This window comes from Promicromonospora sp. NPDC023987 (genome assembly GCF_040639055.1).
In the GTDB taxonomy this organism is placed as follows: domain Bacteria; phylum Actinomycetota; class Actinomycetes; order Actinomycetales; family Cellulomonadaceae; genus Promicromonospora.
Window position 1 is genome coordinate 1 of sequence record NZ_JBEZZF010000006.1, and the last position, 56056, is coordinate 56056.

A 56056-nucleotide genomic window follows, 5' to 3' on the forward strand; every position below is an offset into this window, starting at 1 on the left:
GGTGATCGGCAGCTCGAGGTGCCGATCACCTGACGTTCTACCGACCACGCGTGAGAGCCGGTCGCTCAGCCCCGGGCGAGCAGCTCCAGCGTGTCGATCACGCGGTTGGAGAAGCCCCACTCGTTGTCGTACCAGGCGACCACCTTGACGTGCTTGCCCTCGACGCGGACCAGCGCGGCGTCGAAGATCGCCGACGCCGGCTCGCCGGTGATGTCGCTGGAGACCAGCGGCTCGTCGGAGTAGTCGAGGATGCCCTTGAGTGCGCCGTCAGCGGCCGCGCGGTAGGCGGCGAGCACGTCGTCGCGAGTGACCTCGCGGGACACCGTCGTGTTCAGCTCCACCAGCGAGCCCACCGGGACGGGGACGCGGATCGAGTCGCCGTAACCACCTTGACTCCGGTGGAGCGGAGACAGCATGGACAACGCAGCACAGCCGCAGCCGGGCGAGACCTGGGAGTGGACCGGGGACAACGCATGGTTGGGCCGGTACACCATCCTCGGCAACGACGGGGTAGACGTGACGTACCGGTATGAGACCCCCTACGCAGAGGACATGTCCTTGCCGGTGCGGGTGTTCGCGAACGCGCACAAGGTGGTGACGGCATGAGGCGTCCACGCAACACGCAGCGGCTGCGCCACATCCTCGCCTGTGTGGCGCTGTTCGGCCTGTTCCTGGTCATCGTCGGCGGCGGCATCCTCTACGTGGAATCGATGCGCTGAGCCCAGACGAAAAAAGCCCCGCACCCAATCAGGGTGCGGGGCTTTCGTCATGCGTCAGGGCCTGCCAGGCATGGGCTGCCCCGTAGGCGATAGCGGGCAGCCGTCCGCGTCATACATCCACGCGAGTTCCCGGGGCTTGTGGAGCGTAGGCAGCCCGTCACGGACGCCACCTAGGCAGTGCTTCCGACCGTCTATCGGGTCGCTTTCGTGCAGCCAGTGCCACCGTCGCGACGGCACGGGAACCAGCATCACGACCTCGCGACAGAACTCGCACTTGGCCTGTGTGCCCTCGGGCGGCATCTCCGGGGAAGTCCTCATGCGTGGAACGTACTGCACTTGTCATGTCCTGTCAGGTCCCGTCACCTGACGGGAAGCACCGTCGCATGACGCTTACCGTCGATATATGACGTTGGATCTAGATGGGCCTGAGCCGCTGTACGCGCAGATTGCTGCCGTGCTCGCCGCCCGAATTGCCGACGGCACCTATCCGCCACGACGCCGCATCCCCTCAGAGGCGGCTATCTGTGGCGAGTTCGGCGTCTCACGCCCCACCGTCCGGCAAGCCATCCAGGTTCTGCGTGACCGTGGTTTGGCTGAGACCGTGCGCGGCAAGGGCACCTACGTCGTCTAGTCGAACATCCCGGTATAGCCGCCACCGCCACGACGGACGATGTCGGTGTCGTAGTAGTGCAGGGCCAGGGAAGCCGCCACAGCGGGCGATACGTCACTCGCTGATGCCTTACGGCCCCACAGGCGGTAGCCGTCCCTCTGGAGCCACACAGCGCCCTCTACGGACGTCGTGAGCGTTGCCTGCCCGCTGTGCCGCAGCCGCCCCGCGTTGAGTTCACGGACGAACGCAGCCTGAGCGGGAACCACACCCTTGTTCATGTGCAGCCCGTTTGTCTTGACGCGCTTAGGCTTCAAAGCTTCCATCACGGCAGCCGGTTCCATGTTCGCGCCGATCGCGTCATAGGCCAGAGCGAAACGCTGCTTCCCCGTGTGGCTCAACGCGAACTTGGGCAGCCAGTCCGTTCCTGCCTGATAGTCCAGAACCTCAACCCAGGCATTCCCTTCCTCATCCCGCCACGCAGCACACAAGGCCGCTGCTGAGCCGTCAGGGGCCACGTCGTACGCCCAGGCCCACTTATCCGGCAGAGTCGGGCTAGGCCGCTCAGCAGCCGCCCAGGCGTCCATATCGACCGCAGACGTAGCAGCGTCGGCAGGCCAGTAACACAGGTACTCACGGACGAACTCATGGAACGGCATTTTCTTGCGTCGCTTTTCCAGCGTGCGAATGCTCGTGAGCGTGCTGCCGTCTGTCTTGAGGCTTGACGGTCCGGGATGCACTCGACGCCACACAGCGCGCTCATAGTCGCGCTGCTCCTCGGTCAAGTCGTCCCACGGTCGCGGGTCGAGTTCGCTGTATTCCTCATCCGACAGGCTGTAGTCCACGATGCCGTCGTCAGGGTCCACACCCTTACGCACATCCTCAAGCGCATTCCAGAACATGCCGTCACGGGCCAGGCCAGGCGTACCCGAGATGATCAACTGGGCGAGTTCGCCGCGCGTATCCATAAGCGGACGCACAGCGTTGAGGAACGCCTGCCCCTTGTCCGCCTCATGCTCTCCACCCTCATCAATCCAGATGTCATCGGCAGCCTTTGAGCGGATAGCGGCAGCCGTGGGAGGAACACACCAGATGCGCGAACCATTCGAGAACTCGATGCGCTCACGCCCACCATTGCGCAACAGCCGCATGGTGCCATCGCCCTCGACATCGTCAGTCGTCTTGCGCTTATAGCCCGCGAATCCGTTGTTCTCCAGAGTCTCCCCTGCCTCAAGGACAAGGGATGACGCGATAGTGCCGGACTGAGCCGTGATAACAGCCTTGTACCCTGGCCGGTTCATTGCCCTACCGACGATGGTTGCCATGATCGATGTGGACTTTGTGGCGCGTCGGCCAATCTCCACAACGACTTGCTTGTAGAGGCAGCCGCCCTCATCATCCCGTGCGGCCAGGACTCGACCGACATTGAGGCTCTGTGTAAACAGCCCCTCGTCACCCTCAGCCGTGAAGCCAAGCATTTCCATACCCAACTTGGTGTCGGATACGTCTGTGCCCTCGGGGACAGCGGACATGAACCTAGGAACAGCCGGGATGATTTCGGGCATGACGAGTTGCCCCCTTTCAGAGGGTCGAGTTAGGAAAAGTGATCTACACGCACAAAGGGAGGGGACGACAGGCGAGGGCTATCAACGACTGTCAAAAAACATCATCGATGTCATGTCCAATCGCGGTATTCGCGTCTGTCGTGCTGCTCTGTTGCTCGCTTGTTCTGCTGTGCGAGTTGTCCACCACTTGAGTCACTACATGTGCGATGACTTACCCATTGGTTGGATATGTCAGTGAGTGATCCGCCCATCGAGCGGGGCACGATGTGTTCCACCACCCACCGATGGGCGGGCAGCACAGGCTTACGGCACAGCCAGCACGGCAGGGGTAGGCGTGGACGCCAGTAGGCGCGGGCAGTGGTGACCTTGGACCCTGACCACCCATTGCCCCGCCCTGCCCCCTGTGTGCCCCCCTGCCGCCCTTGTGGACCCTGCCCCCTACTGCGGGGCATCGGGGCTGTCCGGGGCTGTCAGTGCCCCCTCTATGGCATCCAGGCGTTCCCTGTCTTCCTCGGACTCGGCTTGGTGCTGAATGGTCCATGCCTCAATGCGGTTCATCTGGTCACGCAAGGACTTACCCGAGTTGGGGTACATCTCGTGATGCACGTCCGCTGTCTTGTCTCGGATGTCCTTGAGGTAGGGCAGGGCTTTCCATGCCACAAAGCCGATGACACCGGCAATGACAACGAGCGCTGCGGGCCATGAGTCACCGATAGCTTCTAGGACTGTGGCGATGTCGTCGGCGCTCATCAGATCTTCGACCAAGACAAGCCGCTGAGACTCATTCCAAACGTCGCAGACGCGGGCCACGAGTTGATTATCATGTAGCGGAACCGGAGTTCGGTAATCGAGCCGGTACTACCGAACGATCCGACGAATACTCCGGCTGCACTGCCCAGACCGAAGAGGCCAAATGGCTCACGATGCATTGGAGCAATCGACGCGGGGAAGGTCAACAGAAGGTCATTCTCCACAGGATCAGACCCATACAACTCCCCCTTAAAGGACACGCGGCCTAGTGCGTCAACCATGTATTGCGCCGATGAAAGGGACTGCCCGGGGCCAGCAACAAGGCCCGCGCTAGTCCACTCGACAGGCCCGGGGGTAACCAGAGGCTCGATAGCGTCGCTCACCGAACCGGCAAGCCGGTTGAGCATTTCCGAGAACGGAGCGACGGTCTCGCTCTCTGTGTACTGCCAAATTCCATTTGAATCTAGAGGCATAGCCTTTCCAATCTCTTTATGGCGCGCCTATGGGCCGACTACCCAAGGGGCAGCCGGCCTGGCACTTACGGTCAAACTTTAGTAGCGCTGTTCCCCGCGAATCCTCATGGTCGCGGTCGTGAGGTCATAGGACACGGACTTGATGACCCACTGTTCGATATCGCCAACCTCAGGCGCATACGCGAACTCATCTCGCATGAACACGCCAAGCCGGATAGGCGCGACAATATCGATGAGGTGACCACGGTTGCTAGCGCGCGTGACAATGTTCTGAGCCATGGAAAACGTCGGCTTGGTACCCTCAGGCAGCGTCTCGCGATAGGTCCGGGAAGGACCGGTGGCGGGATAGCCAATGTGGTATTCGTCCGCCGCGTCAGACAGCATCGCGCCGTCGTACCAGTCACCCGAGCGCGTATAGACGTGCCCGACGCTAATCACTTCCTCAGCCGTGAACAGGTGCGAATGTTGCCCGGGTGTGTCCCAAAGGGTGTTCTCTGGCCGCTGCAACGAAAACCCGACCCCGTTAGGGTTTACCCGAAGCTTGAGGTTCGTGTCGTCAATGTACGGACGGAACATATCCCACGCGGTCGGGAAAGACTGCCAGTTGGTGATGTTGGAATAGACATCCGACAGTTCCGAATCGTCGTATACCGTGGGAGTCAGTTTGTACCCGAGAACTCCTATCAGAACCGAGTTAACCCACGAACCAACCTTCTGCGGGTCGAGCCCCTGCGACGCATCAATGATGGGCACCATGTCGAGACCATTGGAAGGTGCCCAGTCGGTTAGTAGTGCCTCGTCCGACGCCAGGTCAATAACCATCTCCCAGTCGTCATAGGAAACTTCCCGGACATGTAGGTCGAGACTCATGGTCTGCGGTTTGTCTTGCGCCAGGCTGTGGAGCGGTGAGCCGAACAAAGCCGAGACATCCCGACCCTGTAGCCCGCTCCACAGTTCCGACAGACCCGCAATGGTCCTCGCTCCTGCGTACTCGGAAATCGCAGAGATGGGCCGTGACGCCCATTCGGTCAATGAGCCGTTGAGCGTCACCCGGGGGACGTTAGTTGAACGCGGGTCGAGCGCGGCCAGAACGTCCGCATCGAACGGCACGGTAACTGCCGCCGTGATAGCCGGAATGTTCTGGTCATCAATGTTGATCGACCCTCCCAGGACGTTTAGCGTCGTCCTGGCCGCGCGGATGTCCCAATCGAGAATCCCGATCACAGCGGCTCCACCTCTCGGAACTCAACAGCAACAGTCCAGTAGTTGACACCCTCGACCTTGGTAACTGCCAGGTTCCCGGACTTGATGAAATGGAAGTCCTGCCCGGCTTCCGGCTCCTGAAAGTGGAACCGGGCAGTCGATGAGAACACCGCGTCTGCCTCATTGGCCGCAGCCGCAGATTCAAACAGCATCGTGAGCGTGCCTGAACGGCTCTGTGCGCCCCTCAGGAACACCGTGGGGAATCCACTACCCAACGGCTCCAGAACGACGTTCCTAGAGCCTCTGGTGAAGCCGTAGTTCAGGATGAGCAAGGGCTGCATCACGTAATCGAGCGCGGACGGTGACGCGTGTGGAGCACCTAGCCATGAGGCACCCTCGGAATCGCCGTCGAAGTAGGTAGCCACAGCGGCCAGAGCGTCCGCCTGTGTGTCAGCAGAGACACCCATCCACGCATCAGAGCGCCACACATCACTTGCTGTTGGAGTATCCGAACCAACACCGTGGATGTAGTGGAACGCAGCCGCACTAACAGCACCGGGCGGGGCCTGTGCAGCAACCGTGGGGTAGGTCCAAGAGGTAGCAGGTGCGTCGTAGTACGGCGAGTAGAACGAGCCGATCTGCGTGTCGGTGTCGTCGTAGAAGAGGATTCGAACTCGGGTGCGCCTATCTCCGGTCACACTGGATGGACGAAACGGCAGCCGTGCCGCATACCACCTTCCAGGGGTCACGACCTCGGAGAACTCCTGACCTACTGCCGTGAAGCCATTCGGTGCGGCATCGACAACCATTCCCAGCACCCACGAACCTGAAAGCACGATGTCTGACAGGGTGTCAGTTCGGGAGACTGTCACGCCTGAGGCAAGTATGCCCGTAGTGCTCGTCTCGAATGACGGATTGGTGAACAGGTTGCGTGCCGTTGCCAGGGTGCTCGTACCTGCCGTCTTGATAGTAGCCATCACTTACACCGCCCTTAGCTTCATAGATACCGCCCACGATTCCTGCCTGTGTCGCCAGTTAGCGACGTCCCGTGATGCCTGCGAGGTGTCCGCCCATACGCCCACGCCCACGTCGCCAGGGTTCATGTTCACGAAGTCGCGAATGCTGTCCCTGGCCGAACCGGTGTCTGCCCTGATGTCCGTTGTCTTGGACCTCGGCATCTTGTTAACACGGTCGATGAGTTGGCGAATCTCGCGCTCAGAGAATCCCGCAGCTTCTGCTTCCCGGATGAGTTCGTCGGTCGCCTTGTCGCGCGCGGCTGCGGCCCTTTCCTGCGATCCGGTCTCTTCCAGGACTGCGTCATACAGGTCATCAATGCCGTCTGTGGCGTCCAGGATGTAGCGCAGGTTGTCACGCCCCTTGGCTGTGTTCCTGGACAGCGAGGTGCCGTTGTCGTCAACCTGCTTTTTGAGACCGTCGAGCGTGTCGAGCCAATCGAGTTCGGTTCCGATCAGGTCCCGCGTGAGATCGTTCTGCTCCTCGATTTCCTCGTTAGCGTTCGCCGTCTCGATGGCGAGGCCCTTTTGCCCGGACGCCACATTGTCGATGGCGTCCTTGGCTTCGTCGGACAACTCGTTGTAGGCCCGATACTGCTCAACAGTGATGCCCATTGCTTCCGCGTACAGACGCTCAGTCTCGTTGGCCTGTTCCTGTACCCGTATCTGGTCTTCTGTCTGCGTCTGGAGACCTTCTAGGGCTTCCTTGCGCTGTATGTACGCCTCTTCCGCGTCAGGGCCACCTAGCGACGCCTTCCATGCCGGACCGAGGTCTGCAATCTGCGAGTCAACATCGGCAAGAACGTCCTTCAGATCGCTCAGGCGATCCTCAGGGTCGGTCTCGTTGAATGCGGCCAGGAAGTCGGCAACGAGTTCTTCGTTGTCCTTGGCTGCGTTACCGATCGCGTCGAGCGCTGAGACAGCCTCATCCTGGCCGATTTCGTACCACTCTTTGGAATCGACAATGGTTGCGCCGAACTCAGCCCACGCATCCCGCAGAGCGGTAATGCGATCCTCAGCGGCAGCAGAGTTGAAGGACTGAGCCCATTCGGCACCGGCTTCCTTGGCCTCGTTGGTCTTCTCGGCAACCTCGGTCAACTTGGCAATGGCGATACCCAGACCAGCGGCCACAGCGAGACCAGCGGCAGCACCGGCAGGGCCAAACCCTCCCAGAGCGTTAGCGGCTACTTCCTGGAAACCCTCAGCGATGGACTCAGCCGAACCGTCGAATGACGCGGCAACCTCACGGGCAGTCTCGTTGGACTCATCCTTGAGGTTGTCGATCCCCTCACCGGCCTTGCGGGAACTGTCGTCAACGTCCTTGAGCGACTTGCCGTCAATCTTCTTGACAGCGTCGGCAGCATCCTTGAACTTCTTTTCAAGCTTCTCGACCTCGGTAGAGGCATCCTGCACACCGTCGTCAATCTTCTTGACAGCGGAATCGGCGCTACCGAAATCCTCGATAGCGCGCTCAGCATCCTTGGCACCATCTACGAACTTGTCGAGACTGTCGGCGCTCTTGTCGAACTCGTCACCAATGTTCTTGACACCGGCTACGGCGTTCGCCACATCGGCGACGATAGGTATTTTGATCGGCATGTCTTAGCGCTCCTTAGCACGGCTTAACACGAGTTAGCGGTTACTTAGCGTCCGCTGCCTCATACACCGTGCGGACGAACGTTTGGACCCACAGGCTTGCCAGTCGTGGCGCGGCCTGTGCTGCGGCCGGATAGACAACACGGCCCTTACGGATTGCATGCGGCAACCCGGTATTGGTGCGCCGCTTGACGGTGTGGCTACCGCCGTTCTCGCTTTGGCGCGTATAGGTGCGGTAGAGGCTGTCCCTAGCGCCGAACTCGCCCAAGTAGTAGTGCTCTGCCGGGTTGAGTCGCTTGTCCTTGCCTATGCCCCGCCGCGAGGTTGCCGCGTAGACCGTAGGCGGGTTGCCGGGGCTCACCCGGGCACCCTTGAGGATTCGTGAGGTGAACGTGTTGGTACCGGCCAGGGAGACATCTAGTTCCGCGCGCCAGATGGGCTTGAGTTCTGCCCGTGTGGCGCGGTTGACCGCGTTTTTCACGTCGCGCTCTATGAACTTCATGCCGAACGCTACGGCTCTGAGTTCGTCGTTGCCCTCAATGCTCAACATGTGCGTGTGTACCTTCCTGACATACGACAAAGGCCCGCCCGAATTGACGGGCGGGCCTAGTTCGTTCGGATCACACAGCCGGGGTGAATACCGGCTTGGTGCTACCGAGGGTCACAGTCGCCACAGCGAACGCACCGGCAGTACCGCCAATGGCACCCGGGGTGATCGTGATGTTCGCGGCAAAGCTTCCCTGACCGGAAGCCGGGGTGAACGTGCACGGGACAACAAGACCCTCATTGTCCATGAGGTACTGGGAAAGCGAATTGAGCGTGCCCCAGTCCTGGGCAAGAGCAATGGTGCAGCCCCACGTTGCCGTGGTCTGCGAGGTAACGGTGTTGTTGGCGAGACCGGTCCACGAAACAGCGGACACGGTAGGCGTGAACTCCACCTGCGAGGTGTGGGCCTCGTAATTGTCGGTGCCAATCATGAGATCAACGTCACGGAGAATGAACGGCTCTACGGTAATAGCAACCATGGTTAGGACTCCAATACTGAAATGATGTCTGCCTTGAGGCGTGCGCCGCCAAGGGCAATGTTGTTGTCGGACGCGTGAGCCCTGAGGGCCTTAACCGTCATGGAAGAAAGTTCCACCAAGGGCTCAGCCGGCTGAATATCATTTTCAACCTCGTTGTAGAGGGTGACCTCTACCGAGTAGCACCACAGGCGCGCGTTGAAGGGCTCGAACGCAGCCGTGGTCCACCGGAGCGTGGGCTCCTGCTCTAGGACGTCCAGGACGTCGTCTAGGGCCTCCTCAAGGCCGTTCACGGCTGTGTCCCAGTTGGTGAGCGGGGAAATGATCGCCACAACCCAGGTGGTATCCCGCAGCCGGTTCTTGCCCAGGTTCTCTACCGGTACCGAGTTCACAAGGTGATACATCACGGCATGCTTGCCGGACTGAATGACGGGATTCTCCGTCAGTGGCGACAACTGGAGTGCGTCGCTGAGGTTGGCAAATACGGCATCGAGATGTTCGCGGGCTGTACTCATCCGAAAGTCGGCCTACCCCTCTTGGGTCGCAAGAGTTGCTTAACCTGCCAGTCGAGCGGAAACAGCGTGAGTCCGTTCTCAGGTGTCCCGACACTGCCATCGCTACCGGCCAGCAGAGCGTTATAGCGCGACTTGGCTTGGTACGCCTGGGCGAGCATCCACGACTTCGGAATCGGGTCTGGCTCGATTTCCATGTCTGGCAGATACGCCACACAGTCGTCATAGGCACTTTCCAGCAACAGTGCGAGCACATCGGGATCTAGGTTTGCAGCGTCCGCCCACAGGGCAATCACCTGTGCGTCAGTGAGCCACGTCATCGATTACCCCTTTCCGTGGGTAGCGGGGCACGGGATCTATTCACCGTGCCCCGCAGCTTCTAGAAGAACTCAGAGAGCAGGCTCAACGGGCGGGGCAGCCGGAGTAACGGTGCGAACGCCACCGGACTCCAGAACCTGCTCAGAGAAGTAGCCAAAGACACCCAGGGTGCGGCCACCGTTGGAGACGTACTCAGCCTCGACGCGCACCGGAGCGCCGCCACCCAACTCCTTAAGCCGCAGCGTGTCGCGGTCAAGAACCGTGACCTTTCCAGCCTGGCCAACCGTGGCGGTCGGAACAATGCGGAAGCCCGAAAGCCCGCCCTCTTCCAGACCGAACGATGCCGTCAGGTACTCGGCAATCTGGTCCTTGGGGGTGAGGAGAATCGAGCGGTAGAGGTCGAGTCCGACAATGGCACCGGTCGGGGTCAGGTCGTCACCGATAAGCGCAAGCGCGCCATCAACGATGCCCGAGACAGCGGCAGGAATACCGGCCACGTAGGCACCGGGCGTCTCAACGACTCCCGACGCGAGGATAAAGGCCAGCGCCTTAGCATCCATGACCTTGTCGTAAGAGCGAATCTGAGCCTCAGTGAACGACTGAATGGCGGTCGAGTCGTTGAAGTCGAAGTACCGGCGGTCAACGTTCGCGGCGTGCGCGACGCGCGCAGCGTCATACGGCACAGGCTCAACGGTCATGCCGCCCGTGGGGACCTCAGCGAGGTTACCGGCATAGTCGGCAACGGTCGGCTCACCGGTAACCCGGTAGCCAATCTCGCGCATGTGAGTAAGGGCACCCGAAAGGATCAGGCTGGAGAACTTACGCGGCTTGGTGTTCTTCTTGTACACCTCGCCAAGCCATGCCTGAGGCGCGGAAATCTCGCCGACACCGTCGCCGTCGTTGTCGCCGTCGTCGTGCGTGACGGACGCAAGAGCGGCCACAAGGTTGCCGTCCCGCTTGTTGCCGTTAGCAATGGACTTGAACGCCTGAGCGGCAGTCAGGGCAGTGGCATTGTCCTTGGCGTTCGTGTTGGTGCCAAACTTGGCGGTCAGGTCCACCTTGGCGTTGTCATCGGTCGTCTGCTCAGTAGGCACGGTGGCCCCTTCCTTAACCTCAACGGTCGTCGTGTTGGTGCGGGTGGTCTTACGGGTATAGGTGACACCGTCAATGACGATGTCCTCGGTCTCATCCGTGGTGGACTCGGCAGGCTGCATCCAGTCGGGAAGCGCCTCAAGGTGCCCCGCGTCGGCTGCCATAAGAGCGCTCTTGAAGGCAGGAACCGCCACAGCTGCAACGGCATTGATGAGGCCAGCGGCCAACTTGCCCGCGCGAATGATGGGCTCGGGAATCTCAATCGAGAATCCGTTGCGCTTGCCCTCTGTGGCCTCAAGCAACAGCGCGTCACCCATGGCCGTGTTCTCGACCTGGAATGTGCCGTAGATGCCGTCATCGCGCTTATCCAGCGCACCCTTACCGAGGTCGATGGTGCCGCCGTTGTGCTCAAGGTTGAACGTCACCTCATCCGGCCAGGTGAGTTCGGACTCAGCCGACGCCATAACGGCACCGACGTTCGTGTAACCGATCTCCCCGAACGGGAGAACCTTTCCGGAGAGTGTGCGCTCATCCAGATTTGCAATCAGTGTGGTCATGCTGCGTACCGTCCTACCCGGATAAGTGCGCGGATCAGTTCCTGTTCCGTGGGCACAGAGTCGTTGTCGGTCTCGTCTACGTCTGACTTGTTCATTAGTCCTCGGTCACTGGGCTTAGCCCGTCGTCAGGAACCTCTGAGAGGTCGCTAAAGTCGAACGCGATTCGCGTTCCGGCTGCTGTCACGTCGTCCATGGACAAGCGCGCGTTGAAGATGTTCATCCACAGCGATAGGCCGTAGTCCTTGAGTTCGGAACGCTTACCGTCCGAAGTGGAGTACGTCAGTGAGGCTGTGGATGTACTGCCCTCAATGAGCGACGCGGGCAACTGCAAGAGGTTTGCCACATCCAGGCGGGAACCATTACGGGCCGCTGTGAGGAAGTCGTTGGTGCCCTCAGCGCCTAGCGGCTTGGCCTCGACGTTGTGCGGCGTGATCGCGGTAGAACCCTCAGGGTCCTTCAGCGCTGCATTCCACTCACGCCGCATCTCTGACTTTTCCTCGCGGGTGAGTTCGTCGTCATCCGTGAGGTGCAGGTCGAGCAGCGGAACAGGCGACTTGGCACGAGCGGCCACAGAGCGCTGAATGTCACGAGCGGCGTGCAACGCGGGTGCGCCGATGGTGCACAGGCCCTCTTGGAACCCACGGAAGTAGATGATGTCCTTGGGGTTCGTGACCTTGGTCCACTGATCCTCAGAGACGTTTACCTCGATGACGCCCAGCGGGCTAATGCGCCACTTTTCAAACGGCATGCGCACGGCGTCCACGATCTGGCCGGTCGAGTTGCGTTCCACAACCCACAGAGCCTCACCGTGGAAGATCAGGTCATCCAGAGTCGCCACAACGCGCTCAGACGGCGATACCGAGGTGTCGGTGCGGTTGAGCCACCCAGGCTGCCGCGTAAGCCGCTCAGAGCCCTTGTACGCAACCAAGGGCTGGCTGGCAATGATCGTGAGGATTCCGCGTGCCCGAACAAGTGACGGAATGGTCATCGCCTCAGCGCGCGTGATAGGCGCGTCAGGGTCGGCATCGTCCTGTGGCCCAAAGATGTCACCGACGATGATCGGGGCAAGCGTGTTGGGCGGATTCATGGGCGAGACATAGCCACTGGCCGCTGAGTTGGGCTCGTTGGCGTACTTGGCTAGCGCCGCGAAATTGAACAGCCCCATCGGGCACCCGCCTTTCTGTGTAGGCCCTATACATTTGTGAGAGCAAAAGAAAACCCGGCAGGCTCAAGCGCGTAGGAGGATCGCGCGAACTCGTACCGGGTTGATTGGGTCAAGACAAGGACACCCCCGCATATAGCCTGCGGGGGTGTTCCCGTATCTTGAAAGGAGAGACTAAGACATGGCGTTCGTTGCCTCTACTAGATACGGGGTAAAGCGTCGGACACTTAAGCCAGTGTCTCCAGCCACAGGTCTACGGGCGGGTCGTTGTTCAGCAGAGCACTCTCAACAATCCGGTGATACGCGGCCAGGGCAGCATCCAGCAAATCATCATGCCCCTGTGTCCGCGTGAACGGGTTACCGTGCTTGTTCACCAGGAAGAACCGCCCATCCTCGGCGTAACCCACCGTGGTGGGAGTGCGCCACTGACGACGCGCTACGGACACCAGGAACTCGTTAACGCGCTCCACCTTCTCAATGTCGCTCATGCTGCCGCCATGGTCTCAAGGACGATGTCTATCGTCTGCGGCAGGATGCGCTCACGCGAACCGTTCTTGCGCGGCGGCTGCGGCAGGGACTCGTCCCGTTCCTTCCAGTCGGCCATGGCGTCGGCAACCTTGCGGATGGTGGACGCCACATCGTCACCGATGCGCGTGTGCGTCATGAGGTAGATGTAGCCGTCGCTCCAATACTCAGAAGCTGCTACGTGCTCCCCTGAGGGCCTGGCAACGTCCTTGACCGTGCCCCATGCCCGAATGTTCTTGCGACGCCTCACAAGGCCGTCTGCGCGCTTCTCTGCGCGCGTGAGGATGTCCATCAACTGATCCTCTGGGATGGCCAGCGGCTCAGGGAGGATGTCACCCGGCTTGCCCTGGCGATCCTTGGACACAATGTTGAGCATCCATGAGTGCAGCGCCTTGTCCACCTTGCGCTTGACCTCTTGCCGGTCGAGTCCGGCAAAGCCCTCAAGACGGGGCCTGAGCCAATCGCAGACGTACTCCGTAGGCCGGACGTAGTCATCCGTCGTGATGCCCTGCACAGGCTCTACCCAGGTGGTCCAGTAGTCCTCTTCCTCAACGGTGAGGGCGATGTCATATGCCAACTCGGCAATGGCTCGATTGTCCATTGTTCTCATCCTTTCAAGATGTTTTCTAACGTACCTCTATTCTATCAGATGGGGGTTATTACAATGATTGGTACATAGCAAAGGCCACTCGCATTGTTGCGAGTGGCCTGTTTGCTTGGGTTCTGCGGTTAGTTCGCTACGGCGTACTTGTTGCCGTTCCGCATGAACTTAGGGCTGTTGAGCACAGCCTCTACATGCTGCCGCTGATTCTTGGAGATGCTGTTACGGATCACACCAGGCGTGAGTGGACCCTTAGCCTTGAGCACTTCCGCCACACGGGCCTCTACAGTGTCCAACTCCACAAGGGTGTTGTCTTCTGCCCGCTTTGCCTTTGCCGCGTTGACACCCTTTGCACGGTTGCTAGCAGCCTCAGCAGCGGCCAACTCGGAACGTACATCCTCGCGCACGCTGTCCGAATGAGCCATGACCAGAGCGGAAAGGTCCCAGTCCTCATCATTCAACTCAGTGCGCCCGTCAAGCACCATGAGCGCAACGGCAATCTTGGTGCGGTTCATTCCGTCGTGCGACTTGTACTCAGGGATCTTTTCGTCTTCCATGTCGTCCTCGAACTGATCATAGAAGTCACGCATTGCCCGAGTTGCCTTGATGCGCGCAACTCCACTCCAGTTCCGCTCAGGGACCTCGTACGGCTCCATGTCGGTGTCGTCCTTGTGGTTCCGCATCTCCTGCGTGCGTGACACGCCGAACCACAGGAAGCGCTGAGGCAATCCGCCTGCCAGGTTCTCCGCATTGAACAAGTCCACACACCGGCCAGGCTGTGCGTTCATGGCCATAGTTGCCCGGTAGGAATGTGCGGGCAACTGGAGACTCTTATTCTTGTCTGCGAGGATTCGACCGAGAGGCCCACCCGTGAATGCCGTCTTAACGTACTCGTTGAGCGTTGATCCGGACTTGGTGCCAGTCGCCGTGAACTGCCCGATCTCGTCAAACGTGAACATCATGTTGTGACGGTGAAACTGAATCTCGCCCTTCACGTTCTCAGCGAACGCGCTCACCATGGACTCACCCGATCCCGGAGTAGCCGTAGGGATGTCCACACCTAGGCGGACAATCTCCTCAGCGTTCCCCATGGCGCGGGACTTGCCCGCTCCGGAACGTCCCATGAGCATTGCTGCGGCATTGAGTGAAGCGGAACCGAACTGAGAGGAGAAACGCACCTCAGCCGGAATCGTGTTGAGCGCACGCATCGCGACGATGCCGAACATTCCCCATGGGTTGGCCCGCAGCCGCTGTGAGTTCCGCTTGATGCTGAGCAACACAGGACGCGCATTCCAGAAGTCCTTACGCGGCTTCCGCTCTGCGTAAGCCTTTTGGACCTGACGCCACAGGCTGGCGTCCGGAACGTGCTTGGACAGCACATCCTGAGAGTTCATGACCAACAGGTAGGTGTCTTCAATCGGCCAGCCTGATTCGCACAGGTCGCAGATGAAGCGCCAGGTGTAGGCCGACCGGTCACTACCCGTGTGGTCGTCCTCGTAAAGCCCGCTCATCTCGATGGGCAAAGCTGCTACCAGGTCTGCCAACTCAGCCGTGAACTCAGGTGCAGGGACGTTGGTAGCCAGGCCAGCCGCTGAGCGCTTCTGCAAGCGCTCAATGAGCCATGCGGGCGCATCCTCCCGTGGGTTGTCCTGAATGAGCGTGTAGCCCGCTCCACGCGCCACGTAGCCCTGTGCGCCGCGAATGTCCACAGCGCCATTGATCCCGCCCGCGTTCGTGATGCCATCTACATAGCGGAACTCCAACTGATATCCGCCCGACATCGAACGGAACTTGCGCGTAGTGGACGCGTTGAGCAGATCCTCAAACAGCGCACCCTCAGGGTCACTCTCGATGGCTGCCCTGTAGGTGTCCTTGTACGTGTCAAAGTCGATCGTGAAGAACCCATTCACCGGTCCCGTGGGGTGAGCCCACATGTCGGTGGGAGTGTCCCATTCGCCCTGAGGCTTCCAGGCAGAGGAGTTGCGCCAGGTCGGTACATCGGAATGTGGCTTCTTAGGCTCCACAGCGGAGGAGCCCCGGAGAGGAAAGACAAGGGGGTTCATGTTGCTTCCTTAACGAGAAAACCCACCTACCAGGGAGCGGACTTGGAAACGCTCACCTGGTAGGTGGGAAGAATGGTTCACGCCTAAGAGTTCCAAGTCATCGGCGCGATGAATCCATTATGGCATACACAAAAACGCACCCCCTGCAACTCGACACAATGTGGTTGCGGGGGGTGCGTTTACACGCTCAAATCACTTAGGCTCACTTAGGCTGCCTAAGTCGGCTTAGGCTGGACCTAGGTGGGACGAAACGGACATCGGCAATAAAAAAGAGAGAGTATTTGGCTATATATAGGGGCTCCCCCGAATCTGTCCGCGCGGACCGAGCCTAAGAGCCTAAGAGCCTAAGTCCTTAGGTTGGCGTTTAAACGCCCTCTGCCGTTGCCTGGGCGTAGCGGTCCAGTTCGGCTTGGTTCACGATCTTTCCGCCGCGCGTGAGAGTCCTGGGCTTGGTCGGGCCAGGCTCTACGTAGTCGGCCCATTCCAGGGACACGCGGGCAGGGTCAAGGGTCTTGCGGCCCCTGCCGCCACCCGGAGTCACCACTACCCGGTCTAGTACCTGCTGCATTGCCCTGGCCGCAGCGTCGATGTCCTCCCCCATGAGCACATCCCACACGCGCTCACCCGTGAGCCTCAGCACCGGGGCACCTGTGGCGTTGCTCAGGGCTTCCAGGGTGGCCCGTGCTGCCCGCCTGGACGAGAGTGCGTCCGCTTCCTCTTCCTCGGTCTGTGCGGCCCTCAGACGGGCCTGTGCGGCTTCCAGGGCATCCTCTGCCGAACGCACCGCCATAGGGTCACTGCCTGGCCGCTGCATCACGACTACGGGCCTTTCCTTGGCCTCATCCTCGATAAGGTCGAGCACCAAAGCTTCTAGGTTGTCGTACTTCACCGATGCCGGTGTGGGGCACTTGTCATCAACACGCAACTTGTGGATGTTCGTTGAGCAGCGGGCAAACAACTTGCCCCGGTCCGACGACATCCACATCGGCGCTTCGCACGTCGCGCACGTCATCACGGGCGCAAGCATTCGTAGGTTCTTCCCGCGCCTACGCCCCTCAGGCAACTTGCGGGCATCGAACACGCTACGCAGCCTTGCCCAGAGTTCCAGGTCCATTGCCGGTTCGTAGATCTGGACACCGTGCTTTCGGCCAACGATGGCTTCACCTAGCAATACCTCACGCACCGTGGACGCCACTAGCGCCTCACCCTTACGCCCGGTGATGCCCTTGTGGATCAGGTAACGCGTCTGTGCGCGCAATGAGCGACCCGCCACGATGCCCTCTGCGACAGTTGCCCACAGGGCAGCCTCATCAGGGTGTGGCGCAAGGACCTTGCCATTGCCGTTCGGGTTGTCCACCACCTGATAGCCATGTGGGATACGCCCGCCCGCGAAACGTCCCTGAGAGTGGAGCACAGCCCGCGCATCCTTGACGCGCTCACGGACCATTTCGCGTTCCATCTCGGCGAACGCCGCAAGGATCGTGGCGACGAACCGGCCAGTGGCAGAGCCAAGGTCCAAGTTGTCTTTCACGGACACAAGCGTGAATTCCTTGGACAGCGCGTGGAAATCCGCGACGTTGCGGCTTATCCGGTCCAACTTGAGGAACACAACTCGCTGTGCCCCGATCTCCCGCAGCCGCTGCAACCCTGGCCGGTCGAGCCCCGCAGCGCCGGAGACATCCAGGTCGCGCACGACGTCGTCATCGCCCACGTCCCAGCCCTGAGCCGCACAGTGCGCACGGCACGCGGCTTCCTGCCCCTCAGGCGATGTGCTCGGGTCGGTTGCCCCACGATGGACACTGAGCCTGACGTAGATTACGGTTCGCATGTACCGGAGTTAAGCACACAGTGGTTCGCCCGAGAGCTTGCCGTTCAGGTTCGGCAGCACCAGGCCGATCGCCTTGGCCGCACCCGTCGTCGTCGGCGCGATGTTGACCGCGGCCGCCCGGGCCCTGCGCAGGTCCCGGTGCGGTCCGTCCTGCAGGTTCTGCTCCTGCGTGTAGGCGTGGACGGTGGTCATGAAGCCGTGCTCGATACCCGCCAGGTCGTCCAGGACGGAGGCCAGCGGGGCCAGCGCGTTCGTGGTGCACGAGGCGTTCGAGACGATCACGTGCCGAGCCGGGTCGTAGACGTCCGTGTTCACACCGTAGGCGAGCGTGACGTCGGCGCCGGCCGAGGGCGCACTGACGAGCACCTTCCGCGCACCGGCGTCGAGGTGCGCGCGGGCGGCGTCGGCCGAGGTGAACCGGCCGGTCGCCTCGAGCACGAGGTCGACGCCGAGCTCCGCCCAGGGCAGCTTGGCGGGCTCGCGCTCACCGAGCACCTTGATCCTGCGGCCGTCGACGACGAGCTCGTCACCGTCGACCTCGACCGAGCGGCCGAGCCGGCCGAGCGCGCTGTCGTACTTGAGCAGGTGCGCGAGCGCGTCCGGGGCGGTGAGGTCGTTGATCGCGACGACGTCGAGGTCGCTGTCCCGTTCGAGCAGGGCGCGGAGGGAGTTGCGGCCGATGCGGCCGAAGCCATTGATGGCGATGCGAGTCATAGCTCCATGGTCGGCGGGCCGGCGCGCTACCGAAAGCGGCTGGAACGCCATGGTGCGCAAGTATCACGCCCGACATGTCGCCACTGCCCGCAAGGATCTCGCCACCGCTGGTCGCCCACCGCTGATCGAGCTTGTCGAGACCTCGAGACCGGGCCCGAGGTCTCGACAAGTCCGACCAACATGACTTCTCAGGCCGAGAACGTGTGCCGGTACTCCGTCGGCGACGTGCCAAGGATCCGGTGGAAGTGCAGGCGCAGGTTGGCAGCGGTGCCCAGCCCCACCCGGTGCGCTACCTGCTCGACGCCGAGGTCGCTGCGCTCCAGCAGCTCCCGCGCCAGGTCCACCCGGGCCCGGAGCACCCACTGCATCGGCGTGTAGCCGGTGTCCTCCACGAACCGCCGCGAGAAGGTGCGCGCCGAGACCCGCGCGTTGCGGGCGAGGGCCGCGAGCGTCAGCGGCTCGGCCAGGTGCTCCAACGCCCACGCGCGCGTGTCGGCGAACACGTCACCGAGCGGTTCGGGCACGCTGCGCGGTACGTACTGTGCCTGTCCCCCGCTGCGGTACGGCGCGGCCACCAGCCGCCGGGCCACGTGGTTGGACAGCCCGACGCCGTGGTCGCGGCGCACCAGGTGCAGGCACAGGTCGATGCCGGACGCCGCGCCCGCCGACGTCAGCACGCCGCCCTCGTCCACGAACAGCACGTTCTCGTCCACCTGCACGAGCGGATGGCGCGCACGGAGCGCCCTCGTGTAGTGCCAGTGGGTGGTCGCCCGCTTGCCGTCGAGCAGGCCCGTCGCGGCCAGCGCGAACGCTCCGGTAGAGATGGCGGCGAGCCGGGCCCCGCGGGCGTGGGCTCGCTTGAGCGCGTCGACGACGACGGCGGGCGGGTCCGCGGCAGCCGGCGTCCGGTAGCCGGGGACGAACACGGTGTCGGCACGTTCCAGGGCGTCCAGCCCCTCGGCCACGTGGTACGAGAGCCCGTCCCCGCCCGTCACGAGCCCGGGCTCGGCACCGCAGACCCGTACCTCGTAGGGCATGCTCGGCCGGTTGGAGAACACCTGCGCGGGGATGCCGACGTCGAGCGGCTTGGCGCCCTCGAGCACCAGCACGGCGACCTGATGGTTCCCCGCCTGCACCAAGCTCACAGAAACTGATTCTATGCGCCGGCCCGACCCGATGGTCCGCCCCGATGGTCCGCCTCCAGAATGCGATCAGGCCTGGTCCACGGCCCGGAACCAGGCCTGATCGCATGGTCGCGGCGGACCTTCACGTCCCGCCGCCGCCCGTGCCAGGCTGGCGCCATGGCACCAGACCTCGTCGTCAGATCCGCGACGCCCGACGACGCTCCCGCGCTGGCCGCACTGCGCTGGCGCTGGGCGGTCCCCGACCGCACACCGCGCGACGACGAGGCCCTGGAGTTCGCCAGGGCGCTCCGGCGGTGGATGGAGGAGCGCGGCGAACGGTCGGTCTGCCAGATCGCCGTCCTGGAGGGCGAGCTGGTCGGGATGGCGTGGCTGGCGGTGTTCGAGCGGGCGCCCAACCCCGGAGACCTCGTGCGTCGCTCGGGCGACGTGCAGAGCGTCTTCGTGCTGCCGGAGCACCAGGGCAGCGGCATCGGGCGCCTGCTGATGGAGGCGATCTGCGCGGCGGCCGACAGCCTGGGCGTCCGCAAGCTCACGCTGGACGCCCGGGACGCGGCGGTGCCGTTCTACGAACGGCTGGGGTTCTCGCTGCGCAACGGACTGATGCAACGTTGACTCACACGTGATCCGGCACCTACGGTGGCGGCGGTCGCCCGTCGACGACGGGCCGACCCACCCACTGTTCGAGATCAGAGCCGATCCGAGAGGTGACACGCATGTCAGCTGCACGACGCTTGTTCACGGTCCTGGCGCTCGCCGCCCTCACGCTGGCCACCGCCGTCGCGCCCGCGACCGCCGACGGCCCCACCGCGGCGCCGCCGGGAGGAGCGGAGAACGGGACGCGGCTGATGGACGGCCCCGCCCTCTACCCGCGCGTCATCCGGCTGGAGCACTCCGGCGAGGCGAACGGCACGATCATCGCCAGCGCCGTCACCTTCGCCGGCGGCGCCGGGCACGGCGCGATCTTCTCCAGCACCGACGACGGCCGCACGTTCGACCGGATCGGTACGGTCTCCGACCCGGGCGCCGCCGAGGGGCTGTGCTGCTCGACGCTGTACGAGCTGCCCCAGCGCGTGGGCGACCTGGCGGCCGGCACGCTGCTCTGGTCGGCGTCGGTGGGCCAGGAGGCGGACCCGGCCACCCGCCGCATGACGCTGCCGATCTGGGCCAGCAAGGACCAGGGCCGCACCTGGGAGTACGTGTCCACCGCGGCCACGGCTGCCGGCACCAAGGGGCTGTGGGAGCCGGAGTTCACCGTCTCGCCCGACGGCGACCTGGTGCTCTACGTCTCCGACGAGAACCAGCAGCCGACGCACAGCCAGACGATCGTGCAGGCGACGTCGCCGGACGGGGTGAGCTGGTCACCGCTGGAGAACGTCGTCGCGGCGCAGGACCCGGCGCTGCGCCCCGGGATGCCGGTGGTCCGCCGGCTGCCCAGCGGCACGTACCTGATGAGCTACGAGATCTGCGGCCCGGGCCAGGACTGCCGGCACCTGACCCGCCGGTCGCCCGACGGCGTCAGCTGGGGCCCCGCCGACCACCTCGGCAACCCGGTGCGCACCGTCGACGGCACCCACTTCCGGCACGCCCCGACGATCAGCTGGTACAACGATGGCACCGGCGACGGGCGGCTGCTCGGCGTCGGACAGATGCTGTACGGCGCCGACGGGACCGTGCAGCCGGGCAACGGGTCGACGATCATGACCAACGACGCGGCGCCGGAGTCCCCCTGGAGCACGGCCGACGCCCCGGTCCGGATCTTCGAGCCGTGGAACAACTACTGCCCCAACTACAGCTCGAGCCTGCTGGCCATGCCCGAGCGGGACGAGCTGCTCGAGCTGGCGACCGGGTACGACGCGGAGGGCGGCACCTGCACCACCTACTTCGCGGTCGCCGGCCTGCCGGACTGACCTCCGGCCCAGCCGACCGGCCAGCGCGACCGGCCGGCCAGCGCGACCGGCCCGGCCAGCGCGACCGGCCCGGCCAGCGCGACCGGCCCGGCCAGCACAGCCGGCCCGGCCCGCACAGCCGGCCCGGCCAGCACAGCCGGCCCGGCCAGCACAGCCGGCCCGGCCCGCGGCCCTGACGCGGCGTACCTGGTACGCCGAGTCAGGGCCGCGAGCCCTGCCCGACCCCGTCAGCGCACCGGCGCACCCGGCCCGAGCGGGATGCCGAGCGCCCACCAGGCGAAGAACAGCAGCGTCCAGGCGACCGTCATGCAGACGGCCAGCGGCAGCGTGTACGAGGCGAGGGTGCCGATGCCGGCGTCCTTGCGGTACCGCTGCAGGAACCCGAGCGCCATGATGAAGTACGGGCTCATCGGCGTGATCGCCGTGGACCCCGAGTCGGCGATGCGGAACAGTGCCTGGGTGGTCTCCGCCGGCACGTCCAGCAGCATGAGCATCGGCACGACGACGGGCGCCGCCATGGCCCACATCGCCGAACCGCTCGTCACCAGCACGTTGACCAGGGACAGCAGCGCCAGGATCCCCAGGAACACGATCCAGATCGGCACCCCGGTGGTCTCCAGGGCGTTCGCAGAGTTCACGGCGATGACGTCGCCGATGCGGGTCCACGTGAAGTACTGCAGGAACTGGGCGATCGCGAAGAACAGCACCAGCACTGGCGCCATCTGGCGCACGCCCTCCGCCATCAGCCTCGGCACGTCCGCGGCCTTGGCGATCGACCCGGACCGCATCCCGTAGACCGTCCCGACCAGGGCGAACATGACTGCCACTACGGCAGCGATCCCGCCGAGGAACGGCGACTCGGTGAGGCTCCCGTCCTCACCCCGCAGCGGGGAGGACGGCGGCAGCACCGCCGCGGCGATGACGGCCAGCGCGACGACCCCGGCCAGCATGGCCAGGCGCAGCGCCGACCGGTCCCGCGGTGTGAGCTCGAGGGTAGCGACGTCGTCCAGGTTGGCGTCCGGGTCGGCGTCGAGGTCGGGACGCTTGGCCAGGACCAGCTTCGTCACCAGGGTGATCACGGTCGCCAGCAGCAGCGACGACGCGATGTTGAAGAACCAGTTGCTGACCGGCGAGACGTAGGCCGACGGGTCGATGATCCGCGCGGCCTCGGTGGTGATGCCGGCGAAGATCGCGTCGTTCGGCGTCGGGATCGGGCTCGCGTCGTAGCCGGACGCGATCGACGTGTAGGCCACGACGATGCCGAGGATCGGCGACTTGCCCACCGCCCGGAACGCGAGCCCGCCCAGCGGCACCAGGATGATGTACGCGGCGGCGCTCGCGACGTGCGAGACGGTGCCCGCGAAGGCGACGGCGAACACCACCCACGACACCGGCACGCGGGACACCGAGACCTTCATGGCCGCCGCAAGGAAGCCGGTGCGCTCCGCGATCGCGACGCCCATGATGACGGCGACGATGGTGCCCATCGGGCCGAACCCGGCGAAGTTGTCGACTGCCGTCTCCACGGCCATCGCGAGCCCCTCGCCGCTGAACAGGTTCCGTACCACCACCTCCTCGCCGTCGGCGGGCGAGACCACGGAGACGCCGGTGGCCGCGAGGACGGCGCTGGCCACGCCGAGGATCGCCGCAAGGATCCAGAACAGCCAGAACGGGTGCGGCAGCGCGTTGCCGAGGCGCTCGACGACGGCGAGGGCGCGGAGGACGCGTGGGAGACGGTCCGGTTCGGTCCCGGGACCCCCGGCGGTGCCGGGCCTGGACGTGGTGGTCATGACGTCGCCCCCTGCGCGTCGAGGAACCGGACCGGCAGGCGCTCGTCCCGCAGGAACTCCCACATCACCTCGTGGGCCTCGATGCTGTGCGTGGCGTACCCGCCGCCGGAGTAGCTGTCCTCACCCGGCCACGTGTGACCGCCGCCGAGCACGGCCACCTGCGTGACCTCGGCGCCGGCGGCGCAGTCGGTCCAGCGGTACGTGGTCACGTCGTCGGCGGTCGCCTCGACCTCTGGCCCGGTGGTGCACCCGTTGCGACCGACCCACTCGCCGGCCCAGTGCGGGATGGCGGGCAGGCCGCGGTCGACGTCCCCGACGTACGGGATGGTCACGTCGTTGGTGCCGTGGAGCTCGATGACGGGCACCGGGCGCTGCGGGGCGCAGTCCGGGTGGCCGGTCCCGTAGAACGCCGCGGCCACCGGCGCGACGGCGGCGACCCGGTCCGAGAGCTCGCACGCCAGGATGCCGGCGAACCCTCCGCCGTTGGACTTGCCGGTGGCGTACACCCGGCGCGTGTCCACGCACAGGTCCGACTCGAGGGTGTCCAGCAGGTCGTCCGTATAGGCGACGTCGTCGACCCCTGGCGCCGAGTAGGGCGCGCCCTCCCAGGCCTGCCGGTCGCCGTCCCCGGTGCCGACCACGCCGTTGCCGTAGGCCACGATCGCGGGCAGGGCGTCCAGCCCGGCGAACGCCTCCGTGCCGGCACCCGTGTTGCCACGGCCGTGGAACACGAGCACCACCGGCCAGGCGCGGTCGCTGCGGTACCCGTCGGGCAGGTGCAGCTGCACGCTCCGCTCCCGCCCGTCGCTGGTGAGCGTGCGCAGCACGCTGGTCCCGGGCTCCTGGCCCGGGTCGGTCCCGCACCCGGCGGAACGCACCGGGTGGTCGACGGCGGCCGGGGCGGCCGCGCCAGTGTGCTGGGTCGCCGCGCCGGGCAGTGCCGGGGCCGCGGACACAGTGGTGGCGCCGACCGGGCCGGCCACGCCCGAAGCCGCGAGCGCCAGCGCGGTGAGGAGCGCGGCACGGCGGCCGAGCCGCCGGCGGGCGCCTCCTGCGCCGCCGTGGGCGGATGATGCTGTCGTCGTTGACATGCGAGTCCTTTCTCAGTGCCCGCCCGCGGGTGCGGGCATGACGGAACGGACACCTGGCGGGCCAGGTGCGTCGAGGGTTCGGTATGGGTGGGTGTGCGGGAGCCGGGCCTATGCGGCCAGCCACTCCTCGAGGAACGTGGTGATGCGGCCGACAATGGCCTTCACGATCGCGGCGCCGTCCTCAGCGGTGGCCCGGCGCGGGTCGCCGAGCACACCGTTCGCGCTGAGCCGGTCGTACGGGAGGGTGAGCGCGGGCTGCGCGTGGTGCCGCGCGGTCCGGGAGACGCCGTCGAGCTGGTCCGGGGTGGTGGTGCCCGGCTCGAGGCGGTCGGTGTGCACCAGGTGCGGTGCGATGTGCAGCATCTGCGCGGTCTCGGCCTCACCGGAGTGCCCGGTGACGGCGCTGGGGTCCATGGCGGCGACGGCGTCGCTCGCCAGCGAGGTCAGGGGCGACCAGGCGAGCTGGACGCCAGGGTGCGACACGAGGAGGTCCTGCGCCACCGTGGTCAGCGTCGCGTTGTTGCCGCCGTGCCCGGTGACGACCAGGAACCGGGTCCAGCCGTGCCGGTGCAGGCTCGTCACGTACTCCCGCACGACGGCGGCGAACGTTCCCGTCGTGAGGGTCACCGTGCCGGGGAACGCCATGTGGTGCGGCGACACCCCGACGGGGATCGACGGGCCGACCACCACGCGGCCGGCCAGGTTCGCGGCCACCTGCGCCACGACTGCCTCGGCCCGCACCAGGTCGGTACCCAGCGCCATGCCCGGGCCGTGCTGCTCCAGGGCACCTGCCGGGATCAGCACGATCGTGCCCCGGGCCACGGCGTCGGCGGCCTCCGCCGTCGTCATCTCCGCGAGGCGGTCCGGCGCGGTCATGACGACGCACCGCCGAAGTCCGCCGTCTCGAGCGACTCCCGGATCGTGGTCAGGTGGGTCCGGGTGAGACGCTCGGCCGCCGCACCGTCGCCGTCGCGCACCGCGGCCAGGATCTCGATGTGCTCGGCGTGGTCCCGCCGGCGGTCGTCGTACCGGAACCGGATCTCGGTCTGCTCCGAGGCCCGCACGTGCAGCAGCGCCTCCACGGTCTCGCGCAGCAGGTTGTTGCCCGACGCCGCAGCCAGCTCCACGTGGAAGTTCAGCGCCGGACGGAACCCGTGCACCGGCGGCTGCAGCGCCGTCGCCGTGGCGGCGTCCAGACGCTGCAGCCCGGCGGCGTCGCACGCGCTCGCGGCCAGTGCGGCGATGCCGGGCTCGATGACCAGGCGGGCCTGGACGAGCTCGATGACCGACGCGCGCGTGATGTGCGGCCGGTGCGGGTTGGCCAGGACCGACCGCTGAAGTCCTGGGCCGATGTACGTGCCGGAGCCGTGCCGCAGCTCGACCACGCCGGTGGCCTCGAGCCGCCGCAGGGCCTCGCGGACGGTCGGGGTGGTGACGGCGAACCGCTTGGCCAGGTCGCGTGAGGACTCGAGCGCGTCGCCCGGTCCGAGGCTCTCGGAGCGGATCAGCTGGACGATGTCGTCAGCGAGCTGCTCGGAGAAGGAGGCTCTACCTTGAGTCATACAAGTGACTAAATCACTTAGTGATTCTTCCGTCAAGGCGCGCCGCGGGAAGTGCCGGTCCAGAGCGCCGCCGGCGAGGCCGCTCGGGAGCGGACGATATAGCACTGGCTGCTATGATCAGCCCATGAACCGTGGGGAGCTCCTGGGTGACGTGATGCGGGAAACCGGCACCACACAATCCGACCTGTCGTTGATCAGCGGGGTACGTCAACCCAGCATCAGCCAGTTCCTGTCGGGGCGTGTCGACCTGAGCGATCGCATGCTCGACCGGTTGCTGTCTTGCATGGGCTACCGGCTCGAGGTCGTGCGGAAGCCGGTACGACCGGGGCTACGGCGTTCTGAGGAGCGGTCGTGGCGGCTGCACCGGGAGATCTCGCGACGACTGGACGGAACGACGCTGCGCACGTGGCGACCGATCATGCTTCGGAACCTGGATCGCCTCCGCGACCACGTCACCGGTCAGCCGCATCTGAAGAACATTGATCGCTGGCAGCGGCTGGTCGACGACGATGATCTGCTCGGAATACACCGGGTACTGACTGGCCTGGACCGCGACAGCGTGGAGATGCGGGAAGTCTCACCCATGTCCGGAGTCCTGACCCAGGAAGAACGTCTTGACGTCCTGGGTCTGGCGAGCTGATGCGCCGCGACCAGCTTGAGCACGCCATCCGCACCGCGTGCCAGATCATTGAACATCCCGAGATCATTGTCGTCGGTTCCCAGGCGATCCTCGGCACGTTCCGGGAGGAAGACCTGCCACCGCAGGCAACGATGTCGGTAGAGATCGATGTCCTGCCGATCGCTGACGACAACGACGAGACGGAACGACTCGCTGACAAGATCGAGGGAGTCGCAGGCGAGCTCTCGCCGTTCGAAGAATCTCACGGGTTCAGCATCGACGGCGTGGATCTGACGACCGCAATCCTGCCCGACGGATGGCGCGATCGGCTCGTCAAGGTTCAGAACCGGAACACAGCGGCATTGTCCGGCGAGCCGCAGTTCACGGGTTGGTGCCTGTCCGCTGAGGACCTCTGCGTGGCGAAGCTCTGCGCATTGCGGGAGAAGGACCGCAACTTCGTCGGCGCCTTGCTCGACGCCGGACTGGTCGATGCTGCCAACATCGCGAAGCTCCTGGCCGACGTGCCGGAACCGCACCTCGAGAGTGCGGAACGTGCTCGCACGTGGTTGTCTCCCTGGTTGCACTGATGCAGTTCAGGGGCGCGGCGGCCCCGCCTCCACCCGGCGCAGCACCGGCCCGAGCGAGTGCAGGTCCGGCGACTCGTACAGCCCACGCTCGTCCCACCAGGTAGCCCCCGCCTCAACCAGCGGCACGACGACGTCGGCCGCCAGCTGCGGTGTCGTCGACCCGCCGACCACGACGTCGAACGGGCCGCCCGCCACCCGGTGGGTGGCCACGTACGCGGCGACCTGGCGCACCTCGTCCGGCGTCGGCGGCACGCCGTGCCCGGAGGCGAACAGCGGCACGACACCATCCCACCGTGCCGCGCGCCGGAACGGCCGACGGTTCGGCCAGAACCCGCGTCGCCGAAGCTGCCGAACTCGTCCTGGACGGGCCCACCGAGCCCCGCACCGAAGACCACCCGGCCGCCGCTGACGACGTCGAGCGTCGCCACCTGCCGCGCGAGCTTGCTGTGCACGACGTGGTCCCAGACGAACAGGCCGTCCCACCCGGCCTCCTCGGCGGCGCGGGCCACCCGCGCGACGACACGGGGGTCGGCGAAGTCGCCGAAGTTCGGGACGTTCACCGAGTACCGCATCAAGCCCCTCCCTCGTCGCGAGCCGGCCGCGGCCAGTGCCTCCCGGACCGCTCCTCGATCGCCCGGTTGTACCGGGCCAGGAGCTCGGCGAGCTGCGCCTGGTCCCGCTCCGGCCAGTGGCTGAGCACGTCGGCGAGCAGCTCCTGACTCTCCGAGCGTTCCTTGGTGAGCAGCCGGCGCCCGTCGTCCGACAGCCGGAGCTTGCGCGCCTGCCCGCCGTCCGGGTCGTCGAAGCGCTCCGCGAGACCCGAGCGGCGCAGCGCGGCCGTCTGCCGGTTCAGCGTGGAGACGTCGAGACCGGTGGCGACCGCGAGCTCGGCCAGGCTGGCCGGCCCGCCGGCGTCGAGCAGGCTGAGCAGGGTGTACGCACTCTGGTCGAGCAGGCTGCCCTGCCGGCGCGAGCGGCCGGCGGGCAGCATGGCGAGGTGGCGGCCGAACAGCATGGCCTCGTACTCGATCCGGTTGATCGGGGACGTCATCGGCTACCTCCGGGTCGCACGCGCCGACGGCGCTATGCATCATGCACAAGATATGGCACCCTGAGCCCGAAGGCCTAATGTGCATGATGCACAGCAACTATCTCGAGGAGCCTCGTGACGACCACCTCGTCCCGCCCCGCCCCCCTGCCGGACGGCGGTTCCGCCACACCGGTCCCCCCGAACCGCATAGTCGCCGTCCTGGCGGTCGGGGGGATCGTCGTCGCGATGACGCAGACCCTCGTGGTCCCGATCATCGCGACCCTGCCGGCCATCTTCGACGCCCCGGCGTCGGACACGTCCTGGATCATCACGGTCACGCTGCTCGTCGCCGCCGTCTCGACCCCCGTCGCGGGCCGGCTGGGGGACCTGTACGGCAAGAAGAAGATGCTCCTGATCTCCCTGGTGCCGCTCGCCGTCGGCTCGGCGGTCTGCGCCCTGGCGACCACCGTGCCCGTGATGGTGACCGGACGCGGCCTGCAGGGCCTGGCCACCGGCTTCATCCCGCTCGGGATCAGCATGCTCCATGACCTGCTGCCCAAGGAGCGCACGGCGGGCGCGATCTCCCTGATGAGCTCGTCGCTCGGGATCGGCGGCGCCTTCGGCCTGCCCTTCGCCGCGGGCGTCGCGCAGTTCGCGAGCTGGCGCATCCTGTTCTGGCTGATCACGGTCTGCGCCGTCCTGATGGCCGTGACCATCTGGCGGGCCGTCCCCTCACCCGCCGCGCGAGTCCGGGTCCGTACCCCGTTCGACTACGTCGGGGTGCTCGGCCTGAGCGCCGGCCTCGTCGCCCTGCTGCTCGCCGTCTCGAAGGGTGCGGAGTGGGGCTGGGCCAGCCCGCTCGTGCTCGCCCTGTTCGGCGGATCGGCCGTGGTGCTCCTCGTCTGGGGCTGGTGGGAGCTGCGCACGCCGGGCGCTCTCGTGGACCTGCGCACCACCGCACGTCCCGCCGTGCTGGTCACCAACCTCGCCTCGGTCCTGGTCGGCTTCGCGATGTACGCGCAGTCGCTCATCCTGCCGCAGCTCATGCAGGCACCCGCGGAGACCGGGTTCGGCCTCGGCCAGTCGATGCTGCAGATGGGCCTCTGGATGGCGCCTGCCGGCATCGCCATGACCCTCATGTCGCCGGTCGGCGCCCGCATCACCCGCGCGCGGGGGCCCAAGACGACGTTCGTCCTCGGCGGTCTCATCATGTCGCTCGGCTACGGCCTGTCCGCGCTCGCCATGGACAGCCTCGTCGGCCTCGCCGCCACGGCGTTCGTCGCCTCGGCGGGCGTCGGGTTCGCCTACGGCGCCATGCCCGCGCTCATCCTCGGCTCCGTCCCCGCCGACGAGAAGGCTGCGGCGAACGGCTTCAACGCGCTCATGCGCTCCATCGGCACGTCGACGTCGGCCGCCGTGATCGGCGTGGTCCTGGCGCGGATGAGCACGACGTACGGCGACCACACCCTGCCCACCGAGTCCGGGTTCCGGGTGGCGCTGCTGCTCGGCTGCGGCGTGGCGATCGTCGCGGCCGCGCTGGCGGCGGCCATCCCGGTGCCGAAGGGCCTGCCGGACGGCCGCTGAGCGGCGTACCGTCGGAGCATGTGCCGAAACATCACGACGCTCCGGGGGCTGGAACCGCCCGCCACCGACGAAGAGATCACCGCGGCCGCCCTGCAGTTCGTGCGCAAGGTCACCGGCGTGACGAAGGTCAGCGACGCCACGCGCGAGCCGGTGGAGCAGGCCACGCAGGAGATCACCGACATCGTGACGCGCCTGCTCGACGCGCTGCCCGAACGCCGCCAGCCGCCGAAGACGGTGCCGCCGCTGCGCCGCGCGGAGGTCCAGGAGCGCATCGCGCAGCGCATCAAGGAGCGCGAGGAGCACGAGCGGATGCACGAGCTGGGCATCGCGCACACGCACTGACCGGGCGGCTAACCTGGCCCGCGTGACCGAACACGCCCCCGTGAGCGCCGCGATGCACCGCGCCAAGGCCGATGCCCGCGCCTCCCACGTCACCGTTGGACTGGTGCGGAGCCTGCCCGGCGACCGGGCGGAGATCGACTGCTCGTGCGGCATGACGCTGACCAACGGGCCGCAGTGGTCGCTCGACGAGCACATCCGTCTGCACCGGGCCGAGGCCCGCTACCTGGCGCTGAGCCAGGTGGCGCCCGCTGGCATGCCCCGCATCATCCCCGTCGACCCGGGGCGGCTGCCCCGCTGAAGAGGTCGGTCGTCAGAGCTCTTCCGGGTCGTCCCAGGACACCCCGCTGGACGATCCCGAGATGGGGTCGAGCTCGCAGCCGGCGAGGTTGCGCGGTGCCTTGGAGACGTCTCCGCCGCCGAGCAGGCCGCGGCGGGTTGCGGCGCGGCGGTGGGCCGGCGGCGCGATGTGGGCGTACGAAGCATTCGACTCGTCGACCAGGTCGGTCGGACCGGAATCGACAGTGTCGCTGGCGGGCTGGGGTTCCCCCGTGATCATCGGCCCATTCTCGCAGATCGCCGGGTCTCGGCGCATCCGCTTGGCACAGTATTTTGCATCACCGCCAAGCCTCCACGACGACGGCACGCCCACCACGCACATCTCCCCCCACGTACCCCGCAGGGGTGTGATGATCGTCCGATGCAGACCTGGCCAGGGCGCCCCTACCCCCTCGGCGCGACGTTCGACGGTACGGGCACCAACTTCACGCTCTACTCGTCCGTCGCGCAGCGGGTCGAGCTCTGCCTGCTGGCGGACGACGACACCGAGACCCGCATCGAGGTGACCGAGACCGACGCGCACGTATGGCACGTCTACCTGCCCGGCGTCGGCCCCGGGACGCGGTACGGGTACCGGGTGCACGGGCCGTACGACCCGGCGTCGGGCCACCGCTGCAACCCGGCCAAGCTCCTGCTGGACCCGTACGCCAAGGCGGTGGACGGCGACCTCGACGGGGACCCGTCCCTGTTCTCGTACCCGTTCTCCGACGTGGACCAGGCCACGACGGGCACCACGCCGGAGCCCTCGGACTCCCTCGGCCACACCATGGTCTCCGTGGTCGTGAACCCGTTCTTCGACTGGGGCCACGACCGCCCGCCGGCCACGCCATACCACGAGACCGTGATCTACGAGGCTCACGTCAAGGGCCTCACGATGCGCCACCCGGACGTCCCCGACGAGCTGCGCGGCACGTACGCGGGACTGGCCCACCCCGCGGTCATCGAGCACCTGACCAAGCTCGGCGTCACCGCGATCGAGCTCATGCCGGTGCACCAGTTCGTCACCGACCCGTCGCTCGCGGCCAAGGGCCTGAGCAACTACTGGGGCTACAACACCATCGGGTTCTTCGCACCGCACAACGGCTACGCGGGCTACGGCCGGCGCGGTGAGCAGGTCATGGAGTTCAAGGCCATGGTCAAGGCGCTGCACCAGGCGGGCATCGAGGTGCTGCTCGACGTCGTCTACAACCACACCGCCGAGGGCAACCACCTGGGCCCGACCCTGGGCTTCCGCGGCATCGACAACGCCGCCTACTACCGGCTGGTCGACGGCGACGACGCGCACTACTTCGACACCACAGGCACAGGGAACTCGCTGCTCATGCGCTCCCCCGCCGTGCTGCAGCTCATCATGGACTCGCTGCGGTACTGGGTGGAGGAGATGCACGTCGACGGCTTCCGCTTCGACCTGGCGGCCACCCTGGCCCGCCAGTTCCACGAGGTCGACCGGCTGAGCGCGTTCTTCGACATCGTGCACCAGGACCCGGTGATCTCCCAGGTCAAGCTGATCGCGGAGCCCTGGGACCTGGGCGACGGCGGGTACCAGGTGGGCGGTTTCCCGCCCCTGTGGACCGAGTGGAACGGCCGGTACCGGGACACGGTCCGCGACTTCTGGCGCGGTGAGCCGGCCACGCTGCCCGAGTTCGCCTCCCGGCTGACCGGGTCCAGCGACCTGTACGAGCACAGCGGCCGGCTGCCCAGCGCCTCCATCAACTTCGTCACGGCCCACGACGGCTTCACGCTCGCGGACCTCACCTCGTACGACGAGAAGCACAACGACGCCAACGGCGAGGGCAACAAGGACGGAGAGAACCACAACCGGTCCTGGAACTGCGGCGTCGAGGGGCCCACCGACGACCCGGAGGTGCGCGAGCTGCGCGCCCGCCAGCGCCGCAACCTGCTGGTGACGCTCATGCTGAGCCAGGGCGTGCCGATGATCGCGCACGGCGACGAGATCGGGCGCACCCAGGAGGGCAACAACAACGCCTACTGCCAGGACAACGAGCTCGCCTGGATGAACTGGGAGCTGGACGACGAGCGGGCGGCGTTGCTGGCGTTCGCCCGCCACGCGGTCCGGCTGCGTCGCGACCACCCGATCCTGCACCGCCGCCGGTTCTTCGACGGGAAGGTGGGGTCGGAGGCCGCCGACGGTCCGGCCGACATCGAGTGGCTCGACCTGACCGGCGCCCGGATGGACGACACGGACTGGCACCAGTCGTACGCCCGGACGGTGGCCGTCTTCCTGAACGGGGACGCGATCACCGAGACCGGCGGACGAGGTGAGGCGGTCGTCGACGACTCGTTCCTCCTGCTGCTCAACGCCCATTCCGGCGAGCTGGGCTTCACCCTGCCGCCCGGTTCCTACGGGACGGCGTGGACGGTGGTGCTGGACACCGACGGCAGCGCGGAGCCGGGAACGGTGCTGGACGCGGGCACCAGCCTCACCGTGACGGGCCACAGTGTCGTGGTGCTGACCCGCCCACCCGCGACACGGGGCTAGGCTGTCCGCCGTGACCGGACCGAGGAGTGGAACCGGGGGAACCACACCGCCGCCCCGACCAGGGCCTGACATGCCTGTGCCAGGGCCAAGACCGGTGGTGTGGGCCCCGCGCGCACGCATCATCGAGGTGCTCGTGCCCTACGACCCTTACGAAGAGCCTGAGCACATGCCGCTGCGTCTCGTCGGCGCGGGCGAGCCCGGGTACTGGGGGGCCGACAGGGTGCTCGGGCACGGCACCGACTACGGCTACTCGGTCGACGGCGGTCCGCTGCTGCCCGACCCGCGCAGCGTGTGGCTGCCGCAGGGCATCCACGGACCCACCCGGGTCTTCGACCCGGCCTTCGAGTGGACCGACGGCACGTGGTCGCCGCCCGACCTCTCCACGGGTGTCCTCATGCACGTCGACGTCGAGACGTTCACCCCGGAGGGCACCCTGGACGCCGCGGCGGCGCTCCTGCCCCGGGTGGCGGAGCTCGGGCTGCACGGCGTCGAGCTCGCACCCGTCGCCGCGTTCGACCCGGCGCTGGGCCCGGCGCGCGGCGTGCGCCTCTACTCCGTGCACGAGCCGTACGGCGGCCCGCGCGCGCTCCAGCGGTTCGTCGACGCGGCGCACGCGGCGGGCCTCGCCGTCGTGCTGGACATCCCCTACCGCTGGGCGGTGGCCGACGAGCTCGGGCTGGAGGCCTACGGCCCCTACCTCACGGGCGGGGCCGGCCGGGTGCGCGCCCCGCGCCCCGACGTCGGCGACGCCGGCGAGCACGCCCTGCAGGCGATGCGCCCACGGACCGGTCAGGTGCCGCTGGACCGCCCCCGCACCGGCCCCATCCAGCTCCGCACGGGGCAGGTGCCGTCGATCGGCACACGGGCCGGCAAGGTCCCGTCCGCGCCGACGGTCCGCACCGACTTCGTGGGCGACCGCATCAACCTCGACGGCAGCGGCAGCCGCGGCCCGCGCGACTTCCTCGTCGACGACGCGCGGCACTGGCTGCGGGAGTACCACGTGGACGGCCTGGTGCTCGACGTCGACGCGCTCGTCGACCGCTCGCCCACGCCGTTCCTCGGCGAGCTCGCCGACTACGTGGTCGGCATGGGCGAACAGCTCGAGCGCCGCTTCAGCCTGCTCGTCGACGGTCCCGGCCGGAGCGACCGGCTGACGACCATCCTGCTCCGCATCCTGTCCGGGCCCGGCCGGTCGGAGGACATCCAGGCGCTGCAGATGCTCGCCGACCTGGTGCACCCCTCGGTGCGCCGCGCGACCCGCCAGAACGGCGGGCGCCGCAACCGGGTCCGGGCCGGCGCGAGCGTCGTCGAGGACATCACCCGGCTCCCCGCCGCCCAGCTCACCGCACCGTGGGCGGGCGAGGAGAGCCCCGCGACGGCCCTCCTCGGCGTGGACGACGTCGACATCCGGGCCAGCGTGCTCGCCACCGTCCTCCTCGCGGGCAACCCGCTCGTGCTCGACACGGTGCACGTGCCGGTGGTCCCGCGCAACGAGAACGATCAGCGGCTGGCCCGCTGGGCGCGCGAGCTGGTCGCCATCCGCCTGAGCGTGGCCGACGAGCTGGACCTGCCGCTGGAGATCCGCTCCACGGCCGACCGCTCCGTCATCGCGGTCCTGCGCGGCAGCCTGGCGTTCGTGCTCAACACCGGCCACGGCCTCGCGGCCCTGCGCCTGGGGAGCCTGCTGCGCCCCGCCGAGAGTGGGAGCAAGGCGCCGCCGCCCGCGGCGTTCCGGCTCGCCGCCGCCTGGGAGCCTGGCGCGACACGCCTGGTGGGCGACACCCTCACGGTGCCGCCCCGGATGACCGCCGTGCTGCGCGCGGAGAGCTGACCTGGGAGCCTGAGTCGTGGGGCCGGCGCGTGCCGGTCCCCCGAAGGAGGCAGGCGATGGCGAAGAAGCCCGAGAAGCTGTGGCAGACCCCGGCCCACGAGGCTCTGCGCTGGGTACGCGGCACCGACCTGGACGCCCTCGACGAGTCCGCCACGCCCGGCTGGGCCGGCAAGCGGCGGGACGGCGAGGAGCTGATGGCGGCCCGCGCCCCGGAGCTCGCCGACCTGCAGGAGCGCCTCTTCGCGCACGGCCGCACCGGCGGCGACCGGTCGGTGCTGCTGGTGCTGCAGGGCCTCGACACGGCCGGCAAGGGCGGGATCGTGCGGCACGTCGTCGGCATGGTGGACCCGCAGGGTGTGCAGCACACGGGGTTCGGCGTGCCGACAGAGGAGGAGCAGGAGCACGGCTACCTCTGGCGGATCCGCAACGCGCTCCCCCGCCCCGGCTACCTCGGTGTCTTCGACCGGTCGCACCACGAGCAGGTCCTGGTGGTCCGCGTGAACCGGCTCGAACCGCAGAAGACCTGGCGCAAGCACTATCGCGAGCTGAACGAGTTCGAGGCCGAGGTGGCGGCGTCGGGCACGCTGATCGTGAAGGTGGCGCTCTTCGTGTCGGCCCAGGAGCAGAAGGAGCGGCTGGCCGAGCGGCTCGAACGGCCGGACAAGCACTGGAAGTACGACCCGGGCGACATCGACGTCCGCTCGAAGCTCCCGCAGTACATCGAGGCGTACCAGGAGATGCTGGACCGCACCTCCACCGACGTGGCGCCCTGGTACGTCGTGCCGGCGAACCGGAAGTGGTACGCGCGGCTGGCGGTCACCGAGCTGCTGACCGGCGCCCTGCGGTCGCTGGAACTGGGCTGGCCGCCCGCCGACTTCGACGTCGAGACCGAGAAGGCGCGCCTCGCGGCGAGCTGACCTGCAGTTCACCCGCTCGGGGACACAACATTTCCCGTCCGGCACCCGTCTTACTGGCATGAGGAACCACGCAGCGGTACACCCGGTCATCCTCGGTGGCGACGCCGGCGCCTACAGTCTCGCTCGCGCCTTCCACGAACGCTACGGCGTCCGGTCGACCGTCGTGTCCGTCCGGCCGACGCCCAACGTCGCACACTCCACGATCATCCGGAACGTCGTCGAGCCGCGCCTCGACGACCCCGCCGTCATGGTCGAGCTGATCCGTCGGCTCGCGGCGACCGCCCCGGGCCCGGTCATGGCGCTCACCTGCGTGGACTGGTACGTACGGGCCCTCGCGGAGCACCGCGAGCGCCTGTCGGACGTGGCGGTCGTCCCCTACCCCTCGGTCGGCCTGCTCGACCGCGTGATGGACAAGCGGCGGTTCTCGGAGCTGTGCCGCGAGATCGGGGTCCCGCACCCGCGCACGGAGGTGCGCGACGGCGGGGAGGCGGTGGGGGACCTGGACCTGCGCTTCCCGGTGATCGCCAAGCCGGGCGACAACACGGCCTGGCGCCAGGTGTCGTTCCGCGGCAAGGCGAAGGTGCACCTGGTGCGGGACCGCACCGAGCTGGCCGCGCTCCTGGACGCGGCCGGCGACGCGGGGTACCGGAGGCCGATGATCGTCCAGGAGTACGTGCCGGGCGACGACTCGCAGATGCGGATCATGACGACGTACTCCGACCAGGCGGGCAAGGTGCGCATGGCGTGGGGCGGTCGCGTGCTGCTCGAGGAGCACACGCCAGGAACGCTGGGGAACGCGGCGGCGATCCTCACCGGTCGGCTCGCGCAGGTCGAGGCGGACGCCCGCCGGCTCGTGGAGCACCTGGGCTGGACGGGGTTCGCCAACTTCGACGTGAAGGTGGACCCGCGTACCGGCGTCAGACACTTCCTGGAGCTGAACCCGCGCACCGGCCGGTCCAACTACTACCTGACCGCGAGCGGGCTGAACCCCGCCGCCTTCTGGATGGCGGACCACCTCACCGGGCGCTGGCCGCTCATGGAGCCGCGGGAGGTGCTGTACCGGACAGTCCCGGGTTTCCTCCTGGACAGGTACGTGCACGACGAGTCGGTACGTGCCGCCGTGCGCGGCGCCCGCGTCGTGCACCCGCTGAAGTACGGCCGGGACCTGTCGCCGCGCCGGGACGCCTGGGTACGTCTCGCCGAGCTGAACCAGGTGCGCAAGTTCGCGCAGCACCACCCGCTGCAGGAACCGGGCGGCGTGCCCGGACGGTCCGGGGCCGGGGAGCCCCTCGCGTCCGCGGAGCGTGACGTTGCCTGACGGCGGCGCGCCGGTCGAGCCGCCGTCCGCTGGTCGAGCCTGTCGAGACCCCGCGACGTCAGACGAGTTTGCGGCCTTCCTCGGCCAGGGCGCCCAGGCGGGACAGCGCCCGGTAGTACTTCTTGCGGTACCCGCCGGCGAGCATCTCCTCGGTGAAGAGGCCTCGCGTGTCGCCCGAGCCGCCGAGCAGCACCGGCACGTCCCGGTCGTAGAGGCGGTCCACGAGCACCACGAGGCGCAGCGCGACGTCCTGCGCCGTCACGGCGTGCACCCCCGTCAGCGCGACGACGGAGACACCGTCGAGCAGCGCGCCGTACCGGCTGGGGTGCACGGTGGCGAGGTGGTCGAGCAGGTCGTCGAACCGGTCGAGGGTGGCGCCTGGGCGGGCGGAGGCGGAGGCGGCCTCACCGTCGGTCAGCGGCTCGGACTCCGTGACGACGTCCCGGTGGCGGTAGTCCTCGCCGTCGACCCGCAGGGTCTCGAAGCGGTCGGACAGGGCCTTGATCTCGCGCTGGAAGTCATCGGCGGCGAAGCGGCCCTCGCCGAGCGCGCCGGGCAGCGTGTTCGACGTCGCGGCGAGCGCGACGCCGCGGTCCGCGAGCTCGCGCATGAGGCGGGACATGAGGGTCGTGTCGCCCGCGTCGTCGAGCTCGAACTCGTCGATGCAGACCAGCTTCTTGGTGGCGAGGGCCTCGACGGTCGGGAGGAACCCGAGCGCCCCGACGAGGTTGGTGTACTCGACGAAGGTCCCGTGCGCTGCTTTCTCCGGCCCGAGCGCCTCGCCGACGGCGTGGGCGAGCGAGGTGAGCAGGTGCGTCTTGCCGACGCCGAAGCCGCCGTCCAGGTACACGGCGGGCGCGGGCCTGCGGCGGGCGAAGAGGCCGCGCCGCGGGGCGACGATCTCCTGGGCGATCTCCGTCAAACGGGCGAGCGCGCGGCCCTGGCTGGGATGTGCCGGGTTGGCGCGGTAGGTGGCGAACCGGGCGTTCGCGAAGTGGCGCGGCGGCACGAGATCGGTGACGAGCCGGTCGACAGGGACGTGCGGTCGGACGGCGCACAGGGCGGTCGTCGCGGTCTGGCTGTCGGTGGTGGTCGCGGTCGTCACAAGGCAAGAGATTACCGGCGCGGCCGCTCACCGGGGGTGCCTGGAGAGCAACGTCACACGTGTCGGACGGCGGGGGCGGCGGGGTCGTCCAGAAGCTCGCAGAGGGCGTGGACCACCTGCGCGGGGGTCCGGACCTGGGCGGGATCCTCGTTGCGGCCGTCGCCGGAGACGGCGTGGTCGATGACGAGCTCGTGGAACCTCTGACCCGTCGACTCCAGCCGCAGCACCTGGACCAGCATGGCCAGCCCGGCGCCGGTGACGCTGATCGCGCCCGATCCGGCCATCGCCTCGCGGGACGCCGCGCCGTTGAGCACGACGTACGGGTCGCCGGGCCCCAGCAGCGGCGCGAGCGCGCGTGCGGCGTCGAGGTGGGCGGTGAGGTGGGAGGCCAGCGTGGCGGACCAGTGGTCCGGGTCCGACTCCAGGAGCGTGCCGCCCTTGTCCCACCCGCCGATCGAGGCGACGACGGCCCCGGGCAGCGGGACACCGGCGTGGGCGCAGGCGGCGCGGACGGCGTCGGGCAGGGCGGCCGTCTCGGGGCTGCGGACGGGCACCACCCCGGCCTGGACCGTGACCCGGTCGGGCAGCTCGTGGCGCGTGGAGGCGAGCACGAGCCGGCCGCCGGCAGCCAGGCCGCGTGCGACCCGGCTGCCGACGAACCCGCTGGCCCCGACGACGAGGACGGGGCGGGGGCTGTTCATCCGCTCAGATTAGGTCAGACCGCCTGCGGCTGCGCCACGGCCTTGGGGTCAGGGCCGTGCTGGTTGGGGCCGGGGGTGCCGTTGGAGGCAGTGAAGACGATCAGGATGATCTGACCGACGAAGAGGACCAGGCCGATCAGGACCCAGAAGCCGGACTTGCCGGTGTCGTGCAGGCGGCGCACGGTCACACCGAGGGTCGGCAGCAGGAGCGCGAGGCCGACGATCGACAGGATGATGTAGCCGGTCGTCAGAGAGCCGGGCATGGCAGGCATCGGCGCTGCGGCGTCGCCGGCCATCAGGTACTCCGAGGTGGCCGCGGAATACTCGGCCAGGCCGGGGGCCACCAGCGCCACATAGAGAACCGTGTAGACGATCCCGTACGCCAGCATGTACCACCAGTACTCGGAGCGACGGGCGCGTCCGTTGAAGACCGCGTACTTGGACAGCACGGTCTTGATCGACTCGATGAACGACATCGGGAAAGTACCTCTCTCACGGTTCGTGCCGGAAATCTCCAGCAAGTGCTCACATATTGTCCCGGTGACTCGCGGGGTGCACAAGGGCTGGGACGGGCAGAACTACCCATCGCCGAAAAGGCCCCGGACGTGCCGGACGCCCAGGTCACCTGAGTGAGCTGGGCGTCCGGCACGTCCGGGTGGTGCCGGACCAGAGCCGATCAGTACCCGGTCGCCGTGGGCTCCGGGTAGTACTGGGCGTACTTGCGGCGGTAGTTCTGCGTGATCGCCTCGACGATGAGCCGGCGCTTGAGGCCGGAGTCGCGGTCGTACTTGAGGGGGTTGATCACGTCGCCGCTGGCCTTGAGCGCCTTGAGCCGGGTCTTGAGCTCGGGGTCCAGGACGTACTTGGACAGCAGGCCGAACGGCACGACCGTGTAGAGCACGTCGCGGACGGCCCGCACCGGGCGGATCGGCCGGTGCAGCACCCAGTCCTCCACCAGCACGCGGGCCACGTTGGCCCCGCCCGCCGTGACGTAGTAGTTGTTCCGTCCGATGCGGGGGTTCACCTCGAAGTACACGTGCCGGCCCGTGCGCGGGTCGAGCTTGTAGTCGAAGTTGGCGAACCCCACGTAGCCCGTCGCGTCCAGGAACCGGGTGGCCGCCTCCATGGCGTCGTCGTAAGGCTCCACCAGGATCGCGGCCGGGATGCCGAGCGTGCCCGGCGTGTGCTCCTCCAGGAGCACCCGGCCGGTGGCCAGGAGCGTCACCTCCCCCGCCGTGTCGCGGTAGGCGGTCAGGGACCGCATCTGCGTCTCGTCGCCCGGGATGAACTCCTGCACCAGGAACGTGCCGGGGAACTGCGCGTCGGCAAGGTTGCCCAGCACCTCCTCGAGCTCCGCGCGGGAGTCGAGGTGGTGGATCTTCGCCTTGCCGGGGAAGTCCACGTAGTACCACTCGGCGCTGTTGGACGGCTTGCCGACCACGGGGTACTGCAGGTCCACCTCGAGGGCGGGCACAGCGGCCCGTCCGCCGTCGGCCACCAGCTTGGCGATGTCGACCGCCACGGTGCGCGGCGTCGGGATGCCGAGCTGGTCGCACACCTGCGCGAAGCCCTCCTTGCTGCTGACCTGCTCCAGCACCGGCAGCGACGGGTACGGCGTCACGTAGCCCGCCGCCTCCAGCCGCTCCCGGTTCAGGATCACGGTGCGCACGTGCCAGTCCGCGTTCGTCAGCAGGATCAGGACCTTGTCCCGGTGCTGCTGCGCGATGCCCTCGAGCGTCGAGAGGAACACCTCGACCTCGTCCAGACCGGGCACGACCACGTTCTCCGCGATCGCCGAGTCCTGCATCGCACGGGTGGCGACCTTCGACAGCACCACGGAGCGCGTCCCGTACTGCTCGTGGAACGCACGCACGAGGGCATACATCCCGACGTCGCCGCCGACCCCCACCACCATCAGGTCCGGGACGGGAGTCTCCCCGCCCGCGCCGGTCCGCCCCTGTTCCGCGGGGTTACCCGTCACGCCTCAGCCTCCGTGCGGTCTCCCGACCACTCGGTGTGGAAGGTGCCCTCGCGGTCGACGCGCTTGTAGGTGTGCGCGCCGAAGAAGTCACGCTGGGCCTGCACCAGGGCGGCGGGCAGCCGCTCGGCTCGGACGCCGTCGTAGTACGACAGCGACGACGAGAAAGCCGGCGCGGGCACGCCGTTCTGGGCAGCGCCGGCCACGATGCGGCGCCACGCGGGCAGGCCGCTCGCGACGGCGTCGGTGAAGTACGGGTCCGCCAGCAGCAGCGGGAGGTCGCCGTCGCGCTCGTACGCCTCGGTGATCCGGTCCAGGAACCGGGCGCGGATGATGCAGCCGCCGCGCCAGATGCGGGCCATCGCGCCGCGGTCGATCGCCCAGTCGTACTCCGCGGCGGCCGCCGCGATCTGGTCGAAGCCCTGCGAGTAGGCGACGACCTTCGAGGCGTACAGGGCCAGGCGGACGTCCTCAACGAAAGCGTCCCGGTCCTTGACCTCCCACTCCTGCGCGTGCGCGGGCAGCGCCGCGCGGCCCGCCGTGCGCTGCGGCACCGAGCCGGACAGCGAGCGGGCGAACGTGGCCTCCGCGATGCCGGTGATCGGCACGCCCACGTCCAGGCCGTTCTGCACGGTCCAGCGGCCCGTGCCCTTCTGCTCCGCCTGGTCCAGCACGATGTCGACGAACGCCTTGCCGGTCTCGGCGTCCACGTGCTGCAGCACGTCGGCGGTGATCTCGATGAGGAACGACTCCAGGTCGCCCGTGTTCCACTGCGCGAAGATCTCGCCGATCTCCGCGGCCGTGGCACCAAGGCCCTGGCGCAGCAGGTCGTACGCCTCGGCGATGAGCTGCATGTCGGCGTACTCGATGCCGTTGTGCACCATCTTGACGAAGTGCCCGGCGCCGTCGGAGCCCACGTACGTGCAGCACGGGACGCCGCCCACCTTCGCGGAGATGTCCTCGAGGATCGGGCCGAGGGACTCGTACGACTCGGGCGTGCCACCGGGCATGATGGACGGGCCGTTCAGCGCGCCCTCCTCGCCGCCGGACACACCGGTGCCCACGAAGTGCAGGCCGTGCTCCTTGAGGGCGGCCTCGCGCCGGATCGTGTCCGGGAAGTGCGCGTTGCCGGCGTCGACCACGATGTCGCCCTCCTCGAGGAGGGGGATCAGCTCGTCGATGACGGCGTCCGTCGGACCGCCGGCCTTGACCATGACGACCACCTTGCGCGGCCGCTCGAGCGACGCGACGAAGTCGGCCATCGTCTCGCTCGGGATGAACTCGCCGTCGCTGCCGTGCTCGGTGACGAGCGACTCGGTCTTCGCGTAGGAACGGTTGTGGACCGCCACCGTGTAGCCGTGACGTGCGAAGTTCCGCGCGAGGTTGCGCCCCATCACCGCCAGTCCGGTGACGCCGATCTGTGCTGTGCCTGACACGTTCTTGCTCCTTCTTCGTGGGAACGGGCCGGCATGCGCGCAGCGCGCCGTGACCCGCACGTCAGCCTAGTAGCGCGCGAGAACGCAGGGGGACGCAGATCACGATCTGGCGACGGCCGCGCGCCTCCGCCTGGCGAACGCGACGCGGACGTACCGTGAAGTGGTGACCAGCGGCCCGCCCACCGGCGTCCCCGTCGACTTCGCAGCAGCTCTCGCCGACCTGCGGCGTCAGGCCTTGCGCGCCGAGGTGCGCCTGACGGAGATCCCGGCCCCACGCCGGGTGGCCCCGTTCAGCGTGGCGCTCTCGGGCGACGTGCTGCCCGGCTCCCCGCCGGCGCGGACCGACCGGGACGACTCAGACGACCACGACCACTCCGACGAACCGCTCGCCACCGGCCGCTTCGTCGTCCTGCACGACCCGGCCGGCCAGGAGGCCTGGCACGGCACCTTCCGGGTCGTGACGCTGGTGCGCGCGACGCTCGAGCCCGAGATGGCGGCCGACCCCATGCTGGCCGACGTCGCCTGGTCCTGGGTGGGCGAGTGCCTCGAGAACGCCGGGCTCGTCCCCGGCACCGACACGGTGGCTGACGGCGGCACGGTCACCCGGGTCCTCTCGCAGAGCTACGGGGCGCTGCACGGCACGCCCGACGCGGTGGACCTCGAGATCCGCGCGTCGTGGACGCCGCTCGACACCCAGCTCGGGACGCACCTGCGGGCCTGGGCGGCCCTGCTCACCCTGGCGGCGGGCGTGCCCCCGCTGCCCGACGGCGTCGCGGCCCTCACCAGGCGGTTTACCGACCGTTCCAGGCAACGCCATACGGTAGGCCCATGACCACCACGGAGCGAGGAGTCCCTGCGGAGACATCGACGCCCGTGCCGGCCCCCGTCACCCCGCTGACCGAGCCCGCCGACGGGCTGCCCGACGTCGTCGCGACCGACGGTGCGTTCGCCCGCGTGGTCGAGGCGTTCGCCGCCGGCTCGGGGCCGGTCGCCGCCGACGCCGAGCGCGCCTCCGGGTACCGGTACGGCCAGGCGACGTACCTGGTCCAGGTGCGGCGCGAGGGCGCGGGCACGGCACTGATCGACCCGGTCGGTGTCCCCGACCTCTCGCCGCTGGGCGAGGCCGTCGGCGACGCCGAGTTCGTGCTGCACGCCGCCTCCCAGGACCTGCCGGGGTTCGCCGAGCACGGCCTGCGCCCCGCGCGCGTCTTCGACACCGAGCTGGCCGCCCGGCTGCTCGGCATGGAGCGGGTGGGCCTCGCCGCCGTCGTCGCCGAGGTGCTCGGCCTGGGTCTGGCGAAGGAGCACTCGGCCGTCGACTGGTCCACGCGTCCCCTGCCGGAGGACTGGCTGCGGTACGCGGCCCTCGACGTCGAGGTGCTGGTGGAGCTGCGCGACCGGCTCGCCGAACAGCTCGAGGCCGCCGGCAAGACCGAGTGGGCGGCGCAGGAGTTCGAGGCGGTGCGCACCGCCCCGCCGCCGGCGCCACGGGTCGACCCGTGGCGGCGGACGTCCGGCATGCACGTGCTGCGCAACCCGCGCCAGGTCGCCGCCGTCCGGGCGATGTGGGTCGCGCGCGACGCCAGCGCCCAGGCGCGGGACATCTCACCCGGCCGGGTCCTGCCCGACCGGGCGATCGTCGCGGCGGCCAGGGCCATGCCGAAGACCGCCGGCCAGCTCGTCACCCTGCCGGAGTTCGCGGGCAAGGGCACCAAGCGCCGGGCCGCCTACTGGCAGAAGGCGATCGACGACGCGCGTGCCCTGCCCGACGCCGACCTGCCCTCCGTGCGCGGCCCGCGCTCCGACGGCCCGCCGCCCCCGCGCACCTGGGGCGACCGTGACGCGGCAGCGGCACGCCGGCTGACGGCGGCGCGCGAGCTCGTGACCACGTTCTCCGAGGAGCTGAGCGTCCCGGTGGAGAACCTGCTGCAGCCGGACGCGCTGCGCCGCCTGTGCTGGACACCGCCCGCCCCGGCCGACGCCACCGGTATCGCCGAGTTCCTGCGCGGGCGCGGTGCCCGCGCGTGGCAGGTCGGACTGCTCGCGGGCGGCCTGGAGCGGGCGTTCGCCGACGTGACACCGGAACAGGTGTGAAAGGGCTGCGCCCACACCAGTAGAGTCGTCCCCATGCCAGCCCTGTCGGAGCCCATCACGCTCGCCGTCGACGTCGTCACCGAACCTTCGACCTGGGACCGCGAGGTCCTCGCCCTGGGCGGGCACCCGCTCCAGCTGTGGGGATGGGGCGAGGTCAAGGCGGCGGGCAACTGGCGCGCGCACCGGCTGCGGGTGACCGAGGACGGCACCACCGTCGGCCTGGCGCAGCTGCTCGTGCGGCCGCTCCCGGCCCAGTTCCGGGCACTCTCCTACGTGCCGCGCGGCCCCGTCGTCGCGCACCACGACGGCGAGACGGCGCAGGCGGTCTTCGGCGTCGGCGACAGCGCCACCCGCAACGCCGTGACCAACACCGTCGTGGAGTGGGCGCGCGAGAACGTGGGCGGCGTCGGCATCACGCTCGAGCCGGACTGGCCGGCCGGCACCCAGCTGGACCTGGCCGGACGGCGGTACGCGCCGAACCAGATCCTCATCCCGAGCACGCTGATCCTCGATCTCACCAAATCCGGGGACGAGCTGCTGGCGGACATGCGCAAGTCCACGCGCTACGAGATCCGCAAGGGCGGCCGCTCGGGCCTCGACATCCGCCGGGTGACGGAGGAGAAGGAGGTGCTGCGCGTGCTCGACGTCTACAAGGAGACCGCCCAGCGCGCCGGCTTCGCCATCCACTCCGACGAGTACTACCTCGACATCCACCGCTCGCTCGGCGAACAGTCGGTGCTCGTGGCCACCTACGTCGACGACGTGCCCGCGTGCTTCGCGTGGTGCGTCAACTCGGCCAGCACCTCGTTCCTCCTGTACGGCGGCGGCAACGACGCCGGCCGCAAGGCCACGGCCACCGCGCCGACCTACTGGCGCACCATCGAGATCGCGCAGGAGCAGGGCCTCGTACGGTACGACATGAACGGCCTGCTCAACGACGGCATCAGCGACTTCAAGAAGAGCTTCGCCAAGCACACCGACGAGCTGGTCGGTTCGATCGACGTCCCGTTCTCGCGCTGGTACAACACCTGGAACACAGCTCTGCCGACCGCCAAGCGTGTGGTCCGCAGGCTCCGCGGCAACGGCTGACCCGAGCACGCAGGAGTCCGCCCCTACCCAGCGATCCGGCCCGTAAACCCGCGAGGTCCGGGCCGAATCCCTGGGTAGGGGCGGACTTTCTGCGTTCGGCGCGGAGTTTGCGCGTACCCAGCGATTCCGCCCGTGGCCTCGCCGATTTCGGGCCGGATCGCTAGGTAGGGCGGTCACCGAGCAGCCAAGCCAGCCTGGCGAGACTGCGTTGCAGATGCGCATGGACCCGGTCTCATCTCGTGCGTGCTTTTTACCGGTACTCGCGGTAGCGTGTATCTCGATCCAGCGACGTCGCTCAACGGACGTCGCCGTCCCGCAAACCCCAGGAGTCCTGCTGATGACCGCAGCCCCGGAAACACCGCGTGCCCGCCGGGCGGTGCGCGACGTCGTCTTCGTCGACGGCGCCCGCACGCCCTTCGGCAAGGCCAAGCCCGACGGCCTGTACGCAGAGACGCGTGCCGACGACCTGATCGTGAAGGTGGTGCGCGAGCTGCTGCGGCGCCACCCCGAGCTTCCCCCGGAGCGGATCGACGAGGTCGCCATCGCCGCCACCACCCAGCAGGGCGACCAGGGGCTCACGCTCGGCCGCACGGTCGGCATGCTCGCCGGCCTCCCCCAGTCCGTGCCTGGCTACGCCATCGACCGGATGTGCGCAGGCGCCATGACCGCTGCCACCACCACGGCGGCGGGCATCGCGATGGGCGCGGCCGACGTCGTCATCGCCGGCGGCGTCGAGCACATGGGCCGCCACCCGATGGGCTTCGACGCCGACGTGAACCCCCGGTTCGTCGCCGAGAAGCTCGTGGACCCCCAGTCGCTCAACATGGGCGTCACGGCGGAGAACCTGCACGACAAGTTCCCGCACCTGACCAAGGAGCGTGCGGACCGGTTCGCCGTCGAGTCGCAGGCCAAGTACGCCAAGGCACTGGCCAACGGCAACATCGACGCCGACCTCGTCCCGGTCGCGACCCGCTCCTCCGAGCAGGGCTGGGGCCTGGCCACCGCGGACGAGCTGCCGCGCCCGGAGACCACCTTCGAGTCCATCCAGGGCCTCAAGACGCCATTCCGTGCGGGCGGCCGGGTCACCCCCGCTACGTCGTCGCCGCTGACCGACGGCGCGACGGGCGCCATCCTCGCGGCCGGCGACGTCGTCGCCGAGCTGGGGCTGCCGGCCCGGATGCGCATGGTGTCGTACGGCTTCGCCGGCGTGCCCCCGGAGATCATGGGCTACGGCCCGGTGCCGTCCACCGAGAAGGCGCTGAGGACTGCCGGCCTGGCGATCGACGACATCGGCCTGTTCGAGCTGAACGAGGCGTTCGCGGTGCAGGTCCTGTCCTTCCTCGACCACTACGGCATCGCCGACGACGACCCCCGCGTGAACCCCTACGGCGGCGCCCTCGCCATGGGCCACCCGCTGGCCAGCTCGGGCGTGCGCCTGATGACGCAGCTCGCCCGCCAGTTCGAGCAGCACCCCGAGGTCCGGTACGGGCTCACCGCGATGTGCGTGGGCCTGGGCCAGGGCGGCAGCGTCATCTGGGAGAACCCGCACCACGCCGACTACTCCGGCCACACGGACGAGGAGAACTGACCCGTGTCTGAGACCCCTTCGACCACCCCCGCCGCACTCCCGGAGCGGGTGACCCACTCCCTCGTCCGTGACGTACGGATGCCCGGCGGCGCCGGCATCCTCGCGCTCGTCACGCTCGACAACGGCCTGGACCACACCAAGCCCAACACGCTCGGGCCGGCCGGCCTGGCCGAGCTCAAGGCGGCCCTCGAGGTGGTCCGCACCCGCGCCGAGTCGGGCGAGATCGCCGCGGTCGGCGTCACCGGCAAGCCGTACTTCGTCGCCGCCGGCGCCGACCTCAAGGGCATCACCTCGGTGGGTGGCCACGACGAGGCCGTCGAGCTGGGCCGCATGGGCCACGCCGCGTACACCATCCTCGGCGACCTGCACGGGGCGACCGGTGTGCCGACCTTTGCGTTCGTGAACGGCCTGGCGCTGGGCGGTGGCCTCGAGGTCGCGCTCAACTGCGACTACCGCACCGTGGCGTCCGACGCCGCCGCGCTCGGTCTGCCCGAGACCGGCATCGGCCTCGTCCCCGGCTGGGGCGGCGCGTACCTCGTACCGCGTCTGGTCGGCATCGAGAAGGCCGTCGAGGTCATCCTCACGCGGCCTGCGGCGAACAAGCCGTACAAGCCGGCCGAGGCGCTGCAGATCGGCCTGGTCGACGAGCTGTTCGAGGCCGCCGACTTCCTCGAGCAGTCCATCGTCTGGGCCGCCAAGGTCGTCACGGGCGAGATCGAGGTCCCCCGCCGCGAGCTCGACCCGCAGCCCGTCTGGGACGCCGTCGTCGCCGCGACGAAGGACCGGCTCGACGCCGTCGTCGGTATCTCGCGACCCGCGCCGCACCGTGCGCTGGAGCTCCTGGCCGCCGCCCGGAACACGATCAAGACCGACGCGTTCGACGCCGAGGACCAGGCCCTCGCGGACCTGATCATGTCCGACGAGATGCGTGCCAGCATCTACGCGTTCAACCTCGTCGGCGGGGGCAAGAAGCCGCAGGGGGCCCCGGACCCGGCGCTCGCCCGGCCCGTCACCAGGGTCGGCGTCGTCGGCGCGGGCCTGATGGCCGCCCAGATGGCGTTCCTCTTCGCACAGCGGCTCGGCGTCCCCGTCGTGATGCGTGACCTGGACCAGGAGCGCGTCGACAAGGGCCTGGCGTTCGTCCGGGAGACCGCCGAGAAGCTGGCCTCCCGCGGGCGCCTGGCGCCCGACGCCGCGAACCGCATCGTGGCGTCGGTCTCCGGCACCACGGACATCGGCGAGTTCGCCTCGTGCGACTTCGTGATCGAGGCCGTCACCGAGGTCATGGGGCTCAAGAAGAAGGTGTTCGCCGAGCTGGAGGGCGTCATCGCCCCCGAGGCGATCCTGGCGACCAACACCTCGGCGCTGTCCGTCACCGAGATGGCCGCTGACCTGGCCCACCCCGAGCGCGTCGTCGGCATCCACTTCTTCAACCCGGTGGCCCAGATGCCCCTGGTCGAGGTGATCAACGCGGAGCAGACCTCCGACGATGCCCTCGCCACCGCGTTCGCGATCACGAAGAAGCTCCGCAAGACGGCGATCATGTCGGCCGACCGGCCGGGCTTCATCGTGAACCGCCTGCTGCTGCTCGTCATGGGCCAGGTCGTCGACGCCATCGAGGGCGGGACCTCCGTCGAGGTGGCGGACCGGGCCCTCGCGCCGCTCGGCTTCCCGATGCCGACCTTCGAGCTGACCGACCTGGTGGGTCCGGCCGTCGCGCAGCACGTGCTCACGTCGCTGCGGGAGAACCTCGGCGACCGCATCCCGGCGTCCGCCGGCCTGGCCAAGATCGTCGAGGACGGCACCCGAGTGGTGCTCGACGCGCCGGCCAAGGGCCTGCCCAAGCCGGTCGACCCGGCCATCCAGGAGTACTTCGGCCCCGCGCTCGACGCGGGTGAGCCCGGCCGGAACGGGCAGAGCGTGCTCGACGCCGACGGCGTGCTCGACTCGGTCCTCACGGCACTGACCACCGAGATCGGCCTCATGCTGGACGAGGGCGTCGTCCCCGGCCCGCAGCAGATCGACCTCGCGATGATCCTCGGTGCCGGGTGGGGCTTCCACACGGGCGGCATCACGCCGTACCTCGACCGCACCGGCTACAGCGAGAAGGTCCTGGGCAAGCGGTTCCTGCCCGACGGCGTGGCGAACGTCCCCGCGGCCCGGTAGGGCCCGGCCCGCGGCCGGGAACCCGGTCCGGCGAAGCCCGTTGAGCTCGTCTCGACGGGCTTCGCCGGCGGTGCGGCACGGCGGTCGTGGACAAGCGCTGACCTGCCGATATCCTGCCGCCCATGGCAACGACCAGCGACCAGCGGCGCCGGCGGTTCATCGTGTGCGGCGACGGGCCGCTGGCCTACCGGGTCACCTACGCGCTCAGCACCCGCTACCTGGGTGACGTCACGGTGGTCCTGCCGTACGCGGAGTCCAAGTACGGGTCGCGGCTGGCCGACATGGACCACGTCAGGATCCTGGAGGCCGCCCGTCCCGACGCCGCCGCGTTCACCGAGGCGGGCATCGGCGACGCCGACGCCGTCGCCCTCCTCGACCAGGACGACGGCGGCAACATCGAGATCGCGCTCCTGGTCCACGAGCTGCGCCCGGGCCTGCGCCTGGTGATCCGGTTCTTCGACGACGAGCTGGGCGCCGGGGTGGCGCAGCACCTGCCGAACTGCGACGTGCTGTCGGCGTCGAAGATCGCCGCACCGCAGCTCGTCGCCCTGGCGCTCGGCGAGGCCCGGCCGGTCGAGGTGCCGGGGATGAACCTCGTGGTGGCCACGCCGCACCAGAACCACGGCACCGAGGTCGTCACGCTGGCCGCCCTGGACGGCGCGGGCGACGCCGTCATGCTGCCGCCCCCCGGCCTGGAGCCCGAGATCCTGCTCGCCCGGAGCGCCACACCCGACGCCGGGCCACCTCCGGCGCCCCCGCGCAGCAACGGCCGGCTCTGGAAGTACCTGCGGCAGAACCTCAACCGTTACGTCTGGATCGCCATCGCGGCGCTCGGCGTGATCGTCGTCGCCGGCGCGGCCCTCATCTCGCTGGCCGAGGGCATCAGCGTGTGGACGGCGCTCTACCGCGTGATCCTCAACGCCCTGGTGGGGTCGGACCCCGTGCCAGAGGCGAGCGCCATGGCGCAGGTCGTGCAGGTGCTGCTCACCCTCGTCAGCGTCGCGGTCATCCCGCTGCTCACGGCGGCGCTCGTGGACGCGGCGATCCGTGCCCGGCTGGCCGCCACCAACTCCGGCCCCGGCACCGGCATGACCGGGCACGTGGTGGTCGTGGGGCTCGGGGACGTCGGCACCCGCGTGCTCGACACCCTCCTGCGCCGGCGGATCCCCGTGGTGGTCGTCGAGCGGGACGAGAACGCGCGCGGCGTGCCGTTCGCCCGCGACCACCACGTTCCCGTGGTGATCGGGGACGCGCGGCGCCCGGAGACGCTGCGCACCGCCTGCATCGGTGGCGCCCAGGCGATCATGACCCTGACCAGCGACGACGTCACCAACATCGGTATCACCATCGCGGCGCGCGGGATCGACCGGCCCGACGACATCGGTACCGTCCGCCCGCTGCTGCGCATGTTCGAGGAGGACTTCGCGCGCCGGGTGCAGGACATCATCCCCGGATCCCAGTCGCGCAGCGCGTCGGCGCTGTCGGCCCCGGCGTTCGCGGCGTCGGTCATGGGGCCGGAGGTGCTGGACACCGTCCCGTTCCGGGACCGCGTCCTGCTCGTGGCCGAGGTACCCATGCACGCGAAGGCCGAGCTCGAGAACAAGGTGGCGCGCGACGTCAGCGTGCCCGGCGAGGTGCACCTGCTCGCGCTGCGCCTGCCCCGGAAGGGCTTCGAGTCGGACATCGTCTCCGACCCCAGCCCCGGGTTCCCGCTGCACCACAGCTACCACCTGATCGTGATCGCCACCCGCACCGGGCTGACCAAGCTCCAGGCCCGGGCCGCGGCCCCCGCCTGAGGCACTGCCGGCTCGCCCGCACCCGCCGACCGGCCTGACGGAACAGGCCCGGATCGGCCCGTTCACCGGTCCACCGGGCGCATAGCGTCATGGTCATGCAGACCGGACTCAGCGTGCCGCAGGGCGCCGCGCTCACCCTCGGCGCCATGCTCGGCACCGGCGTCATCTCGCTCCCCGCCCTCGCCGCCGACGTGGCGGGCCCGGCCTCGCTGGTGGCGTGGGCGGCGCTCGTCCTCCTGTCGATCCCGCTCGCCACGACGTTCGCGGCCCTCGGGGCACGGCACCCCGACGGCGGCGGCGTGGCCACCTACGCCCGCCTCGCGTTCGGTGAGCGAGCGGCCACGATGGTGGGCTGGGCCTTCTACGCGACCATCGCGGTCGGCGCCCCGGCCGCGGCGGGCTTCGCGGGTGCCTACGTCGCCGACGCCACCGGCGGCGGGCCAGGGACCGCCCTGGCCACCACGGTCGCCATCATCGCGGTGTGCGCGACGATGAACTGGTTCGACCTGCGCGTGTCCGGCACGGCGCAGCTCGCGATCGCCGGGACGGTGGCGCTCCTGCTCGCCGTCGCCGTCGCCGTGGCGCTGCCGCACGCGCAGCCCGGCCACCTCGCGCCGTTCGCGCCGCACGGCTGGGGCGCGGTCGGCGCGGCGGCGGCGCTGCTGGTCTGGGCGTTCGCCGGGTGGGAGATCCTGGGCTCGCTGTCCGCGGAGTACCGGCGTCCGGCCCGCGACATCCCGCGCGCGACGGCGATCGCCGTTGCCGTCGTGGGAGCCCTGTACCTGGGCGTCGCCTTCGCCACGGTCACGGTGCTCGGTCCGACGCCGGGCCCCGCGCCGCTCTCGGACCTGCTGGTGCTCGGGTTCGGCGAGCAGGCACGGCCCGTGACCACGGTGCTCGCCGTCCTGCTGACCATCGGCGCGATCAACGTCTATTTCGCGGGCGGCAGCCGGATCGGCGCCGCCCTCGCCCGGGACGGTGGGCTCCCCGGCTGGCTGGCCGCGCGCCCGGACCGCCCGCCCCGCAGGTCCCTCGCCGTCCTCACGACGCTGGCCGTCGGGACGACGGCGGTGCTGGCCGCCCTGCACCTTCCCACCGACGCAGTGGTCCTCATGGCCTCCGCCACGTTCTCGCTGCTGTACCTGGTGGGCGCCGCTGCGGCCCTGCGGCTCCTGCCCCGCCGGAGCTTCGCCTGGTGGTGCGCGGCCGTGTCGCTGCTGGCCGCGCTCGGGCTGCTCGTCATGACCGGGCCGCACATGACTGGTCCGGTGCTCGCCGCGCTCGGCGGCCTCGCCTGGTCGACGTGGCGGCGACGCCGGGCGCGGACCGCGGCGGCCGTCACGGCGCCAGCAGACGACCCAGCACCTGAATGCCTGGCCGGATCGAGCCCGTGACCGCCCCGCCGATCCCGAGCACCACCCCGTCCCGGTGGGTACCCACCGCGAAGGCGGCGAGGGACTCGCACGCGACCGACCGCCGTCGGGCACGGGTCACCAGCGTCCGCGCGTCCACCGGGGAGTCCTCGGGCAGGTAGGCGGCGACGTGCAGGCCCGCCGCCGAGGGGACGGGCTCCACCGGCAGCTCCGCCAGCGCGTCCAGGAGGATCTCGTGCCGTTCCGCGTAGTGCGCCGAGGCCTTCCGGACGTGCCGGGCGAGCAGGCCGTCGTCGATGAAGCGCGCGAGCGCGGCCTGCACGTGCACGGCCCCGTGGCCGTCGGTGAGCTGGCGGGCCGCGAGCAGCGCGCCGCGCAGCGACGGCGGCGCCATCAGGTACCCGACGCGCAGGCCCGGCAGCAGCGACTTCGAGAAGGTGCCGACGTAGACCACGTGGCCGTCCCGGTCGAGGGCCTGCAAGGACTCCAGCGGACGGCGGGCGCGGCGGAACTCGCTGTCGTAGTCGTCCTCGATCACTGCCGCCCCGTGCCGCACGGCGTGGGTGAGCAGTGCTCGGCGCCGGGCGAGCGAGAGCGGCATCCCCAGGGGGAACTGGTGCGACGGGGTGGTGTAGACCAGGCGGGCTCGCGGCGGGATCCTGTCCACGACGAGGCCCTCCGCGTCGACGGGCACCGGCACCACTCGCGCCCCGTGCAGCGCGAAGAGCTCCCGCGCCTCGGGGTAGCCGGGGTCCTCCATGGCGACGACGTCCCCGGGCTCGAGCAGCACGCGGGCCACGAGGTCGAGGGCCTGCTGCGCGCCGGTCGTCGCGATCACGTCGTCCGGCCCCGCGTGGACCCCGCGGGAGCCGGCCACGTATCGGGCGACGGCCTCCCGGAACCGCGGCAGCCCCGCCGGGCCGGAGTAGGATCCGGCGGCCGGGCCGCCCGCGCGTGACTCCGCGGCCAGCAGGCGGCGCCAGGTGTCGAACGGGAAGAGGCCGGCGTCGGGGATGCCGACCCGGAAGTCGTGCTTGGGGACCGGCGCGTCGCCGCTCGTCGGGCGCACGGTCCAGTGCCAGCCCGCCCGCGGACGCAGCGCACCCGGGCTCCGGCGCCGCACGGGTGGCGTGTCGCTCGCGGCCGCCGTGGCGAACGTGCCCGAACCGGTCCGCGTCTCCAGGAAGCCCTCCGCCACGAGCCGCTCGTAGGCGTCCGTGACGCTCGCACGCGAGACCCCGAGGTCCCTGGCGAGGTCCCGGGTCGAGGGCAGCTGCTCCCCCGCCCGGACCCGGCCGGCGGTCAGGGCCGTGTGCAACGCGCGGTAGATCGCATCGGTACGTCCGGTGCGCTGGCTGAGGTCGACGGCGAGGTCCACTCGCCGATCATTGCTCATCCCGCCCAATTCCCTTTCCTTGGCGGGGCGGCAGCCGGTTGAATGTGTTCCGACATGACTACGTACTACACGTCCGACCAGCATTTCGGACACCTGAACATCATTCGCTTCTGCGGCCGCCCGTTCCCCGACGTCCTGACGATGAACACCCGGCTCGTGCAGCTCTGGAACGAGACGGTCACCGACGACGACACCGTCTGGGTGCTGGGCGACGTCGCCCTCGGCGCCCTCGGCGAGTCACTGGCCTGCATCGGGCGGCTGGCCGGGCGCAAGATCCTGGTACCGGGCAACCACGACCGCTGCTGGGAGGGCGAGCGCGCGCTGCGCAAGGGCGAGCCCGAGGCACGCGAGCGACGTCGGTCGGCCGCTCGGGAGCAGTACCTGGCCGCGGGTTTCGCGGAGATCCACGACCGGCCCGAGCCGGTGGTCCTGGGGGGACAGCGGGCCGCGCTGTCGCACTTTCCGTTCGAGGGCGACTCGCACGGCGCGGACCGGTTCGTCGAGTACCGGCCCGTCGACGACGGCGGTTGGGTGGTCCACGGCCACGTGCACGACACCTGGCGCCAGCGTGCGCGGCAGCTCAACGTCGGCGTCGACGCCTGGGGCGGGCGGCCCGTTCCCGCCGAGACCCTCGCGGGCCTGCTGGCCGACGGCCCTCGCGACCTGGAGCCGCTGGGCTGGTCCTGATCCGGACGGCCCTGGCATGACAAGAGCGCACGTTCTGAGGTGAGGAACGTACGCCCAGGCGTCGGGGTGCGCGGCGTCGCTGGTATGCGAGGCTCACGCACTGCGTCAGCGGAAGCGCCAAGGCGCCCGCCACGCGGGGTTCATGCGGATACGAGGGACTCCGAGTCGCGGTCCTCGCGGTCCGACTTGTAGGACGCGATCTCTGCTGCGTCGAACATGAGGTCCGCCCCGACCATGTGGTAGTCGATCTCACCTGCCTCGAGGAGATCGATGACGTGCAGCTTCGACACCCCCAGCAACCGCGCGGCTTCGAGCGCGGTCAGGTCCTCGTGCGGCCGGTTGACTTCTGTTTCCATTGTGATCTCGTTCACACGGCCAGTCTTGCGCGTCGATGCGGCCGGAGTCCAGTCGAATCGGTGCGAGTTTCGTTATCCAGCGATGATTCTTTTCTCCCCGAGACTTGCGATGCCGGTAATTGATCTCGCACACTGACGGCAGAGTGAGCGCAAGGGCGCGAAAGGTGTGACACGATGAGCGCCATTCCGCCGGTCCGGATCGTAACGCGGCGGTTTACCTGTCAATTGGCGGATCGAAACGATCCATCGCGCGCGAGGGGGATGGATGGCCGCGCCGTCCGCGGAGCCCGTACTGATTCCTGCCGTCAGTAGCATCTCTCCCGATCTGCAGTCGATTCTTGACATCAATCGCGCCGCCTATGACGTGCTCGCGGGCACGTACAGGGGCACAACCGAGGTCCGTCAAGAGAATGCCAAGAAATGGCTCACGCAGCGCCTGCCGCGGCTGAGCGCCGGCGCACATCCGACGGCCCTCGACATCGGCTGCGCGGACGGCACCCACTCCCGCGTCCTGTCCGCGCTCGGGTACGCGGTCACCGGCGTCGACTTCTCGGCACAGATGATCGCGGCGGCTCGCGAGCTGGCCCAGGACCCGACCCTGGCGAACCGACCGGTGCTGCTGCACGGTGAGTTCCTGGCAGGGCGGTACGTCGACGAGTCGGGTGCGGAGGCACCGCTCGACGGGTCGCTGTTCGACCTCGTCCTCGCCACCGCGTTCGTCCACCTCTTCCCGCCGGAGGCCGACGAGGATGCCGTGCGCAAGGTGCTCGCCCACGTCGCTCCGGGCGGGACGGCCCTGGTCTCCACGACCGCCGCCCTGGCCAACCGGCAGGGCGTCGAGTTCAAGGCGGGCGCGGACGGCCGGGTGACGCAACGCTGGCGGAACCACTACACGCTCGAGTACTTCGTGTGGCTCGTCGGCGAGGCCGCTCGCGACGTCTACGGCGCCAAGGTCCCGGTCCAGCCCTGGGTGGTCGTCGACCCGGACTCGGACGGAAAGCTCTGGATCGACGTCGTCGTGCACCGGCCGGCCTGATCACACCTCCTGGAAGCCCCGGTACACCGCGGTGCGGAGCTCGACCGCGTAGGGCTCGAGGGCCGGCATCCCGAGGCTCGCCGCCGCCGCGATCTCGGCCTCGACGTCGTACGGCACGCGGACGAACTGCAGCCCGAACGGCGCCCGGCCCGGCTCGTCGACCGCTCCCTCGAGGATCGCGTAGCTGGGGACCGGCTCGTCCAGGGGGTTGCCCACGCTGCCGACGTTGAACAGGGTGCGGCCGCGTTCTACCTCGACGAAGGCGTCGTGGATGTCGCCGTACCCGACCATGGACGGCACCGGCCCCTCCCCGGTCATCGCCGTGTTGACGAACATGCCGGCGAACTCCTCCGCCGTGTGCTTGGCGTGCACCCGC

Annotated in this window: 53 protein-coding genes and 2 pseudogenes (1 of these 55 cut by a window edge); 22 read left to right on the forward strand and 33 right to left on the reverse strand. The window is 68.6% G+C overall.

Going from position 1 to position 56056, the window contains the following annotated elements; genetic code table 11:
* Positions 1-65 precede the first annotated feature (65 nt).
* A pseudogene (locus tag AB0F40_RS04645) lies at positions 66-380 on the reverse strand (type I glyceraldehyde-3-phosphate dehydrogenase); the annotation flags it as partial.
* Positions 381-414: 34 nt separating this feature from the next.
* On the opposite strand from AB0F40_RS04645, the gene AB0F40_RS04650 reads away from it, so the two are divergent.
* Complete coding sequence (locus AB0F40_RS04650) at positions 415-606, forward strand: hypothetical protein (RefSeq protein WP_357464698.1); 192 nt, start codon at positions 415-417, stop codon at positions 604-606.
* A 516-nt stretch (positions 607-1122) separates the two neighbouring features.
* Positions 1123-1350: a GntR family transcriptional regulator gene (locus tag AB0F40_RS04655; RefSeq protein ID WP_357464700.1), complete on the forward strand. Its 228-nt coding sequence runs from the start codon at positions 1123-1125 to the stop codon at positions 1348-1350.
* Here the strand turns inward: AB0F40_RS04655 and AB0F40_RS04660 are convergent.
* The 17 genes and pseudogenes from AB0F40_RS04660 to AB0F40_RS04740 form a co-directional block, all read right to left on the reverse strand.
* The gene (locus tag AB0F40_RS04660) at positions 1347-2891 is read right to left on the reverse strand and encodes a hypothetical protein (protein WP_357464702.1); all 1545 of its coding nucleotides are present in this window, start codon (positions 2889-2891) and stop codon (positions 1347-1349) included. The two genes, AB0F40_RS04655 and AB0F40_RS04660, sit on opposite strands and share 4 nt — an antisense overlap.
* 438 nt (positions 2892-3329) lie before the next feature.
* On the reverse strand, positions 3330-3641 hold the full coding sequence (locus AB0F40_RS04665) for a hypothetical protein (RefSeq protein ID WP_357464704.1): 312 nt from the start codon (positions 3639-3641) through the stop codon (positions 3330-3332).
* 551 nt (positions 3642-4192) lie between these two features.
* The gene (locus tag AB0F40_RS04670) at positions 4193-5338 is read right to left on the reverse strand and encodes a hypothetical protein (protein WP_357464706.1); all 1146 of its coding nucleotides are present in this window, start codon (positions 5336-5338) and stop codon (positions 4193-4195) included.
* Entirely contained in the window at positions 5335-6294 is a 960-nt protein-coding gene (locus AB0F40_RS04675; RefSeq protein ID WP_357464708.1) for a hypothetical protein, read from the reverse strand. Before AB0F40_RS04675 ends, AB0F40_RS04670 begins: the two co-directional genes overlap by 4 nt.
* 3 nt (positions 6295-6297) lie before the next feature.
* Positions 6298-7929: a hypothetical protein gene (locus AB0F40_RS04680; RefSeq protein ID WP_357464710.1), complete on the reverse strand. Its 1632-nt coding sequence runs from the start codon at positions 7927-7929 to the stop codon at positions 6298-6300.
* Between the two features lie 40 nt (positions 7930-7969).
* Entirely contained in the window at positions 7970-8476 is a 507-nt protein-coding gene (locus AB0F40_RS04685; RefSeq protein WP_357464712.1) for a hypothetical protein, read from the reverse strand.
* A gap of 70 nt (positions 8477-8546) precedes the next feature.
* Positions 8547-8951, reverse strand: a complete 405-nt coding sequence (locus AB0F40_RS04690) for a hypothetical protein (RefSeq protein WP_357464714.1) — start codon at positions 8949-8951, stop codon at positions 8547-8549.
* Positions 8952-8953: 2 nt separating this feature from the next.
* A complete protein-coding gene (locus AB0F40_RS04695) occupies positions 8954-9463 on the reverse strand; it encodes a hypothetical protein (protein ID WP_357464716.1) in 510 nt (169 codons plus the stop codon).
* A complete protein-coding gene (locus tag AB0F40_RS04700; RefSeq protein WP_357464718.1) occupies positions 9460-9780 on the reverse strand; it encodes a hypothetical protein in 321 nt (106 codons plus the stop codon). Before AB0F40_RS04700 ends, AB0F40_RS04695 begins: the two co-directional genes overlap by 4 nt.
* 69 nt (positions 9781-9849) lie before the next feature.
* Positions 9850-11427: a hypothetical protein gene (locus tag AB0F40_RS04705; RefSeq protein WP_357464720.1), complete on the reverse strand. Its 1578-nt coding sequence runs from the start codon at positions 11425-11427 to the stop codon at positions 9850-9852.
* Between the two features lie 94 nt (positions 11428-11521).
* A complete protein-coding gene (locus AB0F40_RS04710) occupies positions 11522-12592 on the reverse strand; it encodes a phage portal protein (protein ID WP_357464722.1) in 1071 nt (356 codons plus the stop codon).
* A gap of 224 nt (positions 12593-12816) precedes the next feature.
* On the reverse strand, positions 12817-13077 hold the full coding sequence (locus AB0F40_RS04715; RefSeq protein ID WP_357464724.1) for a hypothetical protein: 261 nt from the start codon (positions 13075-13077) through the stop codon (positions 12817-12819).
* Complete coding sequence (locus AB0F40_RS04720; RefSeq protein ID WP_357464726.1) at positions 13074-13715, reverse strand: hypothetical protein; 642 nt, start codon at positions 13713-13715, stop codon at positions 13074-13076. Before AB0F40_RS04720 ends, AB0F40_RS04715 begins: the two co-directional genes overlap by 4 nt.
* A gap of 128 nt (positions 13716-13843) precedes the next feature.
* Positions 13844-15778: a hypothetical protein gene (locus AB0F40_RS04725; protein ID WP_357464728.1), complete on the reverse strand. Its 1935-nt coding sequence runs from the start codon at positions 15776-15778 to the stop codon at positions 13844-13846.
* Positions 15779-16142: 364 nt separating this feature from the next.
* Entirely contained in the window at positions 16143-16892 is a 750-nt protein-coding gene (locus tag AB0F40_RS04730) for a recombinase zinc beta ribbon domain-containing protein (RefSeq protein WP_357464938.1), read from the reverse strand.
* A gap of 291 nt (positions 16893-17183) precedes the next feature.
* A pseudogene (locus AB0F40_RS04735) lies at positions 17184-18320 on the reverse strand (glyceraldehyde 3-phosphate dehydrogenase NAD-binding domain-containing protein); the annotation flags it as partial.
* A 188-nt stretch (positions 18321-18508) separates the two neighbouring features.
* Positions 18509-19465 carry a DJ-1/PfpI family protein gene (locus AB0F40_RS04740; protein ID WP_357464730.1) on the reverse strand — a complete coding sequence of 319 codons (957 nt, stop codon included), beginning with the start codon at positions 19463-19465 and terminating at the stop codon, positions 18509-18511.
* Between the two features lie 156 nt (positions 19466-19621).
* Between AB0F40_RS04740 and AB0F40_RS04745 the strand changes: the two genes are divergently transcribed.
* Together AB0F40_RS04745 and AB0F40_RS04750 are read left to right on the forward strand one after the other, a co-directional pair.
* Positions 19622-20077, forward strand: coding sequence for a GNAT family N-acetyltransferase (locus AB0F40_RS04745; protein ID WP_357464732.1), 456 nt, complete (start codon positions 19622-19624; stop codon positions 20075-20077).
* Positions 20078-20178: 101 nt separating this feature from the next.
* Positions 20179-21372: an exo-alpha-sialidase gene (locus AB0F40_RS04750; RefSeq protein ID WP_357464734.1), complete on the forward strand. Its 1194-nt coding sequence runs from the start codon at positions 20179-20181 to the stop codon at positions 21370-21372.
* A gap of 227 nt (positions 21373-21599) precedes the next feature.
* Here the strand turns inward: AB0F40_RS04750 and AB0F40_RS04755 are convergent, their stop codons facing one another.
* The 4 genes from AB0F40_RS04755 to AB0F40_RS04770 all read right to left on the reverse strand — a co-directional run bounded on the left by AB0F40_RS04755 (position 21600) and on the right by AB0F40_RS04770 (position 25815).
* Complete coding sequence (locus tag AB0F40_RS04755) at positions 21600-23162, reverse strand: AbgT family transporter (protein WP_357464736.1); 1563 nt, start codon at positions 23160-23162, stop codon at positions 21600-21602.
* A complete protein-coding gene (locus AB0F40_RS04760; protein WP_357464738.1) occupies positions 23159-24253 on the reverse strand; it encodes a poly(3-hydroxybutyrate) depolymerase in 1095 nt (364 codons plus the stop codon). The genes AB0F40_RS04755 and AB0F40_RS04760 overlap by 4 nt, the downstream gene beginning before the upstream one ends.
* 108 nt (positions 24254-24361) lie before the next feature.
* The gene (locus AB0F40_RS04765) at positions 24362-25129 is read right to left on the reverse strand and encodes a creatininase family protein (protein ID WP_357464740.1); all 768 of its coding nucleotides are present in this window, start codon (positions 25127-25129) and stop codon (positions 24362-24364) included.
* Complete coding sequence (locus tag AB0F40_RS04770; RefSeq protein WP_357464742.1) at positions 25126-25815, reverse strand: GntR family transcriptional regulator; 690 nt, start codon at positions 25813-25815, stop codon at positions 25126-25128. The genes AB0F40_RS04765 and AB0F40_RS04770 overlap by 4 nt, the downstream gene beginning before the upstream one ends.
* Positions 25816-25939: 124 nt before the next feature.
* On the opposite strand from AB0F40_RS04770, the gene AB0F40_RS04775 reads away from it, so the two are divergent.
* Together AB0F40_RS04775 and AB0F40_RS04780 are read left to right on the forward strand one after the other, a co-directional pair.
* Positions 25940-26455, forward strand: a complete 516-nt coding sequence (locus tag AB0F40_RS04775) for a helix-turn-helix transcriptional regulator (protein ID WP_357464744.1) — start codon at positions 25940-25942, stop codon at positions 26453-26455.
* Positions 26455-27021 (forward strand): DUF6036 family nucleotidyltransferase, encoded by a 567-nt coding sequence (locus AB0F40_RS04780; protein WP_357464746.1) that lies wholly within the window; start codon positions 26455-26457, stop codon positions 27019-27021. The genes AB0F40_RS04775 and AB0F40_RS04780 overlap by 1 nt, the downstream gene beginning before the upstream one ends.
* Positions 27022-27027: 6 nt before the next feature.
* Here the strand turns inward: AB0F40_RS04780 and AB0F40_RS04785 are convergent, their stop codons facing one another.
* A complete protein-coding gene (locus tag AB0F40_RS04785) occupies positions 27028-27300 on the reverse strand; it encodes a hypothetical protein (RefSeq protein WP_357464748.1) in 273 nt (90 codons plus the stop codon).
* Between the two features lie 292 nt (positions 27301-27592).
* On the reverse strand, positions 27593-28072 hold the full coding sequence (locus AB0F40_RS04790) for a MarR family winged helix-turn-helix transcriptional regulator (RefSeq protein ID WP_357464750.1): 480 nt from the start codon (positions 28070-28072) through the stop codon (positions 27593-27595).
* Between the two features lie 114 nt (positions 28073-28186).
* Here AB0F40_RS04790 and AB0F40_RS04795 point away from each other — a divergent pair, with 114 nt between their 5' ends.
* The 3 genes from AB0F40_RS04795 to AB0F40_RS04805 are packed head-to-tail and all read left to right on the forward strand — an operon-like array spanning position 28187 to position 30275.
* Positions 28187-29635: an MFS transporter gene (locus tag AB0F40_RS04795; RefSeq protein WP_357464752.1), complete on the forward strand. Its 1449-nt coding sequence runs from the start codon at positions 28187-28189 to the stop codon at positions 29633-29635.
* Positions 29636-29653: 18 nt separating this feature from the next.
* Positions 29654-29977, forward strand: coding sequence for a DUF2277 domain-containing protein (locus tag AB0F40_RS04800; protein WP_357464754.1), 324 nt, complete (start codon positions 29654-29656; stop codon positions 29975-29977).
* A 40-nt stretch (positions 29978-30017) separates the two neighbouring features.
* Complete coding sequence (locus AB0F40_RS04805; RefSeq protein ID WP_357464940.1) at positions 30018-30275, forward strand: hypothetical protein; 258 nt, start codon at positions 30018-30020, stop codon at positions 30273-30275.
* Between the two features lie 12 nt (positions 30276-30287).
* Here AB0F40_RS04805 and AB0F40_RS04810 read toward each other — a convergent pair whose 3' ends face one another.
* Positions 30288-30533, reverse strand: coding sequence for a hypothetical protein (locus AB0F40_RS04810; protein WP_357464756.1), 246 nt, complete (start codon positions 30531-30533; stop codon positions 30288-30290).
* Positions 30534-30674: 141 nt separating this feature from the next.
* Here AB0F40_RS04810 and glgX point away from each other — a divergent pair, with 141 nt between their 5' ends.
* From glgX to AB0F40_RS04830, 4 genes are all read left to right on the forward strand, one after another.
* Positions 30675-32813, forward strand: a complete 2139-nt coding sequence (gene glgX / locus AB0F40_RS04815) for a glycogen debranching protein GlgX (protein WP_357464758.1) — start codon at positions 30675-30677, stop codon at positions 32811-32813.
* 133 nt (positions 32814-32946) lie between these two features.
* Positions 32947-34644: a hypothetical protein gene (locus AB0F40_RS04820; protein WP_357464760.1), complete on the forward strand. Its 1698-nt coding sequence runs from the start codon at positions 32947-32949 to the stop codon at positions 34642-34644.
* Positions 34645-34700: 56 nt separating this feature from the next.
* Positions 34701-35561 (forward strand): PPK2 family polyphosphate kinase, encoded by an 861-nt coding sequence (locus AB0F40_RS04825; RefSeq protein ID WP_357464762.1) that lies wholly within the window; start codon positions 34701-34703, stop codon positions 35559-35561.
* A gap of 58 nt (positions 35562-35619) precedes the next feature.
* Complete coding sequence (locus AB0F40_RS04830; RefSeq protein WP_357464763.1) at positions 35620-36879, forward strand: carboxylate--amine ligase; 1260 nt, start codon at positions 35620-35622, stop codon at positions 36877-36879.
* 58 nt (positions 36880-36937) lie between these two features.
* On the opposite strand, the gene zapE is transcribed toward AB0F40_RS04830, so the two are convergent.
* From zapE to gndA, 5 genes are all read right to left on the reverse strand, one after another.
* Positions 36938-37984 carry a cell division protein ZapE gene (zapE, locus tag AB0F40_RS04835; RefSeq protein WP_357464765.1) on the reverse strand — a complete coding sequence of 349 codons (1047 nt, stop codon included), beginning with the start codon at positions 37982-37984 and terminating at the stop codon, positions 36938-36940.
* 53 nt (positions 37985-38037) lie between these two features.
* Positions 38038-38685, reverse strand: a complete 648-nt coding sequence (locus tag AB0F40_RS04840; RefSeq protein ID WP_357464767.1) for a hypothetical protein — start codon at positions 38683-38685, stop codon at positions 38038-38040.
* Between the two features lie 14 nt (positions 38686-38699).
* The gene (locus AB0F40_RS04845) at positions 38700-39161 is read right to left on the reverse strand and encodes a DUF805 domain-containing protein (RefSeq protein ID WP_357464769.1); all 462 of its coding nucleotides are present in this window, start codon (positions 39159-39161) and stop codon (positions 38700-38702) included.
* Between the two features lie 200 nt (positions 39162-39361).
* A complete protein-coding gene (locus AB0F40_RS04850) occupies positions 39362-40666 on the reverse strand; it encodes a carboxylate--amine ligase (RefSeq protein ID WP_357464770.1) in 1305 nt (434 codons plus the stop codon).
* Positions 40663-42099, reverse strand: a complete 1437-nt coding sequence (gene gndA, locus AB0F40_RS04855; protein ID WP_357464772.1) for an NADP-dependent phosphogluconate dehydrogenase — start codon at positions 42097-42099, stop codon at positions 40663-40665. Before gndA ends, AB0F40_RS04850 begins: the two co-directional genes overlap by 4 nt.
* 163 nt (positions 42100-42262) lie before the next feature.
* On the opposite strand from gndA, the gene AB0F40_RS04860 reads away from it, so the two are divergent.
* The 7 genes from AB0F40_RS04860 to AB0F40_RS04890 all read left to right on the forward strand — a co-directional run bounded on the left by AB0F40_RS04860 (position 42263) and on the right by AB0F40_RS04890 (position 52226).
* Positions 42263-42931 (forward strand): DUF3000 domain-containing protein, encoded by a 669-nt coding sequence (locus AB0F40_RS04860; protein WP_357464774.1) that lies wholly within the window; start codon positions 42263-42265, stop codon positions 42929-42931.
* Positions 42928-44193, forward strand: coding sequence for a ribonuclease D (locus tag AB0F40_RS04865; RefSeq protein WP_357464776.1), 1266 nt, complete (start codon positions 42928-42930; stop codon positions 44191-44193). The genes AB0F40_RS04860 and AB0F40_RS04865 overlap by 4 nt, the downstream gene beginning before the upstream one ends.
* Positions 44194-44226: 33 nt before the next feature.
* Positions 44227-45282 carry a peptidoglycan bridge formation glycyltransferase FemA/FemB family protein gene (locus AB0F40_RS04870; RefSeq protein ID WP_357464778.1) on the forward strand — a complete coding sequence of 352 codons (1056 nt, stop codon included), beginning with the start codon at positions 44227-44229 and terminating at the stop codon, positions 45280-45282.
* 337 nt (positions 45283-45619) lie between these two features.
* Entirely contained in the window at positions 45620-46870 is a 1251-nt protein-coding gene (locus tag AB0F40_RS04875; RefSeq protein WP_357464780.1) for a thiolase family protein, read from the forward strand.
* 78 nt (positions 46871-46948) lie between these two features.
* Positions 46949-49036 carry a 3-hydroxyacyl-CoA dehydrogenase NAD-binding domain-containing protein gene (locus AB0F40_RS04880; RefSeq protein ID WP_357464942.1) on the forward strand — a complete coding sequence of 696 codons (2088 nt, stop codon included), beginning with the start codon at positions 46949-46951 and terminating at the stop codon, positions 49034-49036.
* A gap of 122 nt (positions 49037-49158) precedes the next feature.
* On the forward strand, positions 49159-50832 hold the full coding sequence (locus tag AB0F40_RS04885) for an NAD-binding protein (protein WP_357464782.1): 1674 nt from the start codon (positions 49159-49161) through the stop codon (positions 50830-50832).
* Positions 50833-50927: 95 nt separating this feature from the next.
* On the forward strand, positions 50928-52226 hold the full coding sequence (locus AB0F40_RS04890; RefSeq protein WP_357464784.1) for an amino acid permease: 1299 nt from the start codon (positions 50928-50930) through the stop codon (positions 52224-52226).
* Here AB0F40_RS04890 and AB0F40_RS04895 read toward each other — a convergent pair.
* The gene (locus AB0F40_RS04895) at positions 52171-53601 is read right to left on the reverse strand and encodes a PLP-dependent aminotransferase family protein (RefSeq protein ID WP_357464786.1); all 1431 of its coding nucleotides are present in this window, start codon (positions 53599-53601) and stop codon (positions 52171-52173) included. The genes AB0F40_RS04890 and AB0F40_RS04895 overlap by 56 nt on opposite strands.
* 54 nt (positions 53602-53655) lie before the next feature.
* Between AB0F40_RS04895 and AB0F40_RS04900 the strand changes: the two genes are divergently transcribed.
* Entirely contained in the window at positions 53656-54288 is a 633-nt protein-coding gene (locus AB0F40_RS04900; protein WP_357464788.1) for a metallophosphoesterase, read from the forward strand.
* A 140-nt stretch (positions 54289-54428) separates the two neighbouring features.
* Here the strand turns inward: AB0F40_RS04900 and AB0F40_RS04905 are convergent, their stop codons facing one another.
* On the reverse strand, positions 54429-54644 hold the full coding sequence (locus AB0F40_RS04905) for a helix-turn-helix domain-containing protein (RefSeq protein WP_357464790.1): 216 nt from the start codon (positions 54642-54644) through the stop codon (positions 54429-54431).
* Between the two features lie 265 nt (positions 54645-54909).
* On the opposite strand from AB0F40_RS04905, the gene AB0F40_RS04910 reads away from it, so the two are divergent.
* Positions 54910-55680, forward strand: coding sequence for a class I SAM-dependent methyltransferase (locus AB0F40_RS04910; RefSeq protein ID WP_357464792.1), 771 nt, complete (start codon positions 54910-54912; stop codon positions 55678-55680).
* Here AB0F40_RS04910 and AB0F40_RS04915 read toward each other — a convergent pair whose 3' ends face one another.
* Positions 55681-56056, reverse strand: partial view of a metallophosphoesterase family protein gene (locus tag AB0F40_RS04915; RefSeq protein ID WP_357464794.1) — the 3' portion only. It continues 371 nt past the right edge of the window; the window shows 376 of its 747 coding nt (coding positions 372-747); the start codon falls outside the window, past its right edge; its stop codon occupies positions 55681-55683. It abuts the gene before it with no gap.

What these genes read in the sequence shown, in the direction of transcription:
- AB0F40_RS04650 (WP_357464698.1), top strand. Translation starts at nt 415, where the DNA reads ATGGACAACGCAGCACAGCCGCAGCCGGGCGAGACCTGGGAGTGGACC.
- AB0F40_RS04655 (WP_357464700.1), top strand. Translation starts at nt 1,123, where the DNA reads ATGACGTTGGATCTAGATGGGCCTGAGCCGCTGTACGCGCAGATTGCT.
- AB0F40_RS04660 (WP_357464702.1), bottom strand. Translation starts at nt 2,891, where the DNA reads ATGCCCGAAATCATCCCGGCTGTTCCTAGGTTCATGTCCGCTGTCCCC.
- AB0F40_RS04665 (WP_357464704.1), bottom strand. Translation starts at nt 3,641, where the DNA reads ATGAGCGCCGACGACATCGCCACAGTCCTAGAAGCTATCGGTGACTCA.
- AB0F40_RS04675 (WP_357464708.1), bottom strand. Translation starts at nt 6,294, where the DNA reads ATGGCTACTATCAAGACGGCAGGTACGAGCACCCTGGCAACGGCACGC.
- AB0F40_RS04680 (WP_357464710.1), bottom strand. Translation starts at nt 7,929, where the DNA reads ATGCCGATCAAAATACCTATCGTCGCCGATGTGGCGAACGCCGTAGCC.
- AB0F40_RS04685 (WP_357464712.1), bottom strand. Translation starts at nt 8,476, where the DNA reads ATGTTGAGCATTGAGGGCAACGACGAACTCAGAGCCGTAGCGTTCGGC.
- AB0F40_RS04690 (WP_357464714.1), bottom strand. Translation starts at nt 8,951, where the DNA reads ATGGTTGCTATTACCGTAGAGCCGTTCATTCTCCGTGACGTTGATCTC.
- AB0F40_RS04695 (WP_357464716.1), bottom strand. Translation starts at nt 9,463, where the DNA reads ATGAGTACAGCCCGCGAACATCTCGATGCCGTATTTGCCAACCTCAGC.
- AB0F40_RS04700 (WP_357464718.1), bottom strand. Translation starts at nt 9,780, where the DNA reads ATGACGTGGCTCACTGACGCACAGGTGATTGCCCTGTGGGCGGACGCT.
- AB0F40_RS04705 (WP_357464720.1), bottom strand. Translation starts at nt 11,427, where the DNA reads ATGACCACACTGATTGCAAATCTGGATGAGCGCACACTCTCCGGAAAG.
- AB0F40_RS04710 (WP_357464722.1), bottom strand. Translation starts at nt 12,592, where the DNA reads ATGGGGCTGTTCAATTTCGCGGCGCTAGCCAAGTACGCCAACGAGCCC.
- AB0F40_RS04715 (WP_357464724.1), bottom strand. Translation starts at nt 13,077, where the DNA reads ATGAGCGACATTGAGAAGGTGGAGCGCGTTAACGAGTTCCTGGTGTCC.
- AB0F40_RS04720 (WP_357464726.1), bottom strand. Translation starts at nt 13,715, where the DNA reads ATGGACAATCGAGCCATTGCCGAGTTGGCATATGACATCGCCCTCACC.
- AB0F40_RS04725 (WP_357464728.1), bottom strand. Translation starts at nt 15,778, where the DNA reads ATGAACCCCCTTGTCTTTCCTCTCCGGGGCTCCTCCGCTGTGGAGCCT.
- AB0F40_RS04730 (WP_357464938.1), bottom strand. Translation starts at nt 16,892, where the DNA reads ATGGACCTGGAACTCTGGGCAAGGCTGCGTAGCGTGTTCGATGCCCGC.
- AB0F40_RS04745 (WP_357464732.1), top strand. Translation starts at nt 19,622, where the DNA reads ATGGCACCAGACCTCGTCGTCAGATCCGCGACGCCCGACGACGCTCCC.
- AB0F40_RS04750 (WP_357464734.1), top strand. Translation starts at nt 20,179, where the DNA reads ATGTCAGCTGCACGACGCTTGTTCACGGTCCTGGCGCTCGCCGCCCTC.
- AB0F40_RS04755 (WP_357464736.1), bottom strand. Translation starts at nt 23,162, where the DNA reads ATGACCACCACGTCCAGGCCCGGCACCGCCGGGGGTCCCGGGACCGAA.
- AB0F40_RS04760 (WP_357464738.1), bottom strand. Translation starts at nt 24,253, where the DNA reads ATGTCAACGACGACAGCATCATCCGCCCACGGCGGCGCAGGAGGCGCC.
- AB0F40_RS04765 (WP_357464740.1), bottom strand. Translation starts at nt 25,129, where the DNA reads ATGACCGCGCCGGACCGCCTCGCGGAGATGACGACGGCGGAGGCCGCC.
- AB0F40_RS04770 (WP_357464742.1), bottom strand. Translation starts at nt 25,815, where the DNA reads ATGACTCAAGGTAGAGCCTCCTTCTCCGAGCAGCTCGCTGACGACATC.
- AB0F40_RS04775 (WP_357464744.1), top strand. Translation starts at nt 25,940, where the DNA reads ATGAACCGTGGGGAGCTCCTGGGTGACGTGATGCGGGAAACCGGCACC.
- AB0F40_RS04780 (WP_357464746.1), top strand. Translation starts at nt 26,455, where the DNA reads ATGCGCCGCGACCAGCTTGAGCACGCCATCCGCACCGCGTGCCAGATC.
- AB0F40_RS04790 (WP_357464750.1), bottom strand. Translation starts at nt 28,072, where the DNA reads ATGACGTCCCCGATCAACCGGATCGAGTACGAGGCCATGCTGTTCGGC.
- AB0F40_RS04800 (WP_357464754.1), top strand. Translation starts at nt 29,654, where the DNA reads ATGTGCCGAAACATCACGACGCTCCGGGGGCTGGAACCGCCCGCCACC.
- AB0F40_RS04810 (WP_357464756.1), bottom strand. Translation starts at nt 30,533, where the DNA reads ATGATCACGGGGGAACCCCAGCCCGCCAGCGACACTGTCGATTCCGGT.
- glgX (WP_357464758.1), top strand. Translation starts at nt 30,675, where the DNA reads ATGCAGACCTGGCCAGGGCGCCCCTACCCCCTCGGCGCGACGTTCGAC.
- AB0F40_RS04825 (WP_357464762.1), top strand. Translation starts at nt 34,701, where the DNA reads ATGGCGAAGAAGCCCGAGAAGCTGTGGCAGACCCCGGCCCACGAGGCT.
- AB0F40_RS04830 (WP_357464763.1), top strand. Translation starts at nt 35,620, where the DNA reads ATGAGGAACCACGCAGCGGTACACCCGGTCATCCTCGGTGGCGACGCC.
- AB0F40_RS04840 (WP_357464767.1), bottom strand. Translation starts at nt 38,685, where the DNA reads ATGAACAGCCCCCGCCCCGTCCTCGTCGTCGGGGCCAGCGGGTTCGTC.
- AB0F40_RS04845 (WP_357464769.1), bottom strand. Translation starts at nt 39,161, where the DNA reads ATGTCGTTCATCGAGTCGATCAAGACCGTGCTGTCCAAGTACGCGGTC.
- AB0F40_RS04865 (WP_357464776.1), top strand. Translation starts at nt 42,928, where the DNA reads ATGACCACCACGGAGCGAGGAGTCCCTGCGGAGACATCGACGCCCGTG.
- AB0F40_RS04870 (WP_357464778.1), top strand. Translation starts at nt 44,227, where the DNA reads ATGCCAGCCCTGTCGGAGCCCATCACGCTCGCCGTCGACGTCGTCACC.
- AB0F40_RS04875 (WP_357464780.1), top strand. Translation starts at nt 45,620, where the DNA reads ATGACCGCAGCCCCGGAAACACCGCGTGCCCGCCGGGCGGTGCGCGAC.
- AB0F40_RS04880 (WP_357464942.1), top strand. Translation starts at nt 46,949, where the DNA reads ATGCCCGGCGGCGCCGGCATCCTCGCGCTCGTCACGCTCGACAACGGC.
- AB0F40_RS04885 (WP_357464782.1), top strand. Translation starts at nt 49,159, where the DNA reads ATGGCAACGACCAGCGACCAGCGGCGCCGGCGGTTCATCGTGTGCGGC.
- AB0F40_RS04890 (WP_357464784.1), top strand. Translation starts at nt 50,928, where the DNA reads ATGCAGACCGGACTCAGCGTGCCGCAGGGCGCCGCGCTCACCCTCGGC.
- AB0F40_RS04895 (WP_357464786.1), bottom strand. Translation starts at nt 53,601, where the DNA reads ATGAGCAATGATCGGCGAGTGGACCTCGCCGTCGACCTCAGCCAGCGC.
- AB0F40_RS04900 (WP_357464788.1), top strand. Translation starts at nt 53,656, where the DNA reads ATGACTACGTACTACACGTCCGACCAGCATTTCGGACACCTGAACATC.
- AB0F40_RS04905 (WP_357464790.1), bottom strand. Translation starts at nt 54,644, where the DNA reads ATGGAAACAGAAGTCAACCGGCCGCACGAGGACCTGACCGCGCTCGAA.
- AB0F40_RS04910 (WP_357464792.1), top strand. Translation starts at nt 54,910, where the DNA reads ATGGCCGCGCCGTCCGCGGAGCCCGTACTGATTCCTGCCGTCAGTAGC.